The sequence below is a fragment of the Pseudomonas sp. UBA7530 genome (assembly GCF_002479365.1).
Lineage (GTDB): Bacteria > Pseudomonadota > Gammaproteobacteria > Pseudomonadales > Pseudomonadaceae > Aquipseudomonas.
On the sequence record NZ_DLMS01000008.1, the window covers coordinates 56,759 to 112,448 of the forward strand.

The following is a 55,690-nucleotide window of genomic DNA, read 5'->3' on the forward strand; positions in this document are numbered from 1 at the left end:
ATGTCGTTATCCAACAGACGCTTGGCCTCACGACGCAGCGCGCCGAGGAACAGCTCCATCAGCGCACCGACTTCTTCGGCCGGGCGCTGCCAGTTCTCGCTGGAAAAAGCGAACAGGGTCAGCACCTCGACACCCGACTCGGCACAGACCTCGATCACCGCGCGAACCGCGTCGACCCCGGCCTTGTGCCCTGCCACACCCGGCAACAGGCGCTTCTTCGCCCAGCGGTTGTTGCCATCCATGATGATGGCGACATGCCGCGGCACCGCCCCCTGGTTGTTCTTGTCCATGTGTGGGCGCCCAGCCGTCAAACGGCCATCAGGTCCGCTTCCTTGACCTCGAGCGCCTTGTCCACGTCACCGATGAACTTGTCGGTGATCTTCTGCAGCTCGTCAGCAGCGCGGCGCTCTTCGTCTTCGCTGATTTCCTTGGCCTTGGACAGCTTCTTCAGCTCGGCCAGGGCATCGCGACGCACGTTGCGCACCGCAACCTTGGCATCCTCGGCAACGCCACGCGCCTGCTTGGTGTAGCCCTTGCGGGTTTCCTCGGTCAGGGCGGGCATCGGCACACGGATGGTGGTGCCGGCGCTGCTCGGGTTCAGGCCCAGATCGGAAGTCAGGATGGCCTTCTCGATGGCGGCACCGAGGTTCTTGTCGTGCGCGACGATCTTCAGGGTACGCGCATCCTCGACGGTGATCGCAGCGACCTGATTGAGCGGCATGTCGCTGCCCCAGGCCGGGACCTTGATGCTATCGAGAATGCTCGGATGGGCACGACCGGTACGAATGGAAGCCAGGTTGCGACCCAGCGCCTCCAGGGACTTGCTCATGCGTTCCTGAGCGTCTTTCTTGATGTCGTTGATCATTGTGCATCCTCCTCGATCAGGGTTCCTTCAGCGCCACCCACTACAACGTTCAGCAGGGCGCCGGGCTTGTTCATGTTGAAGACCCGCAGCGGCATGGTGTGATCACGGCACAGGCAGATGGCGGTCAGATCCATCACGCCCAGCTTGCGGTCGAGCACCTCGTCATAGGTCAGACGCTCGAACTTCTCGGCATGCGGGTCCTTGAACGGGTCGGCAGTGTACACGCCATCGACCTTGGTCGCCTTCAGAACCACGTCGGCATCGATCTCGATGGCGCGCAGGCAGGCAGCCGAATCGGTGGTGAAGAACGGATTGCCGGTGCCCGCGGCGAAGATCACCACTTCGCCGGTCTTCAGGTGGCGCATGGCCTTGCGGCGGTCGTAATGATCGGTGACGCCGACCATGGAGATCGCCGACATGACGATGGCCGGGATGTTCGAGCGCTCCAGCGCATCACGCATGGCCAGCGCATTCATCACGGTCGCCAGCATGCCCATGTGGTCACCGGTGACGCGATCCATGCCGGCAGCGGACAGCGCCGCGCCGCGGAACAGGTTGCCGCCACCGATCACCAGGCCGACCTGCACACCGATGCCGACCAGTTGGCCAACTTCCAGCGCCATGCGATCGAGCACTTTGGGATCGATGCCGAAATCTTCCGAGCCCATCAGGGCTTCGCCGCTAAGTTTGAGCAGAATGCGTTTGTAGCGAGGTTGGCGACCAGTGGTCTGCTGAGCCATTGCAAGTCTCTCCTGCGGCGATATGAAATTCTTGAGCAACGCGCCTGGGCGCTGCAATCATCCGGCACTTCGAACGTGCCGACGACCGTAGGTTGCACGGCCGCTTGTACATTTGTCGCCCCTTATTCGGCAAAGAGGCTGCACGCGCAAGCGGGCAGCCTCTCTGGGACAACTGGCCTAACCGCCGATTACTGCTTGCTGGCAGCAACCTGAGCGGCGACTTCGGCAGCGAAGTCGGTCTCAGCCTTCTCGATACCCTCGCCCACTTCGTAACGAACGAAGGAAACGACTTCGGCACCGGCTTTCTTGACCAGGTCACCGACCTTGACTTCCGGGTCCATGATGAAGGCTTGCTCGACCAGGCTGGCTTCGGCCAGGAACTTGGCGATACGGCCTTTGACCATGTTCTCGACGATGTTTTCCGGCTTGCCGGCGATCTTCTCGGCGTTCAGCTGCAGGAAGATCTCCTTTTCCTTGGCAACCAGCTCCTCGGAAACCTGGTCCGGGGAAACTACGGCCGGGTTGGAAGCGGCAACGTGCATGGCAACGTGCTTGGCCAGTTCGTCGTTGCCGCCTTTCAGGACAACCAGAACGCCGATGCGGTGGCCGTGCAGGTAGGCACCAACGGTTTCGCCGGTAACAGCGGTCAGACGACGGATGTTGACGTTCTCGCCGCACTTGGCAACCAGAGCTTCACGAGCCGATTCGCGCGAGGCGATCAGCGGAGCAGCGTCGGTCAGGTTCTTCTCGAAGGCTTCATCCAGGCTTTCCTTGACGAAACCTTTGAAGTCGTCCTGCAGAGCCAGGAAGTCGGTCTGCGAGTTGACTTCGATGATCAGGCCACGGCCACCTTCGACGCGAACGGCGATGGAGCCTTCGGCGGCGATGTTGCCGGCCTTCTTGGCAGCCTTGATGGCGCCGGAAGCGCGCATGTCATCAATGGCTTTCTCGATGTCGCCACCAGCGGCAACCAGGGCCTTCTTGCATTCCATCATGCCTTGGCCGGTACGCTCGCGCAGTTCTTTAACCAGGGCTGCAGTAATCTCTGCCATCTTGAAAATCCTCTCGGTAGGTCTTCAACCAAATCAAATCTTTGAGTGGCAAAAAGGGGGCCTAGCCCCCTTCTTGCACAGCGCATAACGCTAAATGCTTGACGTTACCGCTTAGCCTTCGGCGCTCTCGGCTGCGGCTTCTTCGACGAACTCTTCAGTCGCGCCGCCAGCGTTGCTGCGACCACGGATCACGGCGTCAGCCATGGCACCCATGTACAGCTGGATGGCGCGGATGGCGTCGTCGTTACCCGGGATGATGTAGTCAACGCCTTCCGGGCTGCTGTTGGTATCGACGATGCCGATGACCGGGATGCCCAGCTTGTTGGCTTCGGTGATAGCGATGCGCTCGTGGTCAACGTCGATCACGAACAGAGCATCCGGCAGACCGCCCATGTCCTTGATACCACCCAGGCTGCGATCCAGTTTTTCCAGATCACGGGAACGCATCAGGGCTTCTTTCTTGGTCAGCTTGGCGAAGGTGCCGTCCTGGGACTGGGTTTCCAGCTCGCGCAGGCGCTTGATCGAAGCACGGATGGTCTTGTAGTTGGTCAGCATGCCGCCCAGCCAGCGGTGATCGACGAACGGCGAGCCGCAACGAGCAGCTTCTTCGCGAACGATCTTGCCAGCGGAACGCTTGGTGCCGACGAACAGGATCTTGTTCTTGCCAGCAGCCAGCTTCTCAACGAAAGCCTGGGCTTCGTTGAACATCGGCAGGGTTTTTTCGAGGTTGATGATGTGAATCTTGTTGCGCGCGCCGAAAATGTACTTGCCCATTTTCGGGTTCCAGTAACGGGTCTGGTGGCCGAAGTGCACACCGGCCTTCAGCATATCGCGCATGTTGACTTGGGACATGATAGTTCCTTGATAAGTCGGGTTAGGCCTCCACGCATCCCAGCTTCCAACCCTCGAACTTGTCGAAAGGCACCCAGGAAACCGTGTCGATACGTGTGTGGGTTTAGGCTTTCGGACGCAGTGCCCGTAAAGCGGCGCGTTTTATACCACACAAAGCAGTCGCAAGCTACAGGCTTCAAGCCACAAGTAGAGGCGACCCCCCTGCACCGGCGACCACTGCGTTCAGCTTGCGGCTTGTAGTTTGAGGCTTGCAGCTGCCTTTTGGGGCTTGCGCCTCGTAGCTGCTAAGATACTCCCCTTTTCCGTACGCGCCCGAGAGCTTCATATGACCGTCACCATCAAATCCGCCGAAGAAATCGAGAAAATGCGCGTGGCCGGCCGCCTGGCCGCCGAAGTGCTGGAGATGATCGGCGAGCACGTCAAGCCGGGCGTGACCACCGAAGAGCTGGACCGCCTCTGCCACGACTATATCGTCAACGTACAGAAGGCCATCCCCGCCCCGCTCAACTACAAGGGCTTCCCCAAGTCGATCTGCACCTCGATCAACCACGTGGTGTGCCATGGCATTCCCAACGACAAGCCGTTGAAGGATGGCGACGTACTGAACATCGACATCACCGTGATCAAGGATGGCTACCACGGCGATACCAGCAAGATGTTCATGGTCGGCAAGGTCGCCGAATGGGCCGAGCGTCTGGCCAAGGTGACTCAGGAATGCATGTATAAAGGCATCGAACTGGTCAAACCGGGCGCACGCCTGGGCGATATTGGCGAAGTGATCCAGAAGCATGCCGAGAAGAACGGTTTCTCCGTGGTCCGCGAATACTGCGGCCATGGAATCGGTGCCGTGTTCCATGAGGAGCCGCAGGTGCTGCACTACGGCAAGGCCGGCACCGGTATGGAGCTCAAGGAAGGCATGACCTTCACCATCGAACCGATGATCAATCAGGGTCGCCCGGAAACTCGCCTGCTCGGCGACGGCTGGACTGCGATCACCAAGGATCGCAAGCTTTCGGCCCAATGGGAGCACACCGTGCTGGTCACCGCCGATGGCTACGAGATCTTGACCCTGCGCAGCGACGACACCCTGCCGCGCACGTCCGCCTGAGACACAACCGCAACGGTGCGCAAGTCGCACCCTGTGCCCTATATAAAGGAAGGCAATTGCATGCCGCAGATGGACCCCGAACTGTTTGACCGCGGTCAGTTCCAGGCCGAGCTGGCGCTCAAGTCCAGCCCCATCGCTGCATTCAAGAAGGCCATCCGCAGCGCGCGTGAAGTCCTTGATGCGCGCTTTCGCGAGGGTCGCGACATTCGCCGCCTGGTCGAAGATCGCGCCTGGTTCGTCGACCAGATCCTGCAGGAGGCATGGAAGCGCTTCGCCTGGAGCGAGGACGCCGATATCGCCCTGCTTGCCGTCGGTGGCTACGGCCGCGGCGAACTGCACCCCTACTCGGATATCGACCTGCTGATCCTGCTCGGCAGCGACGATCACGAGGTGTTCCGCGAGCCCATCGAAGGCTTCCTCACCCTGCTTTGGGATATTGGCCTGGAAGTCGGCCAGAGCGTGCGCTCGGTGGATGAATGCGCCGAAGAAGCGCGCGCCGACCTGACGATCATCACCAACCTGATGGAAAGTCGCACCATCGCCGGCCCGGAGCGCCTGCGCCAGCGCATGCAGCAGGTCACCAGCACAGAGCAGATGTGGCCGAGCAAGCACTTCTACCAGGCCAAGCGCGACGAGCGCAGAACGCGCCACGCCAAGTACAACGATACCGAATACAACCTCGAGCCCAACGTTAAAGGCTCGCCCGGCGGCCTGCGCGACATCCAGACCGTGTTGTGGGTGGCCCGCCGCCAGTTCGACACGCTCAATCTGCAAGCCCTGGTCGGCCAGGGCTTTCTGCTGGAAAGCGAATACGCCCTGCTCTCCTCCAGCCAGGAGTTCCTGTGGAAGGTGCGCTACGCCCTGCACATGCTGGCCGGGCGCGCCGAAGACCGCCTGCTGTTCGATTACCAGGCGAAGATCGCCGCCCTGTTCGGCTATCAGGACGGCGACGGCAAGCGCAGCATCGAACACTTCATGCAGAAGTACTACCGCGTGGTGATGGCCATCTCCGAACTGTCGGATCTGATCAACCAGCACTTCGAGGAAGTCATCCTGCGTGCCGGCGAAAGTGGCCCGGCAACGCCCTTGAACAGTCGCTTCCAGGTGCGCGACCGCTACATCGAGGTCACCCACCCGAACGTCTTCAAACGCACGCCGTTCGCCATCATCGAAATCTTCGTGCTGATGGCGCAGCACCCGGAGATCAAGGGCGTACGCGCCGACAGCATCCGCCTGCTACGTGACAGCCGCCACCTGATCGATGACGAGTTCCGCAAGGACATTCGCAACACCAGCCTGTTCATCGAACTGTTCAAGTGCAAGGAAGGTATTCACCGCAACCTGCGGCGGATGAACCGCTACGGCATTCTCGGCCGCTACCTGCCGGAGTTCGGCCATATCGTCGGGCAGATGCAGCACGACCTGTTCCACATCTATACGGTCGATGCGCACACCCTCAATCTGATCAAACACCTGCGCAAGTTCCGCTGGCCGGAGCTGGCGGAGAAATTTCCGCTGGCCAGCAAGCTGATCGAAAAGCTGCCCAAGCCGGAGCTGATCTACCTCGCCGGCCTCTACCACGATATCGGCAAGGGCCGCGGCGGCGATCACTCCGAACTCGGCGCGGTGGATGCCGAAGCCTTCGCCCGTCGCCATCATCTGCCGGCCTGGGACGGCGCGCTGATCGTCTGGCTGGTGCAGCATCACCTGGTGATGTCCACCACCGCGCAACGCAAGGACCTCTCCGACCCGCAGGTGATCCACGATTTCGCCCAGTTCGTCGGCGACCAGACGCACCTGGATTACCTCTACGTGCTGACCGTGGCCGACATCAACGCCACCAACCCCAGCCTGTGGAATTCCTGGCGCGCCAGCCTGCTGCGTCAGCTCTACACCGAGACCAAGCGCGCCCTGCGCCGCGGCCTGGAAAACCCGCTGGATCGCGAAGAACAGATTCGCCAGACGCAGAGCGCCGCCCTGGACATCCTGGTGCGCGGCGGTACCGACCCGGACGACGCCGAGCAGCTATGGAGCCAGCTCGGCGACGACTACTTTCTGCGCCACACCGCCAGCGACGTGGCCTGGCATACCGACGCCATTCTCCAGCATCCTAACGATGGCGGCCCACTGGTACTGATGAAGGAAACCACCCAGCGCGAGTTCGAGGGCGGTACGCAGATCTTCATCTACGCACCGGACCAGCATGACTTCTTCGCCGTGACCGTGGCGGCGATGAGCCAGCTCAACCTGAACATTCATGACGCACGGATCATCACCTCCACCAGCCAGTTCACCCTCGATACCTATGTCGTGCTGGATGCCGAGGGCGGCTCGATCGGCAACAACCCGGCGCGCATCCAGCAGATCCGCGCCGGCCTGATCGAAGCACTGAAGAACCCCGACGACTACCCGACCATCATCCAGCGCCGGGTGCCGCGTCAGCTCAAGCACTTCGCCTTCGCCCCGCAGGTGACCATTCATAACGACGCCCAGCGGCCGGTGACCATCCTCGAGCTGACCGCCCCGGACCGCCCCGGCCTGCTGGCACGGATCGGACGCATCTTCCTCGAATACGATCTGTCGCTGCAGAACGCCAAGATCGCCACCCTCGGCGAGCGCGTCGAAGACGTATTCTTCATCACCGACGACAAGGGCCAGCCGCTGTCCGACCCCGAGTTCTGCGCGCGCCTGCAGGAAGCGATCATCGCCAAGCTCGCCGAGCCAAGTGCCCCGAGCACGACGCAGATCACCTTCTGAGCACCTGGATGCGGCGGGCGCCGCACCCAGGACCGGATTCAGATTCTGAAACTGTCCACCAGTTGCTTGAGGCGGCGGACCTGCTGATCCAGCTCGGTACAGGCGCTGAGGCTGGACTGCAGGTTGCGCACGCCGTCCTGGTTCAGCGTGTTGATCTCGGTGATGTCCATGTTCAAGCTCTCGATCACCGAGGTCTGCTCCTCGGTGGCGGTGGCCACTGACTGGTTCATGCCGTCGATCTCACCGATACGATGGGTCACCCCGCGCAGGTTCTCGCCGGCCTGCCCACCAATGCGCACGCTGTCATCGCTGAAGCGGCGGCTCTCGGTCATGGTCGCCACGGCGTCACGGGCCCCGGCCTGCAACTGCTCGATCATCTGCTGAATTTCCAGCGCCGAGCTCTGCGTACGCTGCGCCAGGTTGCGCACCTCATCGGCGACCACGGCGAAGCCACGCCCGGCCTCGCCGGCACGCGCCGCCTCGATGGCGGCATTGAGCGCCAACAGGTTGGTCTGTTCGGAAATACCCTTGATCACGTCGAGGATCTGGCCGATGTCGTTGCTCTTCTCGCTGAGCAGCTCGATATGACGACCGGAGGCCTGGATCTTCTCCGACAGCTCTCCCATCGACCCCAGGGTACGCTCCACCATGCCCTGGCCTTCCTCGGCGTCACGGCGCGCGTCGCTGGCCTGCACCGAGGCATCGGCGGCATTGCGCGCGATCTCCTGGGCGGCTGCACCGAGTTCGTTGATCGCCGCGGCGACGCTATCGGTACGCGCGGCCTGCTCGCTGGAGTTACCCATGGAGGCATTGGACGCCTGCACCACGGTGCTGACCCGCGCATGCACTTCGCGGGTCGCCGAGGCCACTTCGCGAATGGATTCGTGAATACGTTCGACGAAGCGGTTGAAGGCACCGGCCAGCTCACCGAACTCGTCACCGGAGGCGATCGTCAGGCGCTGGGTAAGATCCCCCTCGCCTTCGGCGATACCGCCCATGGCGTGGCTCATCACATGCAGCGGGCGCAGCAGGATGCGGATCAGCGCACCGAGCAGGATCAGGATGGCGACCACACCGATGACCGTGACCATCAGCGCCGAGACGCGAAACTCGCTGAGCGCGGCGAACGCCTTGCCCTCGTCGACGGACAAGCCGACGTACCAGTTCACGCCCGTAAGCCCCTTCACCGGCAGGAAGGTGACCAGGCGGGCGCTGCCATCGATGGACGAAGCCTCCTGTAGGCCTGGCTGCAGACGTGGCGCACCACCGGGAAACAGATCCGCCAGGGTCTTGAGCACCAGGCTCTTGTCGGAATGCACCAGTACCGTGCCCTTCTCGTCGACCAGGAAGGCGTAGCCCATGCCGCCGAGGTCGAAGGAATTGAGGATGTCATCGACCGTCTGCAACTTCAGATCGCCGCCGACCACGCCCTGCAGGGCGCCGCCTGCATTCACCGGCCGCGTGATGGTGATCAGCAGACCGTCACGCGGATCCGCCGCCAGATAAGGCTCGGTAAGGCCAGGCCCGTTGCTGCCCGCCGCGCTCTTGTACCAGGGACGCTGACGCGGATCGTAACCGGCAGGCAGCTCGCTGGCCGGGAACTGGGTATAGGTACCGTCAGCCTGGCCGAAGTAGGCATACAGAAAGGCCGAAGCGATGCTGCGATGTTGCAGGTTACGGCGCAGCGACTCGGACGAGCGGTCGTCCTGGACCGACTCGGCCAGGTTGTCCAGCAGTTGCATACGGCCATCGAGCCAGTGCTGGATATTGCCAGTGGACACCAGGCCGACATCGTTGAGGTAGTTCGACAGATTGTCGCGGATCGCATTGCGTTGCAGGTAATCGTTATACAAGGCAAATGACGCGAAAGCCGCGACGACGACCAGGGAAGCAGCCAGCATGATCTTGTGGCTGAACTTGAGGGTACGCATGGAGAGAGCTCGCCGGAAGGAGGGATGTACGGGTGACATGAGGATTATCGGCTGGGCACCTGTCGTCTTGAGTTGCACCGGCATCGGTTTGGCGACCTAAACGGATGGAAAACGGACGAACGAAGGGAATTTCCCCGAAGGGCCTGCCGTGCTAGTGTCGCCAGCTTTGTCGCCGCCTCACAAAGGACCCGTCGGATCATCATGAACCACGCCCTCGCCCAGCTGCAGCCCTACCCGTTCGAAAAGCTCCGCGCCCTGCTCGCCGGCGTGCAGCCTGCCGCCGACCGCTCGCCCATCGCCCTGTCGATCGGCGAACCCAAGCACCGCTCGCCGGACTTCGTCGGCCAGGCCCTGACCGCCAACCTCGACAAACTGGCGGTGTATCCGACCACCCTGGGCCTGCCCGAGCTGCGCCAGAGCATTGCCAACTGGTGCGAGCGCCGCTTCGGCGTGCCGGCGGGCTGGCTGGATGCCGCACGCCACGTGCTGCCGGTCAATGGCACGCGCGAGGCGCTGTTCGCCTTTACCCAGACGGTGGTCGAGCGCGATGCCAAGGGCCTGGTAGTCAGCCCCAATCCCTTCTATCAGATCTATGAAGGCGCCGCGTTCCTTGCCGGTGCCGAGCCGCACTATCTGCCGTGCCTGGAAGATCACGGCTTCAACCCGGACTTCGACGCGGTGCCGGCAGAGGTCTGGCGACGCTGCCAGATCCTCTTCCTCTGCTCGCCGGGCAACCCCACCGGTGCGCTGATCCCGGTGGCAACACTGAAGAAGCTGATCGCCCTGGCCGATGAACACGACTTCGTCATCGCCGCCGACGAATGCTACAGCGAACTGTACTTCGACGAGGACGCCCCGCCACCCGGCCTGCTCAGTGCCTGCGCCGAACTGGGCCGCAGCGACTTCAAACGCTGCGTGGTGTTCCACAGCCTGTCCAAGCGCTCCAACCTGCCGGGTCTGCGCTCGGGCTTCGTCGCCGGCGACGCCGAGATCCTCAAGCAATTCTTGCTGTACCGCACCTATCACGGTTGCGCCATGCCGGTACAAACCCAGCTGGCCAGCGTAGCAGCTTGGAACGACGAGGCGCACGTGCGCGCCAACCGCGATCTGTACCGCGAGAAGTTCGATGCGGTGCTGGAGATCCTCGCGCCGGTGATGGACGTGCAGCGCCCGGACGGCGGTTTCTACCTGTGGGCGCGGACGCCGGGTGACGATACCGTTTTTACCTGCGACCTGTTCGCCAGCGAACACGTGACCGTGGTGCCGGGCTCCTACCTGTCGCGCGAGGTCGATGGCGTCAACCCGGGTGCCGGACGCGTGCGCATGGCGCTGGTCGCGCCGCTGGCCGAATGCATCGAGGCCGCCGAGCGCATCGCCCGTTTCATTCGCAGAGCCTGAAGCGCTCTATAGTCGCGGCTAAAGCCCCTCCTACAGCAACCTGACATACGGGGGGCTGAGCCCGTAGGGCGGGTGCAACCCGCCAACCTGCCCCGCTTCTGAGGTAGGGCCCGGCGGATTGTTCGCTTCGCGCCTGAATCCGCCCTACGAATGAACGCAGGCGCCTCAGCTCTTGTGCAGGCGCGCCTCGGCGATATCCAGATCGCGCAAAATCTCGCTCAGCATATCGTCATCCAGCTCGTTGTCCTTGCGCATGCGGTACAGCTCCAGCCGCTGGGTGCGCAGCGCCTGCAGGCGCAGGCGGTATTCCAGACGGTCCACTTCGCGCTGTTGTTCGCGCGACTCCTCGCCGTCGCGGGCACGCTCCAGTAGATCGCGGTACTCGCTCATCAGTCGCGCCTTGACCTCCGCCGAGGTAATCGCACCCTCGGCATTGATCGCGCGCTCGTCCTCGGACTCCAGATAGCGGATTGCCGACTCCAGCATCAGCGCACGATGACGGTTGAGCTCGCGCTCGCGCAGGGCCGCGTTGTCCTGCGGCAGGCGCGGCAAAAGACGCGGCAAGACGATGCTCGCCACCAGTAGCGACAGCAGGATCACCCCGGCGGCGATCAGGATCAGCAGATCGCGCTGCGGGAACGCCTGACCACTGTTGAGCAGCAGCGGCAGCGACATCACCCCGGCCAGGGTCACCGCTCCGCGCACGCCGCCCAGGGTCAGCACCGCGCTCAATGCGATACGCGATTGCCCGGCGAAACGCGTCGGCGCGCCACGCAGGCGGCGCACTGCCCCGGAAACCCGCCAGTAGCCGTAGACCCAGACGAAACGCAGCAGCATCAGAATCGCATAAATCGCCACCACCATGGCCAACGCCTCGAGGGCGAACAGCCAGGGCGCCTCATGCTCGCCCAGGGCAGCACTGAGAATGTCGGGCAACTGCAGGCCAAGCAGCAGAAAGATCAGGCCGTTGAAGGTGAATTCCAGCAAGGCCCAGACGCTGCGATTGAGCAGGCGCGTGGAGGTCTGCCTGGGCAGCAGGTCGAGGCGGCTCTGCATCATCCCCGCCGCCACTGCGGAAAGAATGCCGGATAACCCCAGGTGCTCGGCGGCGACATAGGCGGCGAATGGCAGCAGCAACAGCAACAGTACGTGCGGCGCGGGGTCTTCCCAGCCACGGGCGATCATCCAGGCGCGCAAACGCCCCAGCAGATAGCTCAGGGCCACACCAATGGCCAGGCCACCGAAAGCCACCAGCACGAACTGCACGCCGGCATCGGCAATCGAGAACACCCCGGTCAGGGTCGCAGCAACGGCGAACTTGAACGCTACCAAGCCGGAGGCATCGTTCATCAGCGCCTCGCCCTGCAGCAGATTGTTCAAGGTACTCGGCAGGCGCCCGTGGGTGATCGCCGACACCGCCACGGCATCGGTCGGCGACAACACCGCCGCCAGCGCGAAGCAGGCGGCGAGCGGCACCTGCGGCAACAACCAGTGGATGAAATGGCCAGCCCCGAGAATGGTGAAGAACACCAGGGCAAAGGCCAGCAACAGGATCGGCGTGCGCAACTGGCGGAACTGCCCCTTGGGCATGCGCCAACCATCGACGAACAGCAGCGGCGGGATGAACAGCAGCAGAAACAGCTCGGGATCGAGCCGCACGTGCAGCCCCAACGCGGGTATCGCCAGCAGCGCGCCGATCAGTATCTGCAGCAGCGGCAGTGGCAAGGGAATGAACTGGGCGGTAATACGGGTGCCACTGACCACCAGCAGCATGGTCAGGATGGTGTAGAGCAGTTGCATGGGCCAACCTCGACTGAGCAGGCCCTATTCTAGGGGCTTGCCTGGCCCTGGCGCGAGCCATCCTGCCGCCGATGCCACCACGCAGACGCTACCCTGCGCTCGTGGCATAATGCTCGGCCAAAATTTCGAAGACAGACCGCGCCCGCCCAGTGGGGCGCCAGCGACATAGGAAGTGCAATGAGCTACGTCCTCTACGGCATCAAAGCCTGCGACACCATGAAGAAGGCCCGTACCTGGCTCGACGAGCACAAGGTCGACTACGCCTTTCACGACTACAAGAGCGCGGGCATCGACCGCGCCAGCCTGGAAAAGTGGTGCAACGAGCATGGCTGGGAAACCATCCTGAACCGCGCCGGCACGACTTTCCGCAAGCTCGATGACGCGCAGAAAGCCGACCTCGACCAGGCCAAGGCCATCGAACTGATGCTGGCCCAGCCGTCGATGATCAAGCGCCCGGTACTCGATATGGGCAGCAAGACCCTGGTCGGCTTCAAACCGGACAATTACCAAGCCGCGCTGGCCTGATCAATCTCACCCCGATTTTGTTGCAAGGAACCCCTCTATGAACACCTCTCTCTTCAGCATCGCCTTTGGCGTCGGCACCCAGAACCGCCAGGGCAACTGGCTGGAAGTCTTCTACGCCCTGCCGCTGCTCAACCCGGCCAGCGAGCTGGTGGCCAAGGCCGCCGACAAGCTCGGTTACCAGGGCGGCAACCAGGCCATCGCTTTCACCACCGCACAAGCGGCCGATCTGGCCGAAGCGCTGAAAGGCGTAGACGCTGCTCAAGCCGCGCTGCTGACCCGCCTGGCCGAAAGCCACAACCCGCTGGTCGCCACCTTCCTGGCTGAGGATGCTGCACTGACCAGCACCCCGGAGGCCTACCTCAAGCTGCACCTGCTGTCGCATCGTCTGGTCAAGCCGCACGGCCTGAGCCTGGCCGGCATCTTCCCGCTACTGCCCAACGTCGCCTGGACCAGCCAGGGCGCCGTCGACCTCGCTGAGCTGGCCGAGCGCCAGCTGGAAGCACGCCTGAAGGGCAAGCTGCTAGAAGTGTTCTCGGTGGACAAGTTCCCGAAAATGACCGACTACGTGGTGCCGGCTGGCGTACGTATCGCCGACAGTGCCCGCGTGCGCCTGGGCGCCTACATCGGCGAAGGCACCACCGTGATGCACGAAGGGTTCGTCAACTTCAACGGCGGCACCGAGGGCCCGGGCATGATCGAAGGCCGCGTTTCCGCAGGCGTGTTCGTCGGCAAGGGTTCGGATCTGGGCGGCGGCTGCTCGACCATGGGCACCCTGTCCGGCGGCGGCAACATCATCATCAGCGTTGGCGAAGGCTGCCTGATCGGCGCCAACGCCGGTATCGGCATTCCGCTGGGCGACCGCAACACCGTGGAAGCCGGCCTGTACATCACCGCCGGCACCAAGGTGAACCTGCTCGACGAGGGCAACGCCCTGGTCAAGGTGGTCAAGGCGCGCGACCTGGCTGGCCAGCCGGACCTGCTGTTCCGTCGCAATTCGCAGACCGGCGCCGTGGAGTGCAAGACCCACAAGTCGGCTATCGAGCTGAACGAAGCCCTGCACGCCCACAACTGAAAAAGTTGGTTTAACGCTGCTGCGCTAGCCCATACTGCGTTGCAATAAGGCTCGGACGCTCATTTACACCAGTAAACTCGTCGTCCTCGCCTTATTGCGCCTTGTCTGGCCGTCGCTCGCGACACGTTAAACCCAACTTTTGAACTGCCAGATGATCTCTGGAAGCATCCATGTCACTGATCTCCCCCTGGCGTGCCGACTTCCCCGGCATTCTCGCCCTCGAAGCCGAAGGCCAGACCTATCTGGACAGCGCCGCCACCGCGCAGAAACCGCAGGCAGTGCTCGACGCCCTTCTTGGCTACTACACCGGTGGCGTGGCCAACGTGCATCGCGCCCAGCACCTGCCAGGCGAGCGCGCCACCCGCGCGTTCGAGGCGACACGCAGCAAGGCTGCGCAGTGGCTGAATGCGGGCAGCGCCGAGGAGATCATCTTTACCCGCGGCAGTACCGAATCGCTGAACCTGCTGGCCTACGGCATGGAGCACCTGCTGCAACCCGGCGAGCAGATCGTCATCAGCGCGCTGGAGCACCACGCCAATCTGTTGCCCTGGCAGCAACTGGCCCAGCGCCGGAATCTTGAGCTGGTGGTCCTGCCACTGGATGATTCGGGCACAATCGATCTTGATCAGGCCGCCCGACTGATCGGCCCACGCACTCGCCTGCTGGCGGTTTCGCAGCTGTCCAACGTGCTTGGTCGCTGGCAACCGCTGCCCGAACTGCTGGCCCTGGCGCGTGCGCACGGCACCTTCACTGTATTGGATGGGGCTCAGGGGGCGGTGCATGGTCGGCATGACATGCAGGCGCTGGGCTGCGACTTCTACGTGTGCTCATCGCACAAGCTCTACGGCCCCGACGGCGTCGGCCTGCTTTACGGGCGAAGCGAGGCGCTTGGCCAACTGCAGCATTGGCAATTCGGCGGCGAGATGGTGCTCGACGCCGACTATCAGCACGCGCGCTTTCGCCCGGCGCCGCTCGGTTTCGAGGCCGGCACGCCGGCCGTGTCCGCCGTGATAGCACTGGGCGCTGCGCTGGATTGGCTGAGCGATTTGGATGACGCGACCGTGGCCCGGCATGAAGCGGCCCTGCATGCCGAACTGCTGGACGGCTTGCACGCCCGTGAAGGCATTCGTCTGCTTGGCCAGCCGCAGTTGGCGCTGGCCAGCTTCTGCGTCGACGGCATCCATAACGCCGACCTGGCGCACCTGCTGACCGAACAGGGTATCGCCGTACGAGCCGGCCACCACTGCGCCATGCCGCTGATGAAAAGCCTGGGCCTGAGTGGTGCGATTCGTGTCTCGCTCGGCCTGTACAACGATGGCGAAGATCTGCAGCGATTCTTCAGCGCCCTGGACAGTGCTTTGGAGCTGCTGCGATGAACACCACGAACGCCCCCTGTGGGAGCGGACTTGTCCGCGAATGTCGTATTCGCAAGATTCGCGGACAAGTCCGCTCCCACAATTCGGGCTGTGCTGCGGCGCAGAGTGTCAGGGCATGCCACTGACCGCTCAGGCCCAACAGGCTCTCGAGGCCTTCGCTTCCTGCCCCGGCTGGGAGCAGCGCGCGCGCCTGCTGATGCAATGGGGTGAGCGCCTTGAACCACTCGGCGATGAAGAGCGCCAGGAACACAATCGGGTGCATGGCTGCGAAAGCCTGGTCTGGCTCGTTGCCGAGCGACGCGACGGGCGGCTGCACTTTCGCGCCAGCAGCGATGCCCGCCTGCTGCGTGGTCTGCTCGCGGTGCTGCTGGTACGCGTCGAGGGCTTGAGCGATACCGAGTTGGCAACGCTCGATCTAGCCGACTGGTTCAACCAGCTGGGCCTGCAGCGCCAGCTATCGCCCTCGCGCAGCAATGGCCTCAATGCCGTACTGCAACGTATACGCGAGCTTGCGGGTCGATCAGCCTAAAACCCATTCGTCGCGAGGCGCGACTGCTACAGGAAAACTGCCGACACACCATCGCGTAGGAGCACCGCCGCGGGCGAAGCTCTTACGCTCAGATGAGCGAGTCGCCCTTGCCCCGCTCTCGCTGCGTCAAGCCGCGCAGGAAATTGCGCAGAATCTGGTCACCACACTCGCGGTAGTGCTTGTGGCCCGGCGCGCGAAACAAGGCGCCCAGTTCGGCCTTCGTCATCGGCAGATCGGCGGTTTGCAGAATCGCCTGAATATCATCGTCGCGCAGCTCGAAAGCCACACGCAGCTTCTTCAGGATCAGGTTGTTGCTCAGGCGTTTTTCCACCGGTAAACGCGGTCGGCTGTCGTCCTTGCCACGCTTGTGGAACACCAGGCCTTCGAGCACATGAGCCAGCAGCACATCGCTGCAGGAGCGGTAACCCGGCTCATCCTCACGCAGCAGGCAAGCCGGGATCAGCTCCGGCTCGACGAGATAGTCCGCCAACTGGCAGAACGCTTCCAGCGTGCCATCGCTGACATCCAGCAGATAGCGCAGGCTGCGCAGCACATCGTTATTGAGCATGCAGAAAATTCTCGAAGGAAGAAGGTCGGCAGCTGCGGCTCAGTTCCGCAGCGCCTCGGCCGGGGCGCCCGGTTTCCAGTCATCGGCGTTACCGGAATTGAGCGCCTGCTGCAGACGCTGCAGATCGCCACGCTCGGCAATTGTACGCAACCCGGCGTTGAACAGGCGCAGCAACCGGGCGCTCTCGGGATCGTCCTTGCGAAACAGCATGCGCAGTGGCTCGGTATTCAGCTGACGCGGGTGATGAACGATGCTGCCGCGTTCCAGCGGAAACAGACGGCGCAGCATCGCATACCCCACCGCCCTGTCCTGCGGGTGCAAATCGATCCGGCCTAGTTGCAACAGCCGAAAGCCGATGTCGTCGTTGCGCGCCTGCTCCACCTGCAAGCGCCCCTGCTGCAGCGCCTCATCGAAAACCGGCCCATAGGAGTAGCCGAGCGTGACGCCAACACGGTAACGCCTCAGATCATCGATGCTCTGCCAGTCCATTGGATGATCGACGCGGTGAAACAGGACGATCTCGCCGCGCACCATCGGGTCGCTGCAAATGGCATAGCTGAGTCGGCCGGGGGTGCAACTGTAGGGCATGATCGCGTCCAGCTGACCTTGCTGCAGCATCAGCACGTTACGATCCCAGGGGTAATAGAGAAATTCGACGCGATAACCCGCCTCGTTGAAGATGGCGCTGATCAGGCGCCCCAAGGCCCCTCCGTCCAGCCGGGACCGGTCGACATAGGGCTGCCAATCGCTGGTGCCGATGCGCAGAGTCTTTGGCGCCTCGTGTGCGGTGCCGGCGCTCACAGTCAGGCTCAACAACAGCGCAGCGAGCATCCTTGCCCACGCTGCACGCACGACCTGACGGCCAAACCAATCTGTCACAACTCACCTCATGCACATTGCTCGAAGCATCCGTGCTACACGAAGAACAGGCGCCATACGCCCGCAAAGATCACTGCTACTGACGCTCTGCCGGGCGACGCGCCCCGGCCACCAGCTTGTCCACCAGCCTGGCCGCCGCGGCCATGCCGAAGCTGGCGGTAACCATCATCACCGCGCCGAAGCCGCCGGCGCAGTCGAGTTTCACCCCTTCACCGACGAAGCCCTTGGCCTGGCACACCGTGCCATCGGGCTTGGGGTAGCGCAGTTGCTCGGTGGAGAACACGCAGGGCACGCTGTAAGTGCGGCCCGGCGTGCGGGAAAAGCCATAGTCTCGGCGCAGCATCGAGCGCACCTTGGCAGCCAGCGGGTCGTTGAAGGTCTTGTTCAGGTCGGTGACCTGAATCTGCGTCGGGTCGACCTGCCCGCCCGCACCGCCGGTCGTGACGATCTGGATCTTGCGGCGCTTGCACCAGGCGATCAGCGCGGCCTTGGCCGGCACGCTGTCGATACAGTCGATAACCCCGTCGAGCTGCTCGGTGATGTACTCGGCCATGGTCTCGCGGGTGACGAAATCGGCGACGGCGTGTACCACGCAAGCCGGGTTGATAGCGCGGATGCGCGCAGCCATCTCGTCGACCTTGGCCTTGCCCACGGCCCCTTCGACGGCATGCACCTGGCGATTGGTGTTGGTGATGCAGACATCGTCAAGGTCGAACAGGGAAATTTCGCCAACCCCCGAACGCGCCAGCGCCTCGGCCGCCCAGGAGCCCACGCCGCCGATGCCGACCACCGCCACGTGCGCCGCAGCCAGGCGCTGATAGCCCTCCTGGCCGTAAAGCCGGGCTATGCCGCCGAATCGCTGATCGTCTGTATTCATTTATCCCCCTGCTGGACGGCGCGCATTATAGAGATAGCACCCTGCCCACCCAAGCCTGTCGTGCAGGTCAACCGTCGCCTGGCGAAACAGGCGGCATGAAAGCCAATGCGCCACGCGGCGCGCCTGATGACCTGATCGGTAACGACTTTTGCTTTAAGATGGCCGACCTTCACGCCAGCCGCCGTACCGGAGCCGTAATGACCGCCACCCTCTCCCCGACCCTGGAACTCGCCTTCGACCTGATTCGTCGCCCATCCGTGACCCCGGTCGACGAAGGCTGCCAGGAACTGATGATGCGCCGCCTGGCCGCTTGTGGCTTCGAAGTCGAGCCCATGCGCATCGAAGAGGTGGAGAATTTCTGGGCCAGGCGCGGTGGCGACGGCCCGGTACTGTGCTTCGCCGGCCACACCGACGTGGTGCCCACCGGCCCGCTGGACGCCTGGCAGTACCAGCCGTTCGACGTACGCGTCGATGAAGAGGGCATGCTCTGCGGCCGTGGCGCAGCGGATATGAAGGGCAGCCTGGCGAGCATGATCATCGCCGTGGAGCGCTTCGTCGCCGACTATCCGAACCACAAGGGCGCCATCACCTTCCTGATCACCAGCGACGAAGAAGGCCCGGCCCAGCACGGCACCAAGGCGGTGGTCGAGCGCCTGCGCGAACGGGGCGAGCGCCTGGACTGGTGCATCGTTGGCGAACCGTCGAGCACCACCCTGCTCGGTGACGTGGTGAAGAACGGCCGTCGGGGCTCGCTCGGCTGCACCCTCACCGTGTACGGCAAGCAAGGTCACGTGGCCTACCCGCATCTGGCGAAGAACCCCATTCATCTCGCTTCTCCGGCACTGGCTGAACTGGCCGCCGAGCACTGGGATCATGGCAACGATTACTTCCCGCCGACCAGTTTTCAGGTCTCCAACCTCAACTCCGGCACAGGCGCTACCAACGTCATCCCCGGCGAACTGAAGGCGGTGTTCAACTTCCGCTTCTCTACCGAATCCACCGTCGAGGGCCTGCAGCAGCGCGTTACCGCCATCCTCGACAAACACGGCCTGGATTACCACCTGGAGTGGGCGCTGTCCGGCCTGCCCTTCCTCACCCAACCGGGCGAACTGCTCGATGCCGTGGCTGCCAGCATTAAAGGCGTCACCGGCCGCGAGACCACGCCGTCGACCAGCGGCGGCACCTCCGACGGTCGCTTCATCGCCACTCTGGGCACCCAGGTGGTCGAACTTGGCCCGGTTAACGCCACCATCCACCAGATCAACGAACGCGTACTGGCCAGCGACCTCGACCTGCTGACCGAGGTCTACTACCAGACGATGGTGAAACTGCTGGCATGAGCCTGATCTGCCCCCTCTGCCAGACGCCGCTCGAGCACAGCGGCAACGGCCTGGCCTGCGAAAACCGCCACAGCTTCGACCGCGCCCGGCAGGGCTACTACAACCTGCTGCCGGTGCAGCACAAGAACAGCCGTGACCCCGGCGACAACGCCGCCATGGTCGAGGCGCGCCGACGTTTTCTCGACGGTGATCACTATGCGCCGCTGGCCGCGCGCCTGGCAGCACTGGCGGCCGAATACCAGCCCGCACGCTGGCTGGATATCGGCTGCGGCGAGGGCTACTACACCGAGCAGATCGCCAGCGCCCTGCCGGCGGCAGACGGCTACGCCCTGGACATCTCCCGCGAGGCGGTCAAACGCGCCTGCAAACGCGCGCCGCAACTGAGTTGGCTGGTGGCGAGCATGGCCCGCGTACCATTGGCCGATGCCGGTTGCGAGCTGCTCGCCAGCGTGTTCAGCCCCCTGGACTGGAGCGAGGCCAAGCGCCTGCTCGCCCCCGGCGGCGGCCTGCTGCGCATGGGCCCGACCCGCGTGCACCTGATGGAACTACGGCAGAAGCTGTATGACGAGGTGCGCGACTACGACGACGAGAAGCACCTGGCGCTGATCCCGCCCGGCATGCACCTGGCGCATAGCGAAACCCTGCAGTTCCCGCTGCACCTGACCGAGGCTCAGGCCCGCGCCGACCTGCTGGCCATGACCCCGCACGGCTGGCGCGCCAGCGCCGAACGCCGCGAAGCGGTGATCGCCGAGCCCTTCGAAGTTACCGTCGCCATCCGCTACGATTGGATCGTCAAAACTCAGGAATGAACCCAATGCGCCAACCGGACATCGAGATCTACCTCAAAGACGCCGAACGCGACGCCGTGGCGCAATGGCTGGGTGAAGCCCTCGGCCCGTGCAGCGCCTGGCAGCAGAAGGGCCAGACCTTCAAATGCCAGGCGGGCGACGTGCCGGTGACCTGGCTGCCGAAAGCCGTGGGCAAATGGCACAGCCTGTACCTGGAAAGCGACGCTACACCCTGGGCCGACGACCTGGCCTGCGCCCGCGCCGCCCATGCCGCGCTCGGCGTACAGGTGCGCTGCGCCCCTGGCACCTGGGTGGAAGACGAGAGCGACGAAGAAGCCGACCGCTGGATCAAGGTCGATGCCGACGGCGAAAGCGAGATCATCTGGCGCACGGACTGAACGCAAGGCCACCCAGGGCAACCGGTTCAATTGCAACGCCAGGTCTGCAATATCATTTGACCCTACCACCAGGCGTCTCGGGGTTCGCCGTATCTCTGCCGAGCAGGGCGGCTGCCCCTAACCCGGCAGCTGCCACTTTCCCGACGTCAGCCGGTCGAAGCTGAAGCCCTGGCAAAAAACCTCGATCGGAGCGACGTCCATGAACGAAGCCCAGAAGGCCGCAGCCGGCCTGCTCTACGATGCCAATCACGACCCCGAACTGCTCGCACAGCGGCTGCGCGCCAAGATCAAGTTGTTCAAGCTGAACGCCACCTGCCCGAGCGAGGTGCACAGCCGCGAGACACAACTGCGGGCGATCATCGCCAGCATTGGCGAAGGCTTCGTCATCGAAGGCCCCTTCCATTGCGACTATGGCCACAACATCCGCATCGGCAGGCACTTCTACGCCAACGTCAACCTAGTGATCCTCGATTGCGCCAGCGTGACCGTGGGCGACAACGTGTTCATCGCCCCCAACGTCGGCATCTACACCGCCGGGCACCCACTGGATGCCCAGCGGCGCAATGCCGGGCTGGAGTACGCGAAGCCGGTGAACATCGGCAATAACGTCTGGATAGGGGCTGACGTATCGATTCTGCCGGGCGTGACGATTGGCGACGACAGCGTGATCGGTGCCGGCAGCGTGGTGAATCGCTCGATTCCGCCGGGCGTTCTCGCCGCCGGAAATCCGTGCCGGGTGATCCGGCCGATAACCGATGCGCACGGACTGCTGCCGGGCTGAGTCCTCGCGCCGAAGGAAATGCTGATAACGGGCTGGAAGTCAGCCCGCGGATGAAAGGCACAAACGAAGAGGCCCGTCATCGACGGGCCTCTCGTTGGAGTCTGGAGCTCAGAGCGCGGAGACGTCTTCCGCCTGCAGGCCTTTCTGGCCCTGGGTCACGCCGAACTCGACCTTCTGGCCCTCGACCAGAGTACGGTGACCATCACCACGGATGGCGCGGTAGTGAACGAATACATCCGCGCCGCTTTCGCGTTGAATGAACCCGTAACCCTTGGAATCATTGAACCATTTGACGGTTCCGGTCTCACGATCTGCCATTACCAACTTCTCCAAACTCGCTATGTTTTTATTGTCCCCGAAGGCGCTTTGACGGCTCGGTAAAAACGTTCCCTCAGCGTTCGCCACTCCCGGCAATCGAGCATGGAGCAGGTAAAGCGATTCGCGTTCTTGCTTGAGCCGAAGGCCGAGTATAAAGCATGAATTGTGACTGAAAAGGACTTTTTAGAGCCCACTCTTTTCGCAGCCAGATGCGCTGTTCAGAGCGTTTTTTGTCGGTTTTTAGCCTGTAGATCGCGTAATTTTCTTCGCCTGCCACTGAACATGCCGCTGCCTTTCGGCATTGCGAAAAACCGGACATTTCGGCAAACGCAATCGTTGTCTTATATGGCGCCGTTGCGGTAAGCACTGCAGCATGGTGACGCGTTCCTTCTTCCCCTTGCCGTCACGAATAAGGAATTCGTGTTTGGAGAAATCCACATCTTGAGGCGACAGCGAGGTCTGCAGCACTGCGCCGGGTCGGCATGGACAGTGCCCTTGGAAATCGAATAGGTTCTACCGGCAACCTCGTTTTACGGTCGCCCCTGCCGCGGCCTGGTCGTTTGGCGATGCAAAAGGATGATGCATGCGTGCAATGCTATTGGTTCTGGTCTGCCTGCTGCCCCTCTGGGCCTCGGCCGAAGAGGCGCTGGGCAGGATGATCGAGCGCTACAACCAGGAAAGAACCGACGATTACCTGCACAAGCAATCGCTCGCCCTTCTGAGCCACGAGATCGGCATACGCCTGCTGGAAAATCAGGACTACGCGGCGTCGATTGCCTACTTCCAGACCGCACTGGATATCGACCAGAACCTTGATCCTGATGATCCCTACCTCGGCGGCCGCTGGACGTACCTCGGCCAGGCCTACATGTTCGACGGCCAGTTCCAGAAAGGGCTCGAATCACTTCGAACAGCGCTGGAGGTGGACGAGCTGCACTATCCGGCCGAACATCTCAATATCGGCATCGCCAATGGCAACATGGGTTGGGCGCTGATCCTGGCCAGACAGTACCGGCAGGCCAACGACCATCTGCAGATCGCCTGTGCCATCTTCACCAGACAGCTGGGGGAACAGGATAAGCAAACAGTGGATTGCCACAAGAAACTGGATATGACGCGCAAATATCTATAGCGAACCGGCTCGGGAGGTCGTGCACAGGCTTCACTTCAAGGGTATGAACGAACATCATGTGAATCGCCGTCTTTCTGTTGTTTTTACTAGCGGGAGCATCTTCCATGGAATCCACAGAACGCATCTGGTCAGTCGCCAAGGCAACGGTAGAAGGCAAACCGATCATCTATAAATTCGTCGCCGACGCTCCGCCCTTGGACATCCAGCAAAAGATGCCCTGGCTGACGGTCATTTCCTGGAAGTACGAGGCATCGGAAAACAACGGTTTGCCGTCGGCGCAGATCAACAAGGAGATGATTCGGCTCGAAGACGGGCTGGAGACCATAGGCGGCAGTGGCACGCTCTATCTGGATGCCTACACGGCAACCGGCAACGGCCTGAAGGAGTTCGTCTATTACATCGCCGACCGCGAAGCGTTCATGGCCAACGTCAACGAGGCGCTGAGCGATCACCCGGTCTACCCCATCGAGATCAATTTCTACGAGGACCGCGACTGGAGCGACCTGGCCAAGCTTCATCAGAGCATGAGCACCGTGCACTGACCTGCTGAGCGCGCCCCGAAACATCCTCTATTTCGACTTCAGCGAAACATGAGCGGGCCTGCTGGTCAGGCCCCTGGAGCAACTGGCGTCGACGAGATATTCAAGCGTGATGGGCGGGCCAGGTAACGGCTGAAATGCGATGTCGCGATGGGAACTTCATCTCAGGTGATGCCTTCGTTTCAAGGCTATGCTCCACCCGCTCGCTCCCCACAGGACGGAACCACCATGGGTTATATCGCACGCCACTTCAAATGGCTGATGCTGGTGTCCGGCGTTCTTACCGCCACCATGTTCTACGGTCTGTTTGCGCCACAAGAGGCGCTGCAATCGATGTTCGGCGCCTCCTTCGACGGGCCATTGCAATCTCTTGTTATTCGCAGCTGGTCGGCGCTGGTCGGGCTGATGGGCGTACTGTTGATCCATGGCGCATTGAACGCAGAACACCGGACGCTGTGCGCCGTGATTGCAGCGCTGAGCAAGGCCGTCTTCGTGTCGCTGCTAATCGTTCATGGTCAGGCGTATTTGGCCAAGGCTACTGCGGCGGTGGTTCTGGACGTGCTGGTTATCGTGTTCACCCTGCTCTATCTGCTGAGTACACGGCGACAGGCTATCGCTTGATGCGACGCGGCCGACGCACATTCGCTTGCGTCGACGCGGCCTGTAAAAACCAGCAGTCCTCTTGCTGTCACAGTCGTCAGCGATGCTGCTACGTTTCACCCAGCACCGCTTAATTTCTGCGCCAGAGGCTTTTCTTGGACACCACGGTCTTTCTCGCCGTCATCGCCGCCGCCGCCCTGCATGCCGGCTGGAACGCCCTGCTGAAGATCGGCCTCGACCGCTTCCTCAGCGCTACCCTGATTCAGATCGGCGCCGGCCTGGTGGCGCTGTGCGCGTTGCCACTGGTAGCACTGCCGCAGGTATCGGCCTGGCCATGGATCGCGCTGTCAGCGCTGCTGCACATCGGCTACAACTTCTTCCTCGCTCGCGCCTACCAATATGGTGACCTGGGCCAGGTCTACCCCATTGCGCGGGGCAGCTCGCCACTGATGGTCGCCCTGCTCTCGCTGCTGCTCTTGCACGACGGGCTCAGCTCCCTGCAACTGCTAGGCCTGCTGGTCTTGGTAATGGGCATCTGGCTGATGGCCCTGCGCGGTGGTCATCAGCAAGCGCCACAGGGGGCGATGCTGTTCTGTGCGTTGATGACGGCGCTGTTCATCGCCGGCTACACCCTCAGCGATGCCATGGGCGCGCGCGACAATGGCGATGCGCTGAGCTATTCGCTGTGGCTGTTCACGGTCAACGGCGTGGTGATGGCTGCGGTATTGGCCATCGCCCGCGGGCCACGTGCCTTTCTCCAACTGGGCCCGCACTGGCGCGGCGGACTGGCCGGCGGCGCGATGTCGATGGCCGCCTACACCATCGTCATCTGGGCCATGACCCAGGCGCCGGTCGCACTGGTCTCTGCCTTGCGCGAGACCAGCGTGGTGTTCGCCGTATTGCTGGGCATGGTACTGCTCAAGGAAACGCTGCGGCCGATTCGCCTGCTGGCCTGCGTGGTGATCGCCGCTGGCGTGGTGGTGATGAAGCTGGCGTAAGGGTGCCGCCTGAAGCCCACCCGATAAGGACAGTAGGAGCGAGCTCTGCTCGCGAATCCAAGCACAAAAGCTTCGCGAGCAGAGCTCGCTCCTACCAACTCTCCAAGCGCAACCACATAGCCAGAATGCGATCCATGCATCGGCCCAATCTGACTAAGCATTCCGTTCGGGAACCCGAGACACGGTTTGCAGTTCTGTTGATCAACGGGGGCTGAGCCGTCGAGTGTTTTTCCGTCATACGCCGCGGGCATGCTGGCTGGACTGACCGTCCGGACGCGATAGTTTTTTGCCGGCCAGACGGGCTTGCGGCACACTAGCGCCCTTCCCGAGCACCCGCTCGTTTAATTGCTCAAGAGTCCGTATGACCCGCTCCCCTTTCCGCCGCATGGCCTTCAGCGCGCTGCGCCGCCTGCTGTACCTCTGGGTACGCTCGGAAACCATCAACCAGTCTGCCTTCACTCTCAAGCTCGACCGCAGCAAGCCGGTGTTCTACGTGCTGCAGCAGCCGTCGGTGAGCGACCTGGCGGTGGTCGACCGCGAATGCACCAAGGCCGGTCTGCCACGCCCGGTACTGCCGGTGGCGGTCGGCGAGCACATGGAACCGGCGGCGTTCTTCTACCTGACGCCGGAGCCGGACTGGTTCGGCCGCCAGGACAAGCGTGGCATCTCGCCGACCCTCGATCGCGTAGTCACTGCCCTCAGCCAGCATGCCGTGGACGACGCGCAGATCGTGCCGGTCAGCGTGTTCTGGGGGCAGTCGCCGGACCGCGAGACCAGCGCCTGGAAGCTGCTGTTCGCCGACAGTTGGGCCGTCACCGGGCGCCTGCGCCGGCTGGTCAGCATCCTGATTCTCGGACGCAAGACCCGCGTGCAGTTCTCCACGCCGATTCACCTGCGCGAGCTGGTCGAGCAGGACAAGGGCCAGGAGCGCACCCTGCGCATGGTGCACCGCATCCTGCGTGTGCACTTCCGCAACCAGAAGGCGGCGGTGATCGGCCCGGACGTGTCGCACCGACGCAATCTGGTCAAGGGCCTGGTGCACGACCCGATGGTGCGCCAGGCGATTGCCGAGGAAGCCGAGCGCGAAAAGATCAGCCTAGAAAAAGCCGAAGCCCAGGCGCTGCGCTATGGCAACGAGATCGCCTCGGACTACACCTACACGGTGATTCGCTTCCTCGAACTGGTGCTCTCCTGGTTCTGGAACAAGATCTACGACGGCATCAAGGTGCACAACGTCGAAGGCGTGCGCGACATCGCCCAGGGCCACGAGGTGATCTACGTGCCCTGCCACCGCAGCCACATCGACTACCTGCTGCTGTCCTACCTGCTGTTTCGCAACGGCCTGACGCCGCCGCACATCGCCGCCGGCATCAACCTCAACATGCCGGTGATCGGCGGCCTGCTGCGCCGTGGCGGTGCCTTCTTCATGCGCCGCACCTTCAAGGGCAACCCGCTGTACACCGCGGTATTCAACGAATACCTGCACACCCTGTTCAGCAAGGGCTTCCCGGTGGAGTACTTCGTCGAGGGCGGGCGCTCGCGCACCGGGCGCATGCTGCAGCCGAAGACCGGCATGCTGGCCATCACCCTGCGCAGCTTCCTGCGCAGCCACCGCCTGCCCATCGTCTTCGTGCCGGTATACATCGGTTACGAGCGCGTGCTGGAGGGTCGTACCTACCTGGGCGAACTGCGCGGCGCGAGCAAGAAGAAGGAGTCGATCTTCGACCTGTTCAAGGTGCTCGGCGCGCTCAAGCAGCGCTTCGGCCAGGTCTCGGTGAACTTCGGCGAGCCGATCAAGCTGGCCGAGTTCCTCGACCAGCAGCAGCCCGGCTGGCGCCAGCAGGATCTGGGCCCGCAGTACCGCCCGGCCTGGCTGAGCGACACCACCAACCGCCTGGGCGAGCGTGTGGCACGCCACCTCAATGAGGCAGCATCGATCAACCCGGTCAACCTGGTGGCCCTGGCGCTGCTGTCCACCAGCAAGCTGGCCCTGGACGACCGCGCCCTGGCCCGTGTGCTCGACCTCTACCTGGCATTGCTGCGAGCAGTGCCCTACTCGCCGCATACCACCTTGCCGGATGGCGACGGCGCGGCGCTGATCGAGCACGTCAAGGGCATGGACCTGCTGGCCGAGCAGAAGGATGCGCTGGGCAAGATTCTCTATCTGGACGAGCAGAACGCCGTCCTGATGACCTACTACCGCAATAACGTTCTGCACATCTTCGCCTTGCCGGCGCTGCTGGCGAGCTTCTTCCAGAGCAGCGCACGGATCAGCCGCGAGCAGATTCTGCGCTACGCCGGCGCGCTGTATCCGTACCTACAGGCAGAACTGTTCATCCGCTGGGAGCAAAGTGAGCTCGAAGGCGTGATCGACCAGTGGCTGGCGGCGTTCGTCGAGCAGGGCCTGCTCAAGGTCGAAGGCGACGTGTACGTGCGCCCGGCGCCCAGCTCGCGCCAGTTCGTGCTGCTGACCCTGCTGTCGCGCTCGGTGGCGCAGACCCTGCAGCGCTTCTACATGGCTATTGCCCTTTTGCTCAATGCTGGGCAGAACGCGATCAGCGCCGAGGAACTAGAGAACCTGTGCACGGTGATGGCCCAGCGCCTGTCGATCCTGCATGGTCTGAATGCGCCGGAGTTCTTCGACAAGAGCCTGTTCCGTAACTTCATCCAGAGCCTGTTGGACCAGGGCGTGCTGCGCCAGGACGAAGCCGGCAAGCTCAGCCATCATCCGCTGCTAAGCGAACTGGCCGAAGGCGCTGCCAAGCGCGTGCTGCCGGCGGAGATTCGCCTGTCGATCCGCCAAGTGGCGCTGGATCGCAACGAGGACGAACCGGCAGCGCCTTGAAGCTCGCGTGGAGCCGTCCAGGCAGCGCCCCTTGCGGGCCGAACCCCTGCCGTGTTTCGTGGTCAGCACTAGGCCACAGACCGGCAGGAGGCCTTGGCCATGATCGATTCCCTGATGCTCAGCGCGACGCGCATCTCCACCCTGGCGGCCGGGCAGATATTGACCAACGCCAGCGGTTTCTTCTTCCGGCGCGACAACCGGCTGTTCCTGGTCACCAGTCGCCATGTGGCGCTCGACGAGCCCAGCGGTCATCGCCCTGACGCCCTGCAGATCGAGCTGCACACCGACCCTGGTAACCTAGCCAGCACGGCGAATTTCACCATCGCCCTGTACGACGGCGAGCGGCGCCTGTGGCGCCAGGGCATCGATGGTGCCGGCGAGATCGACGTGGCGGTGATCGAGCTGGATCGTTCCGCGTTACCGCCGGGCAGCGTTTACCAGGCCTTCAGTGAGCAGCACCTGCTGCAGGCCGACGAGCATGCGGAAATCGGCTCTACCCTATTGGTGGTGGGCTTCCCGCTGGGCTTTCAGGACAACCTGCACCGCATGCCGGTGGCGCGCCATGCCGGCCTGGCCTCCTCCTTCGGCCTGCGCTTCCAGGGGCTCGGCTACTTCCTCACCGACGGCCGCACCCACCGCGGCATCAGCGGCGCGCCGGTGGTCAAGCGCGCCAGCGTCGATGGCGAGCTGCCCTGGCACCTGCTCGGCATTCACTCCACCCGCCTGCTCGGCGACCGCGACGAGGAACAGGACGAAGCCCTGGGTCTGAACTGCACCTGGTATGCCGATATTCTGATGACGCTGACGGAATGAACGTAGCCCGGATGCAATCCGGGGAGCCAGGCCATGTCCAGTCGCGGCTAAAGCCCCTCCCACAGGCACGGCGGAATCTGTGGGAGGGGCTTTAGCCGCGATAGCTTTTCTGACGCTCGAGCGGCCCCCGGATTTCATCCATGCTGCGAAGCATGGATGGATCATCGCGGCTGAAGCCGCTCCTACGGTACGGGTGAATACCTGTAGGAGCGGCTTCAGCCGCGATCAGTCTGGCCATCAATGCGGACAGTCCCCGGATTCATCCGGGCTACTCGCCACGAAATACGAACGGCCGCCCAATAAAAAACCCGCCGTGCGCATCACGCAGGGCGGGTTCCTTCACAGCGTTTTAAGCCTTACAGCGTCACCGGCTTCGGCTCGGGCTCGGCGGCCATTTCCACGTCCGGCGCGACTTCGATGTGCTGCAGTTCGAGACGCTCGCTGCTCCACTGACGAATGCGGTTGGTCAGCGCCAGGTCATCGTTCAGCTTCTGCCCGTAGGACGGGATGATGTCCTTCAGGCGCGCCTGCCACTCGGGCGTGGCCACCTGTTCGGCGAAGGCCTTCTCGATCAGGTGCAGCATGATCGGCGCAGCGGTGGAAGCACCCGGCGAGGCGCCCAGCAGCGCACTGAGGCTGCCGTCGGCGGAGGTCACCACCTCGGTGCCGAACTGCAGCACGCCGCCCTTCTCGGCATCCTTCTTGATGATCTGCACACGCTGGCCGGCGGTGATTAGTTCCCAGTCGGCGTTCTGCGCCTCGGGGAAGTACTCGCGCAGCGAGGCCATGCGGTCCTCCTGACTGAGCATCAGCTGGCCCATCAGGTAGGTGCTCAGCGACCAGTTATCCATGCCGGCGTTGACCATCGGCAGGAAGTTGTCGGTGGTCATGCTGCTGAACATGTCGAGCAGCGAGCCATTCTTGAGGAACTTGGTGGAGAAGGTGGCGAACGGGCCGAACAGCAGCACGTTCTCGCCGTCGATCACGCGGGTGTCCAGGTGCGGCACGGACATCGGCGGCGAACCGACAGACGCCTTGCCGTACACCTTGGCCAGGTGCTGGGCAACGAGGTCCGGGTTGCGCGTCATCAGGAACTGGCCACCAACCGGGAAGCCGGCGTAGCCATCGGCTTCTTCGATGCCGGACTTCTGCAACAGCTTGAGCGCGCCACCACCGGCGCCGATGAACACGAAGCGTGCATTGATACTCTGCTCGGCGCCGCCCTTGGCCAGGTCGGCCACGGTCACACGCCAGGTGCCGTCGTCGTTGCGCTGCAGGTCGCGGACTTCATGCTCCAGATGCAGGCTGGCCTGCTCCTTGCCGATCAGCGCGTCGATCAGCTGACGGGTGATCTCACCGAAGTTGACGTCGGTGCCGATGGCCATACGGGTCGCAGCGACCTTCTGCTGCGGGTCGCGCCCCTGCATGATCAGCGGTACCCACTGGGCGATCTGCGCATGATCCTCGGTGAACTCCATACCGCGGAACAGGTTGCTGTGCTGCATCGCCGCGTGGCGCTTGCGCAGGTATTCGACGTTGTCATCGCCCCAGACGAAGCTCATGTGCGGGGTGATGTTGATGAAGCTCCTGGGCTTGCTCAGCACCTCGCGCTCGACCTGGGTGGCCCAGAACTGCTTGGAGATCTCGAACGACTCGTTGATCGCCACCGCCTTGCTGATGTCGATGCCACCGTCAGCGGTTTCCGGGGTGTAGTTCATCTCGCAGAACGCCGAGTGGCCGGTGCCGGCGTTGTTCCAGCCATTGGAGCTTTCGCCGGCGACGCGGTCGAGGCGCTCGTAGATTTCGATGCTCCAGTCCGGCTGCAGCTCGTGGAGGTAGGTGCCGAGGGTGGCGCTCATCACGCCAGCGCCGATCAGCAGCACGTCGACGGTTTTCTCGGGCTCGCGGGGTTTGGAGCAACCGATTACGCTGAGACAAAGCAGCGTCAGCAGGATTTTCTTCATGGGACAGTCCAGTATCGTCGCACGACGACAAGAGCCGTGCAGGCAAGGTTTCGGGCAGCGGCCGTTTGGGCCGCAGATGGGCGACAAGCCGCTGGTCAGCGGCGCGACGGGAGGAAGGGTGTTCCAGGCCTCTTGGCGGGCGTATTCCGATCGCGCCACGGGCAAGAGCAATATGCGTGCCGCTGAAAGGATTCAACGGCGTTTTACTGGCCTGCAACGGCACTCAACGCGCGCCGCGGTGGCGAGTTGTCGCCACCGCGCGGCGTCAGGGGTGGTTCAGGTGGCGGGATTCCGCACGCTCAAGCCAGCAGCAGCGGTAACAGCAAGGCGGTGCCGATGCCCAGCAGACTCATCGCCAGGGCGGCGAAGGCGCCGCACTCCTCGCCCTCCTGCAGGGCATGCGCAGTGCCGATGGCGTGGGCGTTGATACCGTAGCTCAGGCCGCGCGCAGCCGGGTGCTCCACCCCGGCCCAGCGCAGCAGCAGCGGCCCCATGGCCGTGCCGATCACCCCGGTGAGCATCACCATCACCGCGGCCAGCGAAGCGACGCCGCCAATCTGCTCGGCCACCGGCATGGCAATCGGCATGGTCACGAATTTCGGCGCCAGGCTCATCACCACGCTCCAGTCGGCGCCCAGTGCCCAGCCGATGGCCAGGGTCAGCGCGACCGACAATACGCCGCCGGCGGTCAGGGTGATCAGCACCGGCCAGAACAACTGGCGGATGCGCTTGATGTTGTGTTGCAGCGGCACCGCCAGGGCTACGGTGGCCGGCCCCAGCAGCCAGGCGACGGGCTCGGCACCGGCACGATAGGTGGCGTAGTCGACCCCACACAGCAGCAGCGTGGTGACGATCAGCGTCACCGACACCAGCACCGGCTGCAGCACCAGCCAACCGCTGCGGCGATAGAGCCAGGCGGCGATCAGAAAGGCGGCCAACGTCAGAGCGATGGCGAACAGCGAGTGGTGAGTGAATTGCGTCATCACTTGCGCTCCTGACGGCGGATCAGGGTCTGCAGCAGCCAGCCGCAGAACGGCACGGTCGCCAGCAACGACAGCACCAGCGCTGTGACAATCACCGGCAACTCGCCGAGCAACAGATCACTGCTGGTCATGATCCCCGAGGCTGGTACGGCCAGCAGCAGCGGCAAGTAAGGCAGCAAGCCGCCGGCGGCCTGCTGCAGCGGCTCCGGCACGGCACCGCGCCACATCAGCCAGAGCGAAAGCAACAGCAGGCCGATGATCGAGGCCGGCAACATCGGCAACAGCCAATGGTTGAGGGCCACGCCGAACAACTGCAGCACTACCAGCCAGAACAGGCCACGCACCATCATGATCTCGATTCCTCCTTCTGGCGCCCACGACGGAACAGCGGGCGCGGCTCGATAACCGACCGACCATACAACACACTGAGCCCTTGCAGGCCCTTGATTGCATCTTCCACCGATTTATCGGCGCGCACGGCGAAGGCGTCGAAGCCGCATTGGCGCATGTGCGCCAGCTGGTCGCGCAGTACATCGCCGACGGCGCGCAACTCGCCACGCCAACCCAGGCGGGTGCGCAGCAGGTAGGCCTGGCTGTAGCCGCGGCCATCTCGGAAACTGGGAAAGTCGATGGCGATCAGCGGCAGGCTGGAAAGAAATGGCTGCAGCGCTTGCGGCTCGTCGTCGACCTGCAGCAGCAGACCGTCGGCACTCATCGCCCTACCCTCCAGCACCTCCACGGGCTGCCGCTCACGCCAGGCCGCCAGCGGCAGGATCAGTGGCACGCCTTGGTCGGCCTCATGCAACTGCCAGGGATCGTCGTCAACGATGCAAGCCTGGCCCTCGACCAGACGGATCAGATTGTTCATACCACCTCCTCGCGGCTGTAGACACGCGCCTTGAACGGCTCCAGGCCGATGCGCTGGAAGGTGTCGAGAAAGCCCTCACCCTCCTCGCGGTGGTCGACATAGGTATGCACGAGGCACTCGATCACCTCGGGCACCTGTTCGGCAGCGAACGACGGGCCGATCACCTTGCCCAGCGCCGCCTGTTGGCCCTGGCTGCCACCGAGGGTGAGCTGGTACCACTCGCTGCCGTTCTTGTCGACGCCGAGGATGCCGATGTTGCCGATATGGTGATGGCCGCAGGCGTTCATGCAGCCGGAGATGTTCAGGCTCAGCTCGCCCAGGTCGTGCAGGTAGTCGAGATCGTCGAAACGCTGCTGGATGGCCTGGGCGATGGGGATCGACTTGGCGTTGGCCAGGGCGCAGAAGTCGCCACCCGGGCAGGCGATGATATCGGTCAGCAGCCCGGCGTTGGCGGTGCCCAGCCCCGCCGCCTCGGCCTCCCGCCATAGCGCGTAGAGGTCGGCCTTGCGAACATCGGGCAGCACCAGATTCTGTTCGTGAGCGACGCGAATCTCGCCGAACCCGTAGCGCTCGCTCCAGTCGGCCAGCGCCTCCATCTGCTCGGCCGTGACGTCTCCGGGCGGCGCGCTGATGCCCGGCTTGGTCGACAACACCACGCTGACATAGCCCGCTACCTGATGCGCCATGACGTTGCGCGAGACCCAGCGAGCGAAGGCATGATCCCTCGTCAGCTGGGTGCCGAAGTCGAGATCCAGGCCGTCCTGCGCGGTGTAGGCCGGCTTGTGGAAAGACGCGGCGACGCGCTGATACTCGTCCTCGGTGAGGCGTGCCGGGCCGTCCTTGATCGGTTGCCACTCGCGTTCCACTTCGGCGGCGAAGGATTCGATGCCGAGGGCCTTGACCAGAATCTTGATGCGCGCCTTGTACTTGTTGTCGCGTCGGCCGTGGCGGTTGTACACGCGCAGGATGGCCTCGACGTAGGACAGGCAGTCCTGCCAGTGCAGGCCTTCACGCAGGGGCTGGGCGATGATCGGCGTGCGTCCCAGACCACCGCCAACCAACACGCGCAGGCGCAGCTCGCCGGCCTCGTCGCGGTACAGCTGCAGGCCTATGTCGTGCACCTGGATCGCCGCGCGATCCTGCTCGGCAGCGCACAGGGCGATCTTGAACTTGCGCGGTAGAAAGAGGAATTCCGGGTTGACCGTCGACCACTGGCGCAGGATCTCGGCCAGTGTGCGTGGGTCGAGGTACTCGTCGGCGGCGACGCCGGCAAAGGCTTCGGTGGTGATGTTGCGCACGCAGTTACCGGAGGTCTGGATGGCGTGCATGTCGTGCTCGGCCAGCCAGTCGAGGATGTCCGGCACGCGCTCAAGGTCGACCCAGTTGAACTGGATGTTCTGCCGCGTGGTGAAGTGCCCGTAACCGCGGTCGTACTCGCGGGCGATATGCGCCAGTGCGCGCATCTGCTTGGCCGACAGGGTGCCGTAGGGGATCGCCACACGCAGCATGTAAGCATGCTTTTGCAGATACAGGCCGTTCTGCAAGCGCAGCGGCAGGAACTCCTCCTCGCTCAGTTTACCGGCCAGGCGCCGCTGTACCTGGTCGCGGAACTGGGCGACACGCTCGCGCACCAGCGCGCGGTCATAATCGTCGTATTGGTACATGCCGGCAGGCCTCCTGATCACGGGGCGTCGACTATGCCTGCCAAACGTGCACTGAAAACAGCGCCAGAAAAGCCTTAAAAAAGCGGATCAGCTAGGTACGACAGCGACCACCACAGCCCGCTGATTGGCGCGGCGCGATGTCGCAGGGCGACCGCTGCCTTGCCAGCGGCAAAGCTCAAGGCGTCAGAAACGGCGCGGCCTGGCGTCCTGCACGACCGTTCCCTCTGCGCTCGACGCACGCATCTGATCCGCTTTTTTATCGAAAACCTGAGTCTGTTTCGCGATCAGTTGCCCTCGGATCATGGCGCCAGCCTGATAAACGCCTGATGAGGGCAACTAAATGACCGATCTGATCCCTGTGCGGAGCCTCGATACCGCCAAACCCATCCGCCTGACACCGGCCCAGGCCGGCGGCCCGATCCATACGCGCAGCTTCACCGGGCGCTTTCGCAACCTGCGCCTGCTCGGTGCCGGCCTGCTGTTCCTGCTGTTCTTCGGCACCGCCTGGATCGACTGGAATGGTCGCCAGGCCGTACTGTGGGATCTGGAGAATCGTCAGTTCCACATCTTTGGCGCAACCTACTGGCCACAGGATTTCATTTTGCTCTCGGCGATCCTGATCATCGCCGCCTTCGGCCTGTTCTTCATCACCGTGCTGGCGGGCCGCGTCTGGTGCGGTTACGCCTGCCCACAGAGCGTTTGGACCTGGGTGTTCATGCGTGTCGAGCACATCACCGAAGGCGACCGCGGCCAGCGCATCAAGCTCGATGCCGCGCCCTGGTCGCTGCAGAAACTGGCCCGGCGCAGCGCCAAGCACGGCCTGTGGCTGGCGGTCAGCCTGGCCACTGCCCTGGCCTTCGTCGGCTACTTCACCCCGGTGCGCGAACTGACGGTGGACCTGGCGACCTTCGAAGTCGGCGCCACCACGGCGTTCTGGGTGCTGTTCTTCACGGCTGCCACCTACATCAACGCCGGCTGGCTGCGGGAAAAAGTGTGCCGCGACATGTGCCCCTACTCACGCTTCCAGAGCGTGATGTTCGACAGCGATACGCTGGTCATCTCCTACGACGCTGCCCGTGGCGAAAACCGTGGCCCGCGCCGCAAGGACGCCGACTACAAGGCCGAAGGCCTGGGCGACTGCATCGACTGCACGATCTGCGTACAGGTCTGCCCCACCGGCATCGACATTCGCGACGGCCTGCAACTCGACTGCCTTAGCTGCGGCGCCTGCATCGACGCCTGCGACAGTGTCATGGACAAGCTCGGCTATGACCGTGGTCTGGTGCGTTACAGCTCGGGACGCGAACTGGCCGGCGGCAAGACCCACTGGCTGCGCCCTCGCCTGATCGGCTACGCGGCGATGCTGGCGGTGATGATCGGCGCCTTCGCCTGGGCGCTGGCCGAACGCCCGCTGATCTCCCTGGACGTGACCCGTGACCGTGGCCTGTTCCGCGAGAATGCACTAGGCCAGATCGAGAACATCTACAGCCTCAAGATCATCAACAAGACCCAGCAACCGCGCAGCTATGCCATCGAGCTGGTCGATGCCGGCGACTTCGAACTGCACGGTCCGCGCACGCTGAACCTGGCACCGGGCGAGATTCGCGACCTGCCGGTAAGCGTCGCGCTGACCGCCACGAGCAACGGCGCTGGGCCGCAAACCGTCCGCTTCGAGGTACGTGACCAGACCGACTCGGGCAGCCGTGTCAGCACCAAGAGCACCTTCCTCGCGCCGCTGCGTTGAGGCGCGGTAAACCGCGTAATTCACTTAACGAAAGGCGGACGCGATCAATCCCCTCTCTCCTTCGGGGAGAGGGGAGCAAGCGTCGTAGCCCGGATGAAATCCGGGGCGGTTCGAGATACGTCCCCGGATTGCATCCGGGCTACAGGCTACACGAGCCTTTTAGGAGCGGCTGGGCGGCATTGCGCTTCAGCCGCGAAACCGCTGCGCCGCATTCATCGCGGATAAATCCGCTCTTACATCCGATGTATGCCCTCCCACTCACGAGGCACTGCCATGTCTGCCGCTCACGCCGTAAAGTGTTCGTCCCTACCCTTTGCAGCGGTGAATCAGGACAGGATGAAGCGCTACGAAAAATTCGCCGACGAGATCGCCGAGCTGATCCGTACCGGCGTGCTCGGCCCCGGCGAGAAGGTGCCCTCGGTGCGCCATGCCAGCCGCACCTACGGGGTCAGCCCGTCTACCGTGTTCCAGGCCTACTACCTGTTGGAAGACCGCGGCCTGATCCAGGCACGCGCACGCTCGGGTTATTTCGTGCGTGAACACGCCAAGCGTCCGCTGCACGAGCCGGAGCTAACCGCCCACGCCGCGCAGACCACCGAGGTCGGCGTCAGCGAGCTGGTGTTCTCGGTACTCGCCTCGCTGAAAGACCCGCACACCGTACCTTTCGGCTCGGCCTTCCCCAGCCCAGACCTGTTCCCCCTGCCGCGTCTGGCCAAGAGCATGGCGCACGCGCTGCGCATGCTCTCGCCGCACGAGATCATCGCCGACATGACTGCCGGTAACGCCGACCTGCGCCGGCAGATCGCCCTGCGCTATATGGTCAGTGGCGTGATGTTGCCGATGGAGGAGCTGGTGATCAGCAACGGCGCCATGGAGGCGCTCAACCTCTGCCTGCAGTGCGTGACTCAACCGGGCGACCTGGTGGCCATCGAGTCACCGACCTTCTACGCCTGCCTGCAGGTGCTGGAGCGCTTGCAGCTCAAGGCGGTGGAAATCCCCGTGCACCCACGCGAAGGCATCGACCTGGGCGCCCTGTCCGATAGCCTCAAGCAACTGCCGATCAAGGCCTGCTGGTTCATGAGCAGCCTGCAGAACCCGCTGGGTGCGAGCATGAGCGAGACCAAGAAACAGGCGCTGTACGACCTGCTGGTCGAACATCAGGTGCCGCTGATCGAGGACGACGTGTACGCCGAGCTGTACTTCGGTAGCCACCCGCCCAAACCGGTGAAGAGCTTCGACCGTGAGGGGCTGGTGATGCATTGCAGCTCCTTCTCCAAGAGCCTCGCGCCGGGCTATCGCATCGGCTGGGTGGCCGGCGGTCGCTATGCCGAGCAGATCGCCAGGCTCAAGCTGATGACCACCATTTCCCCTTCGGTGCCGGCGCAGGCGGCACTGGCCGACTACCTGCAGCACGGCGGCTACGACCGCCACCTGCGCAAGCTGCGCCATTCTCTGGAAATGCAGCAGAGCGCGATGCTCGCCTCCGCCGCCCGGCACTTTCCCGCCAGCACGCGGGTCACAAGGCCTTCGGGCGGCTACTTCCTCTGGTTCGAATTCCCCGAGCGCCTGGACTCGCTGCAACTGCTGCGTCTGGCGCTGGCCCAGGGCATCAGCCTAGCGCCGGGGCCGATCTTCTCCGCCAGCCAGGGCTTTCGCCACTGCGCGCGGTTGAACTACGGTCACCCGTGGAGCCCGCGCAGTGAACAGGCCATGGAAGTGCTCGGGCGCCTGGTAGCGGGATTGCTCTAACGCCTGGCGCGCACAGCGCGCCTTACGTACTGCCGTAGCCCGGATGAAATCCGGGGCCGGTGCATGAATCACCCCGGATTGCATCCGGGCTACGGTCCTGGTGCGCAGCGGGCACGGTCTAAGCTTCGTAGGGTGGATGACGCTTTTCTCATCCACCACCTGACACCCACGGTGGATCGGTGAAGCGTGATCCACCCTACCGACTGGTTACTTCCACCAGTACTCCACCTGCACGCCGAAGTTGGAGCCGTTGCGTGCGCTGCCGAAGGCGCCGTTCTCGGACAAGGCCGAGCCATCGGCCAGGAGGTTGGCGGCCTGTTGCGCGGCGCGGTTCCAGCTGGCGTAGGTGTAGTACAGGCGGATTTCCGGACGCTCCCAGAAGCCAGGACCAGAGGGCGACCAGGTCGGCGCGATGGTGAACTTGGTCAGCTTGCGCGTGCCACCGGGCGCCTCGACCTGATCGCGACCGATCTCGCCGACCAGTTTGAACTGCTCGGTGAAGGCGTAGCTGGTGCGGCCACCGATGGACAGCCAGTTCTGATCGGCACCATCCGGGCGCTTGTCCTTCTGGTAGACCAGCTGCACCTGGCCGCCGAGACGCGGCGTCATCTGGAAGTCGAAGAACTCTACCAGGCGCCAGCTGCGGTTGCTGTTGTCCAGCGTCGGATCGCCGGTATAGCCCAGGCCGGTACCCGGTCCGCGCCCGTACTGCAGGGCGATGGTGTTGACCCCGCCGAGGAAGTCCTGCTGCTTGTGCTGCGCGGTCACTGCCCAACCGCTGTGGCTGTCGGTGCTGTCGGGCTTGTCGATGTAGCTGACGCCCACTTCCAGTTCACCGCCCGGGTTGACCTGGAAGCCGCCGACGTTGAAGTCGTGACGGTTGATGTAGGGCTCCTGGAAGTAGCTGTCCTTGCGCGAGAACACGTAGCTGTACTTGAGGTCGCCGATCTTCATCTCGTCGATACCAAAGCCCGTGGCGCTCTGGTTCCAGTAGTAGAAATCGGAAATGTGGATGTCGTTACGCTTGTAGAAGCGCCGCCCGGCCCACAGCGAGCCGCCATTGAGCGCCGGCATGTTGCTCCATTCCGCGTACATCTGATTCATCCGCGCGAAGCCGTAGTCGCCGGTGAACTTCGGCGTGTGGCCGTACTGGTTGTAGAGCTGGGCCATGCCCTCGACGCTGATCACAGAGCCGTCATCCAGGCGAAACAGGTCCTGCCGCAGATCCAGCTCGATGTACTGCTCGCACTCGTTACCCAGGCGATACTTGGACTGCGCGCCCGGCAACTGGAAACACTGCTGCGTGCCGCCGGTATCGGCACCACCGATGCCGCTGCGCACGTAGCCGCTGAACTCGAGGGCCAGTGCTTGCGGAGTGGCCAAAGCCAGTGCCAGCAGGCAGGGGGCGCCGAGCGAACAGGTGAGGGTTTGCTGTGTGGTCTTCATCGTTGCTCCTGATTGTTTTTATTGAGCGATGCTGCGGATAACCGCCGCAGCGACGGGGGTTTCGTTGTCTCGAGGAGCTGTAGCCAGATGCCATGCGGGGGTATTGGGCAACCCCCGAATTGCATCCGGGCTACACGGCTAACCGAGCTTGAACTGGGCCACCTTGTTATCAGTGGCCTGACGCTTTCCCGGGCGCAGACGCTCGCCGCTGGTGGCGTCGAACAACAGCACGCGCGTGGGATCGAACTGCAGGTCGAGGCTGCTGCCGGCCTGCGGTGCAGCATCCGGCGCCAGGCGGCAGCACACCTTGGTCTGGTTGAGGCTGACGAACACCAGGGTGTCGGGGCCGGTTGGCTCGACCACCTCGACCTCGGCGCGCAGGCTCGGCAGCGCCGCAGCGGCGCCGGCCAGCTGGATCTGCTCGGGACGTACGCCGAGGATCAGCTCGCGCCCTTCCAGCTCCGCCGCCGCGCCAAGCGGCAGCTCGCAGCGCGCCTGCCCGGAGTCGAGCAGGCCGAAGCACTGGCCATCACGCACCTGCGTGCGCAGCGGGATGAAGTTCATCGGCGGCGAACCGATGAAACTGGCCACGAACTGGTTGGCCGGGTCGTTGTAGATTTCCTGCGGGGTGCCGAATTGCTGGATGATGCCGTCCTTCATCACCGCCACCTTGTCGCCCAGGGTCATGGCCTCGATCTGGTCGTGGGTGACGTACACCGTGGTGGTCTTCAGGCGCTGGTGCATCAGCTTGATTTCGGTGCGCATCTCAACACGCAGCTTGGCGTCGAGGTTCGACAGCGGTTCGTCGAACAGGTAGATCTTCGGCCGCCGCGCCAGCGCCCGGCCCATGGCCACGCGCTGCTGCTGGCCACCGGACAGCTGGCCGGGCTTGCGCCCCAGCAGGTGCTCGATCTGCAGCAGCTTGGCCACGCGCGCCACCTCGGCCTCGATCTCGGCCGGCGGCAGCTTGCGCATCTTCAGGCCGAAGGCGATGTTGTCCTTCACCGTCATGGTCGGATACAGCGCATAGGACTGGAACACCATGGCGATGTCGCGATCCTTCGGGCTCATGCCGCTGATGTCGGCGCCGTCCACCAGAATCGACCCACCGCTGATGTCTTCCAGGCCGGCGATGCAGTTCATCAGGGTGGATTTGCCGCAGCCGGAGGGGCCGACCAGGATCAGGAACTCGCCGGAGTCGATGGCCAGCTCGATGTTCTTCAGGGTGTCCGCCAGGCCGCTGCCGTAGGACTTGTTGACGTTGCGCAGTTCGAGGGTAGCCATTTCATTTCTCCACTTTGAAAGCGTCGCGAGCGAAGGTCAGGCAAGGCGGAGTCAGGCGAGGAAGCGGAGTTTAGGCCGCTAAATGAGCATTACTCGCATTGCTCGCCCATACGGGCCGCCCTAAAGGGCGTTAGCCGCAAGCGGCTTCCGAGCCTGAATCCAACGCAGCATGACCGAGCGCAGTAGCTTTCAACCTTTAACGGCGCCGGCCGTCAGGCCGCGCAGGAAGTACTTACCGGCCAGGACGTAGACCAGCAGGGTGGGCAGGCCGGCGATCATCGCCGCGGCCATGTCGACGTTGTATTCCTTGGCTCCGGTGCTGGTGTTGACCAGGTTGTTCAGCGCCACGGTGATCGGCTGGGTATCGCCGCTGGCGAACACCACGCCGAAGAGGAAATCGTTCCAGATCTGGGTGAACTGCCAGATCAGGCAGACCATGATGGTCGGCACCGACATCGGCAGCAGGATGCGTCCGAAGATGGTGAAGAAGCCGGCGCCATCCAGGCGCGCGGCCCGCACCAGCGCCTCGGGAATGCTCACGTAGAAGTTGCGGAAGAACAGCGTGGTGAAGGCCAGGCCGTAGACCACGTGCACCAGCACCAGGCCTTCGGTGGTATTGGCCAGGCCGAGCTGACCGAGGGTGAAGGACGCCGGCAACAAGATCACCTGGAACGGCAGGAAGCAGCCGAACAGCAGCAGGCCGAAGAACAGCTGCGAACCGCGAAAACGCCACATGGCCAGCACGTAACCGTTCAGCGCGCCGAGCAGCGTGGAGATCAGCACCGCCGGGATGGTGATCTTCACCGAGTTCCAGAAGTAGCCGCCGACACCGTCCCAGGCCTTGAGCCAGCCGATGACCGTGAGTACGTCGGGCCAGGACAGCAGGTTGCCGCTGCGGATGTCGTCCGGTGTCTTGAAGCTGGTCAGCAGCATCACCAGCAGCGGCACCAGGTACACTGCGCAGGCCAGGATCAGGGTGGCGTGGATGGCCAGGCGGCTGAGGCTGAAGGCCCTCACCCGGGATACGGGGCGCGGCGCCAGGCGCGCATCGAGCACGGAATCAGTCATGGCGTTTGCCTCGCAGTTCGGAATACAGATACGGCACCAGGATCGCCAGCACCGCGCCGAGCATCAGCATCGCGCTGGCGGCGCCAAGGCCCATCTGGCCGCGGGTGAAGGTGTGGGCGTACATGAACATCGCCGGCAGGTCGGAGGCGTAGCCGGGGCCGCCGGCGGTCATCGAAGCGACCAGGTCGAAGCTCTTGATGGCGATATGAGCGAGGATCATCAGCGCGCTGAAGAACACCGGGCCCAGGCTCGGCAGGACGATGCGCAGGTAGATGCTCGGCAGGCTAGCACCGTCGACCTGGGCGGCGCGGATGATCGACTGATCGACCCCGCGCAGGCCGGCGAGGAACAGCGCCATGACGAACCCCGAGGACTGCCACACGGCGGCCATCACCAGGCAGTAGACGACACGATCCGGGTCCACCAGCCAATCGAAGCGAAAGCCCTCCCAGCCCCAGTCGCGCAGCAATTTGTCCAGGCCCAGGCCGGGGTTGAGCAGCCACTTCCAGGCGGTGCCGGTGACGATCATCGACAGCGCCATGGGATAGAGAAAGATGGTGCGAATGAAGCCTTCGCGGCGGATGCGCTGGTCCAGCAACACCGCCAGCAGCACGCCGATGGCCAGGCTGATGGCGATGAACAGACCGCCGAAGACCAGTAGGTTCTGGCTCGCCACCCACCAGCGGTCGTTGTCCCACAGACGCGCGTATTGCTGGAGCCCGACGAAGTTGTAGCTGGGCATGAAGCGCGAATTGGTGAACGACAGCAGGAAGGTCCAGCCGATGTAGCCGTAGAAGCCCACCAGCACGATGACCATACTCGGCGCCAGCACCAGCTTGGGCAGCCAGCGTTGCAGGGCATCCAGCGGTGAGGCTTTGGCAGTGACTGCATTTGAAGTCATGGATCACTCCGTCGTTGCGGATTGCGCCGCTGCCATTCCCTACCGTAGGGAAACGCGGCGCGGCCGATCCCGTGACGCATGCATGGACACATGCGCCTGGGATAGAAGGCTTGAAAGCGGCGGGTTACACCCGCCCTAGGGCAGGGCCGCCTAGGCGGCCCGCAGGCTCATTGCACCGCCTGGATCGCTGCCGCCAGTTGCTGGGCAGCGCGCTTGGGGTCGGCCTTGGGGTCGTTGAAGAAGTTGGTCACCACGTCGAACACCGCGCCCTGCACGTAGCTGGATGCGGCCATGCCGTGGGCCAGGCTCGGTTGCAGGCCGCCATCGGCGGCGGCCTCCTTGAAGTCGGCCATGGATTTCTGCGCACAGGCATCGAAGCTGCTCATGTCCTGGTCCATACGCACCGGGATCGAGCCCTTGTTCTGGTTGAAGAACTCCTGGAACTCGTTGCCCATCACCGTGCGCGCCAGGTCTTCCTGAGCCTTGCGATTGTCGGCGTTGGTCAGCTTGAACATGGCCAGCGAGTCGATATTGAAGGCGAAGCTGCCCTGGGTACCCGGGAACGCCAGGCACTCGTAGTCCTTGCCGGCGACCTTGCCGGCTGCGGTCCACTCGCTCTTGGCCCAGTCGCCCATGATCTGCATGCCGGCCTTGCCGTCGATCACCAAACCAGTGGCGCTGTTCCAGTCGCGCCCGGCGGCGTCGGCGTCGATGTAGCCACGCAGCTTCTGCAGGGCAGCGAACACTTCGACCATCTTGTCGCCGGTCAGGGTGTCGCGATCCAGCTCGACGAAGGCCTTGCGAAAACCCTCGGGGCCGAGAATGCTGAAGGCCAGGTCCTCGAACACCGTACCGTCCTGCCAGGGCTGGCCGCCATGGGCGATGGCGATGAAGCCGGCCGCCTTGAGCTTGTCGGCAGCGGCGAAGAATTCGTCGAGGGTGGTCGGCGGCGTGGCACCCGCCTTTTCGAACACCTGCGGGTTGATCCACAACCAGTTGACCCGGTGCACGTTGACCGGCACCGCCACGTAGTCGCCCTGGTACTTCATCACCTCGATCACCTGCGGTGGCAGCAGGTCATCCCACTTCTGCTCGGCAGCGACGTCGTTGAGGTCGGCAAGCAGGCCCAGCTCGCCCCACTCCTGAATATCCGGCCCCTTGATCTGCGCCGCGGCGGGCGGATTGCCGGACACCGCGCGGGTCTTCAGCACGGTCATGGCCGCTTCACCACCACCTCCGGCAACGGCGAAATCCTTCCATTTGTGGCCCTGGGCTTCGACCAGTTTCTGCAGGGTATCGGCGGCGCGCTTTTCACCACCCGAGGTCCACCAGTGCAGCACTTCGACTTCACCGGCAGTAGCGGAAAGGGGCAGCAGGACCGCGACGGAGATGGCACAGGACAGGCGAGAGATCGCTTTCATGGGATGAGACACCTTGTTGTTGTTATTCGCGAGCAAGTCGTGGTGCTTGCATTGCGAACGAGTCTACCCAGGCCCCACTGCGGCGGGGGTAACAAAGGGTATTGGATGGTCACCGGGCTGTTACAAAGCGGCCCGGGCAGGTTACATGAGGCACCGCGCCGCGGATTCTGCGGTCCAGCGCGAGGGCTCACGAGCGGAAATTCAACGGGATTGGCGCGGTAGCCAGAGGGTGACACGCAGCCCTCCATCTCGCAGATTGCGCAGGCTCAGTTCGCCGCCATGGCTGTGCGCCAGGTTGCGTGCGATGCCGAGCCCCATGCCGTAGCCCTGCTGCTGGCTGGCCAGGCGAAAGTGCGGCTCGAACACCTGCTCGAGCTTCTGCTCAGGCACACCCGGGCCCTCATCATCGACATGCAGGACGAAGGCTTCGTCATCGTCCTCAATGTGCAGATGCGCACGCTCGCCATACTTCAGAGCGTTGTCCAGCAGGTTGCCGATACAACGACGCAAGGCCAGCGGCTTGCCCGGATAGACAGCCCGTGCGGCACCATCGAGGGTCACCCGTCCCGTGCCGAGATAGGGCTCGATCAGCCCATGCAGCAGATGATTGAGGTCGACCGGCGCGATGTTCTCGTGGATGTCGGTGTCCTTCACGCATTGCAGTGCGCCCTTGACCAGCAGCTCCAGGTCGTCCAGGTCGCGCCCGAACTTGCTCTGCAGGCTCTCGTCGTCGAGCAGTTCGACACGCAGGCGCAGCCGCGTGATCGGCGTGCGCAGGTCGTGGGAGATCGCGCTGAACAGCTGGCTGCGCTCGGTGAGGTAACGGCTGATGCGCTCGCGCATGGCGTTGAAGGCACGCGCCACTTCGACCACCTCGCGGCCACCACCTTCGGCTACCGGCTCCACTTCCGCCCCCAGCGACAGGTGCCGTGCGGTGCGCGCCAGGCGCTTGAGTGGGCGACTCTGCAGGTGCACCAGCAAGCCGATGAATACCAGCAGGAAAACACTGGTCAGGAGGATGAACCACAGCTGCTGGGAGGGCAGGAAAGGTTCCTCCAGGTTGGTGTAGGGCTCGGGCAGCAGCGAGGCGATGTACAGCCATTCCCCCGGGGCCAGCTGGATCTGCGTCACCAGCACCGGCGGGTTGAGCGGCTCCAGGGTCAGCGCATAGTGCGCCCAGGATCGCGGCAGCTCGTCGAGCTTCAGGCCGCCGTTGAAGATCAGCAGATCATCCGGCCTGACGAAGGTCACCGAGATGTCGGCAGCGCTGCCCAGTGCCTGACGCAGCACCTCGGTCACCGTCTCGGTCACCGCCTGCTTGCGCGGCGTGGGCGGTAGCAGCTTCATCTGCAACGGACGGTCGTTGAGGCTGACCACGAAGCGCGTGCCGCCCATGCTGCGCAACTGGTCGAGCACCAGCGGCCGGTAATTCACCGGCAGGGAACGGAAGTAACGCACGCTGGCCGACATCGAGTGAGCCAGGCTGCGCGCCGTGGTCACCAGGCCTTCGAGTTGGGTGGCACGCAACTGCGACAGCCAGATGGCGCTGGACAGCGTCTGCGCCGCAAGTATCGCCAACAGGGTGAGCAACAGCATGCGCCCGAGCAGCGAACGCGGCAGCGGCAACCAGCGCCTTGGCTCAACGGCCATCGCCGGCCTGCACGCTGACGGTCGCCGCCAGCTGATAGCCGCTACCGCGCACGGTACGGATCAGCCGCGGCGGCTTGTCGGTATCACGCAGGCGCTGGCGCAGGCGGCTCACCGCCATGTCGACGATGCGCTCCAGCGGCATCACCTCGCGGCCACGAGTGGCGTTGCCGATGGTGTCGCGGTCGAGGATCTGCTGCGGATGATCGAGAAACAGCTTGAGCAGAGCGAAGTCGGCACCGGAGAGGATCACCTCCTCGCCGTCGCGATGAAACAGGCGGTGGCTGACCATGTCCAGGCGCCAGTCATCGAATGCCAGCACCTCGCCGCTGCGCTCCTGGGTGAATTGGGCACGCCGCAGCAACGCCTTGATTCGTGCCAGCAGTTCGCGCGGGCTGAACGGTTTGCCGAGGTAGTCGTCGGCGCCCAGCTCCAGGCCGATCACCCGGTCGGCCTCGTCGGAGCTGGCGGTGAGCATGATGATCGGCACCTGGGCGAAGCGCTGGTGTTCGCGCACCCAGCGGCACAGGCTGAAGCCGTCCTCGTCGGGCAACATCACATCGAGAATCACCAGGTCGGCCGACTCCGCACACAGGCCTTGGCGAAAGGCGCCACCGTCGGCGACGGCGCGCACCTGAAAGCCGACGCGGCTCAGGTAGGTCTCGAGCAGTTCACGTATTTCCTGGTCGTCATCGACCAGCAGAATCGACTTGCCGGGCTGGCTCATGGTCCGCCGTCCTTGTTGTATTCATGCCGCAATGCAGGCCTGGTCGGTGCAGGTTCTAACCGGCCTCGACCCTCTGTTGCAAGGCCACGCCCGCGCCGGTCAGACCGGGATATTCGGCCGTCACCAGCCACACCGGGATGCCGTCAAAGTAATCGCTCATGCGGCCCTTGTCGCTGAAGCTCTTGGCAAAACCGCTGGTGAGAAAACGCTCGGCAAAACGTGGTACCACGCCGCCGACGATGTAGACCCCGCCACGCGCGCCCAGCGTCAGCACATTGTTGCCGGCCACGCGCCCGAGCCAGCAACTGAACTGCTCCAGTACCTCGGCGGCGACGGGCTCGCCCGCCAGGCCGGCAGTCGTGATCGCAGCCGGCGTATCGTGTTGCAGTGGCTGGCCGTCCAGCTCGCAGATGGCGCGGTATAGCGCCAGCAAGCCATTGCCGCTTAGCACGTCTTCGGCCCTTACGTGTCCCAGTTGCCGATGGAGTATCTGCCACAGCTCGGCTTCTCGCGGGCTGCCAATGGGCAGGTCGACGTGCCCGCCCTCCCCCGGCAACACCAGCCAGCGGCCGTCGGCCTGCTCCAGCAGCGTACCGACGCCCAGACCGGTACCGGCGCCAATCACCAGCACCGGCCGCTCTGCCTGCGCCCGGCCCTCGCACACCGGTATCCGCTCGTGCTCGGCCAGGCGGGTCATGCCCAGCGACATGGCGAAGAAATCGTTGATCATCAGCAGCTCGTCGACCTGCAACGCCTGGCAGAAGGCGGTGCGATCGATGCGCCAATGGTTGTTGGTGAAGCGAAACAGGTCACCGCTGACCGGGCCGGCGCAGGCCAGACACACCGAGCCTATCGCCCCCAGCGGCAGGCCCTGGGCCTGCAGATAGGCCATGATGGCCTGCTCCGGCCCGGGAAAATCGGCGGTCGCCAGGACCTGTACCGCCTCCAGATGATCGTCACGCCACAGGGCGAAGCGTGCGTTGGTTCCGCCGATGTCGCCGACCAGCGCTAGTTTCACGTGAATGCCTCCATGACGAGGACGCATCGCGCACAGGCTATCTCGGAAGCGTGAGGGGGCATGCTATCGACTCCAACTCGGATTATTTTTGTAGTTCATACAACGCGCATCACAGTAATCCCGAAAATTACGCCGATCAACCTGGCCAAAGTAGTAATAACAACAATATTCGACAGAGAACCACGGCGGCGTGAATCGCGCCGAGGATGGCGCATTCCACCTTCGGCATGACCCCGGACAATAGTTGCAAGCCCCCTGCCGCCTAGACTCGAGCCTTCCCGAGTTCGCCTGGAGAGCTGCAGCATGTCACCCGATATCGTCATCGTCGGCGCAGGCCCGGCCGGCCTTTGCCTGGCTCGTGCCCTATCCGGAAAGGGTCTGTCCATTGTCGTGCTGGAGCGACAGGCCGAACAGGCATTAGCCGAACCTGCCTTCGACGGCCGCGAAATCGCCCTCACCCACGGCTCGCAAGCCCTGCTCGAACGCCTCGGCCTGTGGGCACGCCTGCCCAGCGAAGACGTTGCCGAGCTGCGCGATGCCCAGGTGTTCAACGGGCCCTCGCTGTTCGCCCTGAAGATACGCGCCGAACAGGCCGGCGCCGAGCGACTCGGCCATCTGGTGGCCAACCAGGCCATTCGCCGCGCCGCCTATCAGGCGCTGAGCGAATGCGCCGATGTGCAACTGCTGTGTGAAACCAGCGTGCGCGCCATCGAGCAAGGCGAGAATGAGGTGAAACTGGTGCTGCAGGACGGCCAGGTGTTGCAACCACGCCTGCTGGTCGCCGCCGACAGCCGCTTCTCCGAGACGCGCCGCCAGCTCGGCATCGGCGCGCAACTCAAGGACTTCGGCAAGACCATGCTGGTGTGCCGCATGCAGCACGAACAGGACCATCAGCAGGTAGCCTGGGAATGGTTCGGCTATGGCCAGACCCTGGCCCTGCTGCCACTCAATGGCCAGCAATCGTCGATGGTGCTGACCCTGCCGCCGCGCGAAATAGAACGCCTGCAGAAACTCGACGAAGCGATTTTCACCCGCGAGATGGAAAAGCGCTTCGATCGCCGCCTGGGCGCCATGCAACTGGTCAGCAGCCGCCACGCCTATCCGCTGGTGGGCGCCTACGCACGGCGCATGGCCGGCAACCGCTGCGCCCTGCTCGGCGATGCCGCCGTGGGCATGCACCCGGTCACCGCACACGGCTTCAATTTCGGCCTGATCGGCGTACAACTGCTCAGCGACGCGCTGCTCGACGCACATGGCAAACGCCAGGACATCGGTGCGACTGCGCCACTGGCGCGCTACGAGCGCCAGCTGCGCCTGGCCACCTGGCCGTTGTACCAGGCCACCAACCTGCTGGTGGAGCTGTACACCAACGATCGCCTGCCCGCTCGCCTGCTACGCGGCGCAGGTCTGCGCGTGGCTCAGGGCCTGCTGCCGCTGAAGAAGGGCATCGCCCGGCACCTGACGGCCCGCGCCTGAGGTCCCAGGCCGCAGGACATCAAAGGTGAAAGATCACACCCACTGATCGTTACGCTTGCGCCGCACGCGCAACATGGTAGGCAGGATCAGGCCGAGCAGCAGCCCGGCGCCGGCGATGCTGCCGCCATAGGCCATGTAGCGCATCAGCGCCTGTTGTTGCTCGTTGCCCAACTGCGCCTGGGCATCACGCAGTTGCGAGCGGGTGGTGGTCAGCTCGGCATCCAGCGCACCGCGGGCGGCCTGCAGCTCGTCGATCAGCGTTTTGCGCGAATCCATGGTTTCCTGCATGCCCTGCACGCGGACCTTCCAAGCATCGTCGATGCCCTTGAGCTCGGCGCTGAGGTCAGCGACCTTCTGCTCCAGTTGCGGCAGGCGCTCGGCCTGGCCGGGCACCGACTGCAGGTCGCGACTGGGGATCCAGACCGTGTTGCCGCTTTCGCTGCGTACCTGGCTGTAGTCGCCCTGAGTACGCACCAGCTCCACTTTCTCCCCGGAGGTCAGGGTGCCAACGATGCGATAGCCATCGGTGGGGCCGCTGCGCACATAGGTGTTGAGGCTGTCGCTGACCCAGCGCTGGTTGCCAGTCGCTTCTTCGGCCAAGGCCGGTTGTGCGCCGCCGAGCAGGCCGCCGAGCAGCAGGCAGGCACCGAGGATGCGGGGTTGGAGTGGAGCATGACGAGATAAAAACATGGGGCGATCTTCACGTGGCAGTCAGACGAACCCGGCGAACGGGATGAACGTGCCGGCCACGCGCTCAAAAGCTCAAGCATGATCCAGACAGAATCCGCGACGAAGCGCCACGCTAGCGGCCAATAGCCATCTACTCCTGCCGGTACGGGCCGACAGCAGACAGACATTGCACCGTTGCTTCGAGTTCATTCGAAGCGGGCGATGAGGGATGGACGGAACGCCGGCTCAGGCATTGTGTTGCTGCACGAAGGCGCAAAAATCCGCCAGTGGCATCGGCCGACCGAACAGATAGCCCTGGTAGCGAAAACAGCCGTTATCCGCCAGAAAGCGCCGCTGCGCCTCGGTTTCTACACCTTCGGCGATCACCGTCATGCCCATGCTCTGGCCGAGGGCGATCACGGTGCGCACGATGGTTTCGCTGTTGGCGTCGGTGAGCACGTCACAGATGAAGGAGCGGTCGATCTTCAGCTTGCTCAAAGGCAAACGCTTGAGGTGGCTGAGCGAGGAAAAACCGGTACCAAAGTCATCCAGGGAGAAGCGCACCCCCTGCTCGACCAGCGCCGTCATCTTGCGGGTCAGATCTTCCATGTCGCGGACGATCAGCGTCTCAGTCAGCTCCAGTTCCAGACGCTGGGCATCGATGCCGTGGCGCTCGATCAGGCCGAGTATCTCGGCAACGAAACTGGCCTGGCCGAACTGTTTCTGGCTGATGTTCACCGCCAGGCTCAGATCGCGAAACAGCGGATCATCCTGCCACTGCCGCAGGCGTGCGGCCGTCTGCTCCAGCACCCACTGGCCGATGGGGATGATCAGGCCGGTGTTCTCGGCGTGGTCGATGAACTCGCCGGGAGCCAGCAGCCCGCGTTGCGGGTGCTGCCAGCGAATCAGCAACTCGGCGCCCGTCACGCGGCCACTGTCATCGAGTTGCGGCTGGTAATACAGCACGAACTGCTGCTCACGCACCGCCGCACGCAGGTCGCGATCCAGCTCCGAGCGCTCGGCCGTGTCGGTTTGCAGGATATGCAGCAGCACGAAGAACAGCCCCATGGCCACCAGTCCCTGCAACCAGGAGCCGATCAGCCGTACATCGTCCGGCAAGGCGTAGAGGTCGGTGGGCCGCCAATTGGAAGCTGCCAGCGCGACGAACAGCAGCAGGCTGAGCAGGGAGACGCCGTAGCGCAGCCTTAACGGCTCGTCGCGAAAGGCCATCAACGCGCCCACCGCGACCGGTAGCAGATACAGATGTGTGGCCCGCGGCGCCACGAGCGTAGGCGGGTCGAGCAGCAGCGTCGAGGCGACGACGATCAGGATCAGCGCCCCGAACAGGATCAGGTTGGCCGCACGGGCACGGTTGCGCAGGGTCAGCGCGAACACGGCGAGGCCACTGAGGACGATGACGATGTCCATCACCACGATGGCCCAATAGCCGCGGGAGGCGAAGAACAGCCCCCACAGCACGCCCATCACCACCATGACCATGCTCGCCAGCATGCGCATGCGGCGTTCGCGCCGCTGTCCGACCAGGGCCAGATCTGCTGCATGCCAGAGTTGGCGAACGCGTTTGCCGAAGGTCGAGAGTGCTGGCATGGAAAAATCCTTGTCCGTTCTCTCTCATTCTCGAAGACGGCTGGCCAAATGCAAGCCGCTTCAATGTCGCCAATGCGCGTCGCTGGCCAGCCGCTCGGCAATGAAATCCAGCAGCAGACGCATGGCCGGCAGCATCTGCCTGCGCGTGCCGTATAGCGCATGGATGCCCAGTTGCGGCGGCTGGTAATCCGCCAACAGATGCACCAGGCGACCTTCGCGCAACAGCGCATCCACCGAATAGAGCGGCTGCAGACTGATGCCGGCACCCGCCAGGGTGGCCTCCAGCAGCACCATCGATTCGTTGGCGCTGAGGCTGCCGGACACCGAAACCGCGCTGGCCTCGCCCTGGTGCTCGAATTCCCACAGGCTGCGACCGAAGTAGGCGTAGGCCAGACAGTTGTGCCGGGCCAGGTCCTCCGGGCGCTGCGGTGTGCCGTGCCGCGCCAGATAATCCGGGCTGGCGCAAACCACCGAGCGACACACGGCCAGACGCCGGGCGATCAGATTCGGGTCGAGCTGGTTGGTGATGCGCAGTGCCAGGTCGATACGGGCCTCCACCAGGTTGACCGCTTCGCTGCCCACCAACAGATCGACGCTGACCCGCGGATAGCGCTCGGTGAATGCCCGCAGCGCGTGTACCAACCAGGCCTGGGCGAAGGACTGGCTGCAGGTGATGCGCAAGGTACCGCGCGGATTCTCGTCCAGAGACTGGCCGAGGGCCTGCATGCGCTCGGCCAGGACCATCATCTCGCGGCATTGCGGCAGCATCTGCTCGCCGGCAGCGGTCAGGCTCAGACGCCGCGTACTGCGGTGCAGCAGACGTACGCCAGCCCAGCGCTCCAGTTCGGCGAGATAACGCGAGACCATCGCCCGCGACATGTCCAGGGCCTCGGCCGCAGTGGTCTGACTGCCACGTTCCAGTACCTCGACGAAAACCCGTGCCGCTGTCAGTCGATCCAAGATGATTCGCTCGATTCACGCAATGAACATGGCCAGCTTACGAGGCTTTTCGCTCGCTAGATAGCGCATAGGATGCGCGACTCTTATCTACCCGGAGATCGCCATGTCGTTCGTCACTCGCTTCATCGCCGGCCTCGGCCTGCTAGCCGCAACCGGCACCGCCCTCGCCCAGCCGCTGACCCTGGAAACCTACAACCCGCGCGACGCCGCCGTGTTCCCGGTCACCTCGACCCTGATCAGCGGCGAGAAGGACGCGATCTTGATCGACGCGCAGTTCTCCAACCGCGAGGCACAGGAACTGGTCGAACGCATCCAGGCCAGCGGCAAGCGTCTGACAACTATCTTCATCAGCCATGGCGATCCGGACTACTACTTCGGCCTGGACGTGCTGACCCGCGCCTTTCCTGACGCCAAGGTGCTGGCCACCCCGGCCACGATCGCCCATATCGAGGAAACCCGTGCTCCCAAACTCGCCTACTGGGGACCGATCCTGAAAGACAGCGCGCCGGCCCGTACCCTGGTGCCCGAAGCGCTGCAAGGTAACCTGCTGGAGCTCGAAGGCCAGCGCATCGAAGTGGTCGGCCACGACGCACACGCCACCAGCCTGTGGATTCCCAGCATCAAGGCGGTGGTCGGCGGCATACTGACGAGCGCCAATATCCACGTCTGGGTGGCCGACTCGCAAACTGCCGAAGCGCGCAAGAGCTGGCTGAAGTCGCTGGACGAGCTCGAAGCCCTGCAACCGACCACTCTGGTGCCGGGCCACTACCTGGGCGAGCCGGCGATGAACCTGACCGACCTGCACTTCACCCGCGATTACCTTTTGGCGCTGGAAGAGGAACTGCCTAAAGCGAAGGACAGCCAGGCCCTGATCGCGGCCATGAAGGCGCGTTATCCTGACCTACAGGATGAAAGCAGCCTGGAACTGAGCGCCAAAGTCCTCAAAGGTGAAATGCAATGGCCATGAAACGCCAGATTCTGATCTGTGGCGCATCACGCGGGCTTGGCCTCGGCCTGGTGCGCGCCTTTCTCGAAGGCGGCTGGCAGGTGCATGCAGTGGTGCGCGAGGTGCGCCCCGCCAGCCCGCTGGAGGCACTGCGCGCCCAGTACGCCGATGCCCTGCAGATAATCACCTGTGACCTCAACTCCCTGGATGCCCATTGCCCCATCGAAGCGGCCCTGCAGGGCCAGCGCCTGGATTGCGCCCTGTTCAATGCCGGGATCTACGGCCCCGGCCATCAGGACCCGCGCCAGACCGAGTTCGATGACATCGGCCAGCTGTTCCTGGCCAATGCCGTGGCGCCGATTCGCCTGGCCCAGCAATTGGCCGAGCATGTGATCGACGGCGGCGTGATCGCCTTTATGAGTTCGCAGATGGCCAGCGTGGAGCTGGCACGCGCAGCCGACATGCCGCTGTATGGCGCCAGCAAGGCAGCGCTGAACAGCCTGTTGCGCAGCTGGCAGATGCAACTGCCGCAGTTGCCCTGGAGCCTGCTGGCCCTGCACCCCGGCTGGGTGCGCACCGACATGGGCGGCGATGCCGCGCCCTTGAGTGTGGAACAGAGCGCCAGCGGCCTGTGCCAGGTGATCAACCGGCAACTGGGACAACGGCAGTGCGCCTTTCTCGACTACCAGGGCCATTCGCTGCCCTGGTGATCCGCCCGCCCATCCGCAGCGCTCTGATCTTCAGGGCGCTGCTGCCCCTCCTTTCGTCCGCTACCCGAAAGCAAACATGTACAGGAACTGTACAAAGTAAATTTATGTACATATATTCATCGACAACTTGGTCTGTATGACGTTGGGCGCCCACTCATCCGGCGCACATCGGCAAACCACCCGACACACTGCGCAATCCGGCAACGCCCATCTCCCCCTTTCTGGTTGCCGGATCTTTTTATTCGGGGCCCGTGCCGCCGGGCATACGCACAATGGCTGGACGCGGCCATCGCCAGCCGGCTCAGAGGGAACGACCATGGTGGCCCTGCTTCGCCCCCTGCTTCCGGCGCTGATGCTGCTTGCGCTGCTCAGCCTGCCAGCAGTGGCCAACACCCAGAACGGCTGGCGTGAACGGCTGCCGCAGGCCAGTCTGGTCGGCAGTGGTGATTTCAGCTGGTTCGGCTTCTCCGTGTACAACGCCAAGCTGTGGAGCCCGGAGCGGCGCGTCGACTTCCAGCAGCCCTTCGCGCTGGAGCTGACTTATCGCCGCAGCATCAGCCGGGAAACCCTGGTCGGCACCAGCCTCGATGAGATTCGCCGCATCAACGGCCAGCCACTGGACCCCGAGCAACAGGACGACTGGACGCAGCAGATGCGCCAGGCTTTCGTCGATGTGCAGGACGGCACGCGCATCACCGGCCTGTTCCTACCCGACGAGGGCTGCCGGTTCTATGTAGACGGCAAGCTGCAGCATGTCATCGACGACCCCGAATTCGCCCGCGCCTTCTTTTCCATCTGGCTCGACCCGCAAACCCGCAGCCCCAAGCTGCGGGCGGCGTTGCTCGGCCTCAACCGCTGAGGTTCCCATGAGACTAATGCTGATCCTACTGAGCAGCCTGCTGCTGACCAGCTGCGGCCAGGTCCCGGTCGAGCGTTACGCCAACGAGCGGCCGACACTCGATCTGCCCACCTTCTTCTCCGGCCCGGTACAGGCCTGGGGCATGTTTCAGGACCGCTCCGGTGAAGTGATCAAGCGCTTCCAGGTCGACATCGACAGCCGCCGCGAGGGCGACAAGCTGATCCTCGACGAGCGCTTCCTGTACAGCGACGGCACCCGCCAGCGCCGGGTCTGGACGCTGACCCCGGACGGCCCGGGCCGCTGGACAGGCACGGCCGACGATGTGGTCGGGCAGGCCGTCGGCGAGGTGGCCGGCAATGCCCTGCGCTGGCGTTATCACCTGAACCTGCCGGTGGATGACAGCACCTACGTGGTCTACCTTGACGACTGGATGTACCTGATGGACGACGACACCCTGATCAATCGTTCGAGCATGAGCAAGTTCGGCATCGAGCTGGGGCAGATCACCCTGTTCTTCCGCCGCGGCGCCCAGCCATGAGACTCAACAGCCTGGGCACCGGCTACCGGGCGCTGGTGATCGGCGCCAGTGGTGCCATCGGCCAGGCGTTCTGCCAGCTTCTGCGCGCCGACGACAACTGTGCCGGTGTACGAGAGCTGAGCCGCAGCAGCTCGCCAGCGCTCGACCTGGAAACCCCCGCCAGCATCGCCGAAGCGGCAGCGGCGCTGGCCGATGAAGCGCCCTACCAGCTGATTCTGCATGCTGCCGGGCTACTGCATCGCGACGGGATCGCCCCGGAAAAGAGCCTGGCCGCCATAGAGGCCGACGCCCTGCAGGCGGTGTTCCAGGTCAACGCGCTGGGCCCGGCGCTGGTGCTGCGTCACTTCCTGCCCCTGCTCGACAAACAGGGCGCCATGGCAATGCTCTCGGCCAAGGTTGGCAGCATCGGCGACAACCGTCTCGGTGGCTGGTACGCCTATCGCGCCTCCAAGGCCGCGCTGAACATGCTGATCAAGACCGCCGCCATCGAACTGGCACGCAGCAAACCCGGAGCGCGCCTGCTCAGCCTGCATCCCGGCACGGTGATTTCGCCGCTATC

The 55,690-nt window shown here is 63.8% G+C and carries 52 protein-coding genes and 1 pseudogene (2 of these 53 cut by a window edge); 25 read left to right on the plus strand and 28 right to left on the minus strand.

Annotated features, from left to right (window positions below):
* The 5 genes from uppS to rpsB all read right to left on the minus strand — a co-directional run.
* Positions 1–290: the 5' end (the start) of a polyprenyl diphosphate synthase gene (gene uppS, locus B2U07_RS12785; RefSeq protein WP_197857841.1), read on the minus strand. The gene continues 457 nt to the left of window position 1, outside the view; 290 of the gene's 747 nt are visible here — the first part of the coding sequence; it begins with the start codon at positions 288–290; the stop codon falls past the left edge of the window.
* Positions 291–307: 17 nt separating this feature from the next.
* Positions 308–865, minus strand: coding sequence for a ribosome recycling factor (frr, locus tag B2U07_RS12790; RefSeq protein ID WP_179577007.1), 558 nt, complete (start codon positions 863–865; stop codon positions 308–310).
* A complete protein-coding gene (pyrH, locus tag B2U07_RS12795; protein ID WP_147809583.1) occupies positions 862–1,605 on the minus strand; it encodes a UMP kinase in 744 nt (247 codons plus the stop codon). Before pyrH ends, frr begins: the two co-directional genes overlap by 4 nt.
* Before the next feature lie 188 nt (positions 1,606–1,793).
* Positions 1,794–2,657 carry a translation elongation factor Ts gene (gene tsf, locus B2U07_RS12800; protein WP_197857840.1) on the minus strand — a complete coding sequence of 288 codons (864 nt, stop codon included), beginning with the start codon at positions 2,655–2,657 and terminating at the stop codon, positions 1,794–1,796.
* Between the two features lie 111 nt (positions 2,658–2,768).
* Complete coding sequence (gene rpsB / locus B2U07_RS12805; RefSeq protein WP_197857839.1) at positions 2,769–3,509, minus strand: 30S ribosomal protein S2; 741 nt, start codon at positions 3,507–3,509, stop codon at positions 2,769–2,771.
* Positions 3,510–3,834: 325 nt separating this feature from the next.
* Between rpsB and map the strand changes: the two genes are divergently transcribed.
* Entirely contained in the window at positions 3,835–4,617 is a 783-nt protein-coding gene (gene map, locus B2U07_RS12810; RefSeq protein ID WP_296277104.1) for a type I methionyl aminopeptidase, read from the plus strand.
* Positions 4,618–4,677: 60 nt separating this feature from the next.
* Entirely contained in the window at positions 4,678–7,374 is a 2,697-nt protein-coding gene (locus B2U07_RS12815; protein ID WP_296277105.1) for a [protein-PII] uridylyltransferase, read from the plus strand.
* Between the two features lie 38 nt (positions 7,375–7,412).
* On the opposite strand, the gene B2U07_RS23115 is transcribed toward B2U07_RS12815, so the two are convergent.
* Both B2U07_RS23115 and B2U07_RS23120 read right to left on the minus strand, forming a co-directional pair.
* Complete coding sequence (locus tag B2U07_RS23115) at positions 7,413–8,177, minus strand: methyl-accepting chemotaxis protein (protein WP_419096345.1); 765 nt, start codon at positions 8,175–8,177, stop codon at positions 7,413–7,415.
* A 90-nt stretch (positions 8,178–8,267) separates the two neighbouring features.
* Positions 8,268–9,389, minus strand: a pseudogene (locus B2U07_RS23120) (HAMP domain-containing protein); the annotation flags it as partial.
* 117 nt (positions 9,390–9,506) lie between these two features.
* Between B2U07_RS23120 and dapC the strand changes: the two are divergent.
* The gene (gene dapC / locus B2U07_RS12825) at positions 9,507–10,703 is read left to right on the plus strand and encodes a succinyldiaminopimelate transaminase (RefSeq protein WP_296277107.1); all 1,197 of its coding nucleotides are present in this window, start codon (positions 9,507–9,509) and stop codon (positions 10,701–10,703) included.
* Positions 10,704–10,868: 165 nt separating this feature from the next.
* Here dapC and B2U07_RS12830 read toward each other — a convergent pair whose 3' ends face one another.
* Positions 10,869–12,503 (minus strand): Na+/H+ antiporter, encoded by a 1,635-nt coding sequence (locus tag B2U07_RS12830; RefSeq protein ID WP_296277108.1) that lies wholly within the window; start codon positions 12,501–12,503, stop codon positions 10,869–10,871.
* A 177-nt stretch (positions 12,504–12,680) separates the two neighbouring features.
* On the opposite strand from B2U07_RS12830, the gene B2U07_RS12835 reads away from it, so the two are divergent.
* The 4 genes from B2U07_RS12835 (at position 12,681) to B2U07_RS12850 (ending at position 16,005) form a co-directional block, all read left to right on the plus strand.
* Positions 12,681–13,028 (plus strand): ArsC family reductase, encoded by a 348-nt coding sequence (locus B2U07_RS12835; RefSeq protein ID WP_197857833.1) that lies wholly within the window; start codon positions 12,681–12,683, stop codon positions 13,026–13,028.
* A gap of 37 nt (positions 13,029–13,065) precedes the next feature.
* Complete coding sequence (dapD, locus tag B2U07_RS12840; RefSeq protein ID WP_296277109.1) at positions 13,066–14,100, plus strand: 2,3,4,5-tetrahydropyridine-2,6-dicarboxylate N-succinyltransferase; 1,035 nt, start codon at positions 13,066–13,068, stop codon at positions 14,098–14,100.
* Positions 14,101–14,270: 170 nt separating this feature from the next.
* Positions 14,271–15,476 carry an aminotransferase class V-fold PLP-dependent enzyme gene (locus B2U07_RS12845; protein WP_296277110.1) on the plus strand — a complete coding sequence of 402 codons (1,206 nt, stop codon included), beginning with the start codon at positions 14,271–14,273 and terminating at the stop codon, positions 15,474–15,476.
* A 115-nt stretch (positions 15,477–15,591) separates the two neighbouring features.
* Complete coding sequence (locus B2U07_RS12850; RefSeq protein ID WP_275547347.1) at positions 15,592–16,005, plus strand: SufE family protein; 414 nt, start codon at positions 15,592–15,594, stop codon at positions 16,003–16,005.
* 88 nt (positions 16,006–16,093) lie between these two features.
* Here B2U07_RS12850 and B2U07_RS12855 read toward each other — a convergent pair whose 3' ends face one another.
* The 3 genes from B2U07_RS12855 to tcdA form a co-directional block, all read right to left on the minus strand.
* Positions 16,094–16,573 (minus strand): DUF1456 family protein, encoded by a 480-nt coding sequence (locus tag B2U07_RS12855; protein ID WP_296277111.1) that lies wholly within the window; start codon positions 16,571–16,573, stop codon positions 16,094–16,096.
* Positions 16,574–16,612: 39 nt separating this feature from the next.
* On the minus strand, positions 16,613–17,452 hold the full coding sequence (locus tag B2U07_RS12860; protein WP_275547349.1) for a substrate-binding periplasmic protein: 840 nt from the start codon (positions 17,450–17,452) through the stop codon (positions 16,613–16,615).
* Positions 17,453–17,528: 76 nt separating this feature from the next.
* Positions 17,529–18,329: a tRNA cyclic N6-threonylcarbamoyladenosine(37) synthase TcdA gene (tcdA, locus tag B2U07_RS12865; RefSeq protein WP_275547350.1), complete on the minus strand. Its 801-nt coding sequence runs from the start codon at positions 18,327–18,329 to the stop codon at positions 17,529–17,531.
* Between the two features lie 197 nt (positions 18,330–18,526).
* Here tcdA and dapE point away from each other — a divergent pair, with 197 nt between their 5' ends.
* From dapE to B2U07_RS12885, 4 genes are all read left to right on the plus strand, one after another.
* Positions 18,527–19,669: a succinyl-diaminopimelate desuccinylase gene (gene dapE, locus B2U07_RS12870; protein ID WP_275547351.1), complete on the plus strand. Its 1,143-nt coding sequence runs from the start codon at positions 18,527–18,529 to the stop codon at positions 19,667–19,669.
* Complete coding sequence (locus B2U07_RS12875; RefSeq protein WP_275547352.1) at positions 19,666–20,478, plus strand: putative RNA methyltransferase; 813 nt, start codon at positions 19,666–19,668, stop codon at positions 20,476–20,478. The genes dapE and B2U07_RS12875 overlap by 4 nt, the downstream gene beginning before the upstream one ends.
* 5 nt (positions 20,479–20,483) lie before the next feature.
* Positions 20,484–20,855 (plus strand): hypothetical protein, encoded by a 372-nt coding sequence (locus tag B2U07_RS12880; protein WP_275547353.1) that lies wholly within the window; start codon positions 20,484–20,486, stop codon positions 20,853–20,855.
* Positions 20,856–21,054: 199 nt separating this feature from the next.
* Positions 21,055–21,636, plus strand: a complete 582-nt coding sequence (locus tag B2U07_RS12885) for a sugar O-acetyltransferase (RefSeq protein WP_275547354.1) — start codon at positions 21,055–21,057, stop codon at positions 21,634–21,636.
* A gap of 108 nt (positions 21,637–21,744) precedes the next feature.
* Here B2U07_RS12885 and B2U07_RS12890 read toward each other — a convergent pair whose 3' ends face one another.
* Complete coding sequence (locus B2U07_RS12890) at positions 21,745–21,954, minus strand: cold-shock protein (RefSeq protein ID WP_197857822.1); 210 nt, start codon at positions 21,952–21,954, stop codon at positions 21,745–21,747.
* Positions 21,955–22,537: 583 nt separating this feature from the next.
* Between B2U07_RS12890 and B2U07_RS12895 the strand changes: the two genes are divergently transcribed.
* From B2U07_RS12895 to B2U07_RS12920, 6 genes are all read left to right on the plus strand, one after another.
* A complete protein-coding gene (locus B2U07_RS12895; RefSeq protein ID WP_275547355.1) occupies positions 22,538–23,086 on the plus strand; it encodes a tetratricopeptide repeat protein in 549 nt (182 codons plus the stop codon).
* A gap of 104 nt (positions 23,087–23,190) precedes the next feature.
* Positions 23,191–23,628, plus strand: a complete 438-nt coding sequence (locus B2U07_RS12900; protein WP_197857821.1) for a DUF695 domain-containing protein — start codon at positions 23,191–23,193, stop codon at positions 23,626–23,628.
* 225 nt (positions 23,629–23,853) lie between these two features.
* Positions 23,854–24,246 (plus strand): hypothetical protein, encoded by a 393-nt coding sequence (locus B2U07_RS12905; RefSeq protein ID WP_197857820.1) that lies wholly within the window; start codon positions 23,854–23,856, stop codon positions 24,244–24,246.
* A 134-nt stretch (positions 24,247–24,380) separates the two neighbouring features.
* Complete coding sequence (locus B2U07_RS12910; protein ID WP_197857819.1) at positions 24,381–25,223, plus strand: EamA family transporter; 843 nt, start codon at positions 24,381–24,383, stop codon at positions 25,221–25,223.
* 361 nt (positions 25,224–25,584) lie between these two features.
* Positions 25,585–28,068, plus strand: a complete 2,484-nt coding sequence (gene plsB / locus B2U07_RS12915; protein ID WP_275547356.1) for a glycerol-3-phosphate 1-O-acyltransferase PlsB — start codon at positions 25,585–25,587, stop codon at positions 28,066–28,068.
* Positions 28,069–28,167: 99 nt separating this feature from the next.
* Complete coding sequence (locus tag B2U07_RS12920; protein WP_275547357.1) at positions 28,168–28,881, plus strand: trypsin-like peptidase domain-containing protein; 714 nt, start codon at positions 28,168–28,170, stop codon at positions 28,879–28,881.
* Between the two features lie 356 nt (positions 28,882–29,237).
* On the opposite strand, the gene B2U07_RS12925 is transcribed toward B2U07_RS12920, so the two are convergent.
* The 5 genes from B2U07_RS12925 to B2U07_RS12945 form a co-directional block, all read right to left on the minus strand.
* Complete coding sequence (locus tag B2U07_RS12925; RefSeq protein WP_275547358.1) at positions 29,238–30,845, minus strand: malate:quinone oxidoreductase; 1,608 nt, start codon at positions 30,843–30,845, stop codon at positions 29,238–29,240.
* A 299-nt stretch (positions 30,846–31,144) separates the two neighbouring features.
* Positions 31,145–31,828 (minus strand): LrgB family protein, encoded by a 684-nt coding sequence (locus B2U07_RS12930; protein WP_275547359.1) that lies wholly within the window; start codon positions 31,826–31,828, stop codon positions 31,145–31,147.
* The gene (locus B2U07_RS12935) at positions 31,828–32,178 is read right to left on the minus strand and encodes a CidA/LrgA family protein (protein ID WP_275547360.1); all 351 of its coding nucleotides are present in this window, start codon (positions 32,176–32,178) and stop codon (positions 31,828–31,830) included. Before B2U07_RS12935 ends, B2U07_RS12930 begins: the two co-directional genes overlap by 1 nt.
* Positions 32,175–32,696, minus strand: a complete 522-nt coding sequence (locus B2U07_RS12940) for a DUF934 domain-containing protein (RefSeq protein ID WP_275547361.1) — start codon at positions 32,694–32,696, stop codon at positions 32,175–32,177. Before B2U07_RS12940 ends, B2U07_RS12935 begins: the two co-directional genes overlap by 4 nt.
* The gene (locus B2U07_RS12945) at positions 32,693–34,360 is read right to left on the minus strand and encodes a nitrite/sulfite reductase (protein ID WP_275547362.1); all 1,668 of its coding nucleotides are present in this window, start codon (positions 34,358–34,360) and stop codon (positions 32,693–32,695) included. Before B2U07_RS12945 ends, B2U07_RS12940 begins: the two co-directional genes overlap by 4 nt.
* A 340-nt stretch (positions 34,361–34,700) precedes the next feature.
* Between B2U07_RS12945 and ccoG the strand changes: the two genes are divergently transcribed.
* On the plus strand, positions 34,701–36,104 hold the full coding sequence (ccoG, locus tag B2U07_RS12950) for a cytochrome c oxidase accessory protein CcoG (protein ID WP_275547363.1): 1,404 nt from the start codon (positions 34,701–34,703) through the stop codon (positions 36,102–36,104).
* A gap of 336 nt (positions 36,105–36,440) precedes the next feature.
* Positions 36,441–37,853 carry a GntR family transcriptional regulator MpaR gene (mapR, locus tag B2U07_RS12955; protein ID WP_275547364.1) on the plus strand — a complete coding sequence of 471 codons (1,413 nt, stop codon included), beginning with the start codon at positions 36,441–36,443 and terminating at the stop codon, positions 37,851–37,853.
* 207 nt (positions 37,854–38,060) lie between these two features.
* Here mapR and B2U07_RS12960 read toward each other — a convergent pair whose 3' ends face one another.
* The 8 genes from B2U07_RS12960 to B2U07_RS12995 all read right to left on the minus strand — a co-directional run bounded on the left by B2U07_RS12960 (position 38,061) and on the right by B2U07_RS12995 (position 47,365).
* Positions 38,061–39,299, minus strand: a complete 1,239-nt coding sequence (locus B2U07_RS12960; protein WP_275547365.1) for a carbohydrate porin — start codon at positions 39,297–39,299, stop codon at positions 38,061–38,063.
* Positions 39,300–39,437: 138 nt separating this feature from the next.
* Positions 39,438–40,583 (minus strand): ABC transporter ATP-binding protein, encoded by a 1,146-nt coding sequence (locus B2U07_RS12965; RefSeq protein WP_275547366.1) that lies wholly within the window; start codon positions 40,581–40,583, stop codon positions 39,438–39,440.
* Between the two features lie 189 nt (positions 40,584–40,772).
* Positions 40,773–41,651, minus strand: a complete 879-nt coding sequence (locus tag B2U07_RS12970; RefSeq protein ID WP_275547367.1) for a carbohydrate ABC transporter permease — start codon at positions 41,649–41,651, stop codon at positions 40,773–40,775.
* Entirely contained in the window at positions 41,644–42,552 is a 909-nt protein-coding gene (locus B2U07_RS12975; RefSeq protein ID WP_197859383.1) for a carbohydrate ABC transporter permease, read from the minus strand. Before B2U07_RS12975 ends, B2U07_RS12970 begins: the two co-directional genes overlap by 8 nt.
* 167 nt (positions 42,553–42,719) lie before the next feature.
* Positions 42,720–43,973, minus strand: a complete 1,254-nt coding sequence (locus tag B2U07_RS12980) for an ABC transporter substrate-binding protein (protein ID WP_275547368.1) — start codon at positions 43,971–43,973, stop codon at positions 42,720–42,722.
* Between the two features lie 201 nt (positions 43,974–44,174).
* Positions 44,175–45,623, minus strand: coding sequence for an ATP-binding protein (locus tag B2U07_RS12985; RefSeq protein ID WP_269476149.1), 1,449 nt, complete (start codon positions 45,621–45,623; stop codon positions 44,175–44,177).
* A complete protein-coding gene (locus B2U07_RS12990; protein WP_275547370.1) occupies positions 45,613–46,347 on the minus strand; it encodes a response regulator in 735 nt (244 codons plus the stop codon). Before B2U07_RS12990 ends, B2U07_RS12985 begins: the two co-directional genes overlap by 11 nt.
* A gap of 55 nt (positions 46,348–46,402) precedes the next feature.
* A complete protein-coding gene (locus B2U07_RS12995) occupies positions 46,403–47,365 on the minus strand; it encodes a glucokinase (RefSeq protein ID WP_275547371.1) in 963 nt (320 codons plus the stop codon).
* A 303-nt stretch (positions 47,366–47,668) separates the two neighbouring features.
* On the opposite strand from B2U07_RS12995, the gene ubiM reads away from it, so the two are divergent.
* A complete protein-coding gene (gene ubiM, locus B2U07_RS13000; protein ID WP_296277112.1) occupies positions 47,669–48,841 on the plus strand; it encodes a 5-demethoxyubiquinol-8 5-hydroxylase UbiM in 1,173 nt (390 codons plus the stop codon).
* A 33-nt stretch (positions 48,842–48,874) separates the two neighbouring features.
* On the opposite strand, the gene B2U07_RS13005 is transcribed toward ubiM, so the two are convergent.
* The 3 genes from B2U07_RS13005 to B2U07_RS13015 all read right to left on the minus strand — a co-directional run bounded on the left by B2U07_RS13005 (position 48,875) and on the right by B2U07_RS13015 (position 52,078).
* On the minus strand, positions 48,875–49,531 hold the full coding sequence (locus B2U07_RS13005; RefSeq protein ID WP_275547373.1) for a TIGR04211 family SH3 domain-containing protein: 657 nt from the start codon (positions 49,529–49,531) through the stop codon (positions 48,875–48,877).
* Positions 49,532–49,756: 225 nt separating this feature from the next.
* Positions 49,757–51,118, minus strand: coding sequence for a putative bifunctional diguanylate cyclase/phosphodiesterase (locus B2U07_RS13010; RefSeq protein ID WP_275547374.1), 1,362 nt, complete (start codon positions 51,116–51,118; stop codon positions 49,757–49,759).
* Between the two features lie 60 nt (positions 51,119–51,178).
* Positions 51,179–52,078 carry a LysR family transcriptional regulator gene (locus B2U07_RS13015; protein ID WP_275547375.1) on the minus strand — a complete coding sequence of 300 codons (900 nt, stop codon included), beginning with the start codon at positions 52,076–52,078 and terminating at the stop codon, positions 51,179–51,181.
* A 103-nt stretch (positions 52,079–52,181) separates the two neighbouring features.
* Here B2U07_RS13015 and B2U07_RS13020 point away from each other — a divergent pair, with 103 nt between their 5' ends.
* The 5 genes from B2U07_RS13020 to B2U07_RS13040 form a co-directional block, all read left to right on the plus strand.
* Positions 52,182–53,045: an MBL fold metallo-hydrolase gene (locus B2U07_RS13020; protein WP_275547376.1), complete on the plus strand. Its 864-nt coding sequence runs from the start codon at positions 52,182–52,184 to the stop codon at positions 53,043–53,045.
* Positions 53,036–53,734: an SDR family oxidoreductase gene (locus B2U07_RS13025; RefSeq protein ID WP_275547377.1), complete on the plus strand. Its 699-nt coding sequence runs from the start codon at positions 53,036–53,038 to the stop codon at positions 53,732–53,734. Before B2U07_RS13020 ends, B2U07_RS13025 begins: the two co-directional genes overlap by 10 nt.
* A 352-nt stretch (positions 53,735–54,086) precedes the next feature.
* Positions 54,087–54,593: a chalcone isomerase family protein gene (locus tag B2U07_RS13030; RefSeq protein ID WP_275547389.1), complete on the plus strand. Its 507-nt coding sequence runs from the start codon at positions 54,087–54,089 to the stop codon at positions 54,591–54,593.
* Between the two features lie 7 nt (positions 54,594–54,600).
* Positions 54,601–55,131, plus strand: coding sequence for a DUF3833 domain-containing protein (locus B2U07_RS13035; protein ID WP_275547378.1), 531 nt, complete (start codon positions 54,601–54,603; stop codon positions 55,129–55,131).
* Positions 55,128–55,690, plus strand: partial view of an SDR family NAD(P)-dependent oxidoreductase gene (locus B2U07_RS13040; RefSeq protein ID WP_275547379.1) — the 5' portion only. 136 nt of this gene lie beyond the right edge of the window; only the first 563 of its 699 coding nucleotides appear in the window; the start codon lies at positions 55,128–55,130; its stop codon lies off the right edge, out of view. The genes B2U07_RS13035 and B2U07_RS13040 overlap by 4 nt, the downstream gene beginning before the upstream one ends.

What these genes read in the sequence shown, in the direction of transcription:
- frr (WP_179577007.1), bottom strand. Translation starts at nt 865, where the DNA reads ATGATCAACGACATCAAGAAAGACGCTCAGGAACGCATGAGCAAGTCC.
- pyrH (WP_147809583.1), bottom strand. Translation starts at nt 1,605, where the DNA reads ATGGCTCAGCAGACCACTGGTCGCCAACCTCGCTACAAACGCATTCTG.
- tsf (WP_197857840.1), bottom strand. Translation starts at nt 2,657, where the DNA reads ATGGCAGAGATTACTGCAGCCCTGGTTAAAGAACTGCGCGAGCGTACC.
- rpsB (WP_197857839.1), bottom strand. Translation starts at nt 3,509, where the DNA reads ATGTCCCAAGTCAACATGCGCGATATGCTGAAGGCCGGTGTGCACTTC.
- map (WP_296277104.1), top strand. Translation starts at nt 3,835, where the DNA reads ATGACCGTCACCATCAAATCCGCCGAAGAAATCGAGAAAATGCGCGTG.
- B2U07_RS12815 (WP_296277105.1), top strand. Translation starts at nt 4,678, where the DNA reads ATGCCGCAGATGGACCCCGAACTGTTTGACCGCGGTCAGTTCCAGGCC.
- B2U07_RS23115 (WP_419096345.1), bottom strand. Translation starts at nt 8,177, where the DNA reads ATGGGTAACTCCAGCGAGCAGGCCGCGCGTACCGATAGCGTCGCCGCG.
- dapC (WP_296277107.1), top strand. Translation starts at nt 9,507, where the DNA reads ATGAACCACGCCCTCGCCCAGCTGCAGCCCTACCCGTTCGAAAAGCTC.
- B2U07_RS12830 (WP_296277108.1), bottom strand. Translation starts at nt 12,503, where the DNA reads ATGCAACTGCTCTACACCATCCTGACCATGCTGCTGGTGGTCAGTGGC.
- B2U07_RS12835 (WP_197857833.1), top strand. Translation starts at nt 12,681, where the DNA reads ATGAGCTACGTCCTCTACGGCATCAAAGCCTGCGACACCATGAAGAAG.
- dapD (WP_296277109.1), top strand. Translation starts at nt 13,066, where the DNA reads ATGAACACCTCTCTCTTCAGCATCGCCTTTGGCGTCGGCACCCAGAAC.
- B2U07_RS12845 (WP_296277110.1), top strand. Translation starts at nt 14,271, where the DNA reads ATGTCACTGATCTCCCCCTGGCGTGCCGACTTCCCCGGCATTCTCGCC.
- B2U07_RS12850 (WP_275547347.1), top strand. Translation starts at nt 15,592, where the DNA reads ATGCCACTGACCGCTCAGGCCCAACAGGCTCTCGAGGCCTTCGCTTCC.
- B2U07_RS12855 (WP_296277111.1), bottom strand. Translation starts at nt 16,573, where the DNA reads ATGCTCAATAACGATGTGCTGCGCAGCCTGCGCTATCTGCTGGATGTC.
- tcdA (WP_275547350.1), bottom strand. Translation starts at nt 18,329, where the DNA reads ATGAATACAGACGATCAGCGATTCGGCGGCATAGCCCGGCTTTACGGC.
- dapE (WP_275547351.1), top strand. Translation starts at nt 18,527, where the DNA reads ATGACCGCCACCCTCTCCCCGACCCTGGAACTCGCCTTCGACCTGATT.
- B2U07_RS12875 (WP_275547352.1), top strand. Translation starts at nt 19,666, where the DNA reads ATGAGCCTGATCTGCCCCCTCTGCCAGACGCCGCTCGAGCACAGCGGC.
- B2U07_RS12880 (WP_275547353.1), top strand. Translation starts at nt 20,484, where the DNA reads ATGCGCCAACCGGACATCGAGATCTACCTCAAAGACGCCGAACGCGAC.
- B2U07_RS12885 (WP_275547354.1), top strand. Translation starts at nt 21,055, where the DNA reads ATGAACGAAGCCCAGAAGGCCGCAGCCGGCCTGCTCTACGATGCCAAT.
- B2U07_RS12890 (WP_197857822.1), bottom strand. Translation starts at nt 21,954, where the DNA reads ATGGCAGATCGTGAGACCGGAACCGTCAAATGGTTCAATGATTCCAAG.
- B2U07_RS12895 (WP_275547355.1), top strand. Translation starts at nt 22,538, where the DNA reads ATGCGTGCAATGCTATTGGTTCTGGTCTGCCTGCTGCCCCTCTGGGCC.
- B2U07_RS12900 (WP_197857821.1), top strand. Translation starts at nt 23,191, where the DNA reads ATGGAATCCACAGAACGCATCTGGTCAGTCGCCAAGGCAACGGTAGAA.
- B2U07_RS12905 (WP_197857820.1), top strand. Translation starts at nt 23,854, where the DNA reads ATGGGTTATATCGCACGCCACTTCAAATGGCTGATGCTGGTGTCCGGC.
- plsB (WP_275547356.1), top strand. Translation starts at nt 25,585, where the DNA reads ATGACCCGCTCCCCTTTCCGCCGCATGGCCTTCAGCGCGCTGCGCCGC.
- B2U07_RS12920 (WP_275547357.1), top strand. Translation starts at nt 28,168, where the DNA reads ATGATCGATTCCCTGATGCTCAGCGCGACGCGCATCTCCACCCTGGCG.
- B2U07_RS12925 (WP_275547358.1), bottom strand. Translation starts at nt 30,845, where the DNA reads ATGAAGAAAATCCTGCTGACGCTGCTTTGTCTCAGCGTAATCGGTTGC.
- B2U07_RS12930 (WP_275547359.1), bottom strand. Translation starts at nt 31,828, where the DNA reads ATGACGCAATTCACTCACCACTCGCTGTTCGCCATCGCTCTGACGTTG.
- B2U07_RS12935 (WP_275547360.1), bottom strand. Translation starts at nt 32,178, where the DNA reads ATGATGGTGCGTGGCCTGTTCTGGCTGGTAGTGCTGCAGTTGTTCGGC.
- B2U07_RS12940 (WP_275547361.1), bottom strand. Translation starts at nt 32,696, where the DNA reads ATGAACAATCTGATCCGTCTGGTCGAGGGCCAGGCTTGCATCGTTGAC.
- B2U07_RS12945 (WP_275547362.1), bottom strand. Translation starts at nt 34,360, where the DNA reads ATGTACCAATACGACGATTATGACCGCGCGCTGGTGCGCGAGCGTGTC.
- ccoG (WP_275547363.1), top strand. Translation starts at nt 34,701, where the DNA reads ATGACCGATCTGATCCCTGTGCGGAGCCTCGATACCGCCAAACCCATC.
- mapR (WP_275547364.1), top strand. Translation starts at nt 36,441, where the DNA reads ATGAAGCGCTACGAAAAATTCGCCGACGAGATCGCCGAGCTGATCCGT.
- B2U07_RS12960 (WP_275547365.1), bottom strand. Translation starts at nt 39,299, where the DNA reads ATGAAGACCACACAGCAAACCCTCACCTGTTCGCTCGGCGCCCCCTGC.
- B2U07_RS12965 (WP_275547366.1), bottom strand. Translation starts at nt 40,583, where the DNA reads ATGGCTACCCTCGAACTGCGCAACGTCAACAAGTCCTACGGCAGCGGC.
- B2U07_RS12970 (WP_275547367.1), bottom strand. Translation starts at nt 41,651, where the DNA reads ATGACTGATTCCGTGCTCGATGCGCGCCTGGCGCCGCGCCCCGTATCC.
- B2U07_RS12975 (WP_197859383.1), bottom strand. Translation starts at nt 42,552, where the DNA reads ATGACTTCAAATGCAGTCACTGCCAAAGCCTCACCGCTGGATGCCCTG.
- B2U07_RS12980 (WP_275547368.1), bottom strand. Translation starts at nt 43,973, where the DNA reads ATGAAAGCGATCTCTCGCCTGTCCTGTGCCATCTCCGTCGCGGTCCTG.
- B2U07_RS12985 (WP_269476149.1), bottom strand. Translation starts at nt 45,623, where the DNA reads ATGGCCGTTGAGCCAAGGCGCTGGTTGCCGCTGCCGCGTTCGCTGCTC.
- B2U07_RS12990 (WP_275547370.1), bottom strand. Translation starts at nt 46,347, where the DNA reads ATGAGCCAGCCCGGCAAGTCGATTCTGCTGGTCGATGACGACCAGGAA.
- ubiM (WP_296277112.1), top strand. Translation starts at nt 47,669, where the DNA reads ATGTCACCCGATATCGTCATCGTCGGCGCAGGCCCGGCCGGCCTTTGC.
- B2U07_RS13005 (WP_275547373.1), bottom strand. Translation starts at nt 49,531, where the DNA reads ATGTTTTTATCTCGTCATGCTCCACTCCAACCCCGCATCCTCGGTGCC.
- B2U07_RS13010 (WP_275547374.1), bottom strand. Translation starts at nt 51,118, where the DNA reads ATGCCAGCACTCTCGACCTTCGGCAAACGCGTTCGCCAACTCTGGCAT.
- B2U07_RS13020 (WP_275547376.1), top strand. Translation starts at nt 52,182, where the DNA reads ATGTCGTTCGTCACTCGCTTCATCGCCGGCCTCGGCCTGCTAGCCGCA.
- B2U07_RS13025 (WP_275547377.1), top strand. Translation starts at nt 53,036, where the DNA reads ATGGCCATGAAACGCCAGATTCTGATCTGTGGCGCATCACGCGGGCTT.
- B2U07_RS13030 (WP_275547389.1), top strand. Translation starts at nt 54,087, where the DNA reads ATGCTGCTTGCGCTGCTCAGCCTGCCAGCAGTGGCCAACACCCAGAAC.
- B2U07_RS13035 (WP_275547378.1), top strand. Translation starts at nt 54,601, where the DNA reads ATGAGACTAATGCTGATCCTACTGAGCAGCCTGCTGCTGACCAGCTGC.